The sequence below is a fragment of the Arthrobacter sp. E44 genome (genome assembly GCF_041877125.1).
In the GTDB taxonomy this organism is placed as follows: Bacteria; Actinomycetota; Actinomycetes; order Actinomycetales; family Micrococcaceae; genus Arthrobacter.
This window is the reverse complement of record NZ_JBHDJA010000026.1, coordinates 1-53,872: the sequence shown is the minus strand read 5'-3', so window position 1 is coordinate 53,872 and position 53,872 is coordinate 1. Positions and strand designations below refer to the sequence as shown.

Annotated in this window: 50 protein-coding genes and 5 pseudogenes; 33 read left to right on the top strand and 22 right to left on the bottom strand. The window is 63.4% G+C overall.

From position 1 onward, the window contains the following. Positions 1-122: 122 nt before the first annotated feature. Positions 123-615: pseudogene (locus tag ACETK3_RS18710) on the bottom strand (short chain dehydrogenase); the annotation flags it as partial. Between the two features lie 264 nt (positions 616-879). Here ACETK3_RS18710 and ACETK3_RS18705 point away from each other — a divergent pair. From ACETK3_RS18705 to ACETK3_RS18660, 10 genes and pseudogenes are all read left to right on the top strand, one after another. Then, positions 880-1,717 (top strand): annotated as a pseudogene (locus ACETK3_RS18705) (helix-turn-helix transcriptional regulator). A 147-nt stretch (positions 1,718-1,864) separates the two neighbouring features. Continuing rightward, entirely contained in the window at positions 1,865-2,758 is an 894-nt protein-coding gene (locus ACETK3_RS18700) for a MurR/RpiR family transcriptional regulator (protein ID WP_373993348.1), read from the top strand. Positions 2,759-2,908: 150 nt separating this feature from the next. After that, a complete protein-coding gene (locus ACETK3_RS18695; RefSeq protein ID WP_253033680.1) occupies positions 2,909-4,033 on the top strand; it encodes an ABC transporter ATP-binding protein in 1,125 nt (374 codons plus the stop codon). 57 nt (positions 4,034-4,090) lie between these two features. Next, a complete protein-coding gene (locus ACETK3_RS18690) occupies positions 4,091-5,449 on the top strand; it encodes an ABC transporter substrate-binding protein (RefSeq protein ID WP_253033681.1) in 1,359 nt (452 codons plus the stop codon). A gap of 67 nt (positions 5,450-5,516) precedes the next feature. After that, on the top strand, positions 5,517-6,350 hold the full coding sequence (locus tag ACETK3_RS18685; protein WP_253033682.1) for a tyrosine-protein phosphatase: 834 nt from the start codon (positions 5,517-5,519) through the stop codon (positions 6,348-6,350). Next, the gene (locus ACETK3_RS18680) at positions 6,347-7,303 is read left to right on the top strand and encodes a phosphodiesterase (RefSeq protein ID WP_253033683.1); all 957 of its coding nucleotides are present in this window, start codon (positions 6,347-6,349) and stop codon (positions 7,301-7,303) included. The genes ACETK3_RS18685 and ACETK3_RS18680 overlap by 4 nt, the downstream gene beginning before the upstream one ends. Before the next feature lie 29 nt (positions 7,304-7,332). Next, positions 7,333-8,289, top strand: a complete 957-nt coding sequence (locus ACETK3_RS18675; protein WP_253033684.1) for a carbohydrate ABC transporter permease — start codon at positions 7,333-7,335, stop codon at positions 8,287-8,289. 12 nt (positions 8,290-8,301) lie between these two features. Continuing rightward, entirely contained in the window at positions 8,302-9,222 is a 921-nt protein-coding gene (locus ACETK3_RS18670; protein ID WP_253033685.1) for a carbohydrate ABC transporter permease, read from the top strand. 174 nt (positions 9,223-9,396) lie between these two features. After that, positions 9,397-10,236 carry a metallophosphoesterase gene (locus ACETK3_RS18665; protein ID WP_253033686.1) on the top strand — a complete coding sequence of 280 codons (840 nt, stop codon included), beginning with the start codon at positions 9,397-9,399 and terminating at the stop codon, positions 10,234-10,236. Between the two features lie 642 nt (positions 10,237-10,878). Then, complete coding sequence (locus ACETK3_RS18660) at positions 10,879-11,487, top strand: recombinase family protein (RefSeq protein ID WP_373993347.1); 609 nt, start codon at positions 10,879-10,881, stop codon at positions 11,485-11,487. Positions 11,488-11,576: 89 nt separating this feature from the next. On the opposite strand, the gene ACETK3_RS18655 is transcribed toward ACETK3_RS18660, so the two are convergent. From ACETK3_RS18655 to ACETK3_RS18620, 8 genes are all read right to left on the bottom strand, one after another. Beyond that, a complete protein-coding gene (locus ACETK3_RS18655; RefSeq protein WP_373993346.1) occupies positions 11,577-11,945 on the bottom strand; it encodes a hypothetical protein in 369 nt (122 codons plus the stop codon). After that, the gene (locus ACETK3_RS18650; RefSeq protein ID WP_373993345.1) at positions 11,942-12,856 is read right to left on the bottom strand and encodes a ParA family protein; all 915 of its coding nucleotides are present in this window, start codon (positions 12,854-12,856) and stop codon (positions 11,942-11,944) included. The genes ACETK3_RS18655 and ACETK3_RS18650 overlap by 4 nt, the downstream gene beginning before the upstream one ends. Before the next feature lie 20 nt (positions 12,857-12,876). Then, positions 12,877-13,257 (bottom strand): hypothetical protein, encoded by a 381-nt coding sequence (locus ACETK3_RS18645; protein WP_373993344.1) that lies wholly within the window; start codon positions 13,255-13,257, stop codon positions 12,877-12,879. A 66-nt stretch (positions 13,258-13,323) separates the two neighbouring features. Then, positions 13,324-14,919 (bottom strand): hypothetical protein, encoded by a 1,596-nt coding sequence (locus ACETK3_RS18640; protein WP_373993343.1) that lies wholly within the window; start codon positions 14,917-14,919, stop codon positions 13,324-13,326. Between the two features lie 398 nt (positions 14,920-15,317). Further along, positions 15,318-15,635, bottom strand: a complete 318-nt coding sequence (locus ACETK3_RS18635; RefSeq protein ID WP_373993342.1) for a hypothetical protein — start codon at positions 15,633-15,635, stop codon at positions 15,318-15,320. A gap of 9 nt (positions 15,636-15,644) precedes the next feature. Then, entirely contained in the window at positions 15,645-16,412 is a 768-nt protein-coding gene (gene fabI, locus ACETK3_RS18630; RefSeq protein ID WP_373993341.1) for an enoyl-ACP reductase FabI, read from the bottom strand. Then, positions 16,413-17,510, bottom strand: a complete 1,098-nt coding sequence (locus ACETK3_RS18625) for a hypothetical protein (protein WP_373993340.1) — start codon at positions 17,508-17,510, stop codon at positions 16,413-16,415. Continuing rightward, positions 17,503-17,802, bottom strand: a complete 300-nt coding sequence (locus ACETK3_RS18620; protein WP_373993339.1) for a hypothetical protein — start codon at positions 17,800-17,802, stop codon at positions 17,503-17,505. Before ACETK3_RS18620 ends, ACETK3_RS18625 begins: the two co-directional genes overlap by 8 nt. A 129-nt stretch (positions 17,803-17,931) precedes the next feature. Between ACETK3_RS18620 and ACETK3_RS18615 the strand changes: the two genes are divergently transcribed. After that, positions 17,932-18,648 carry an SDR family NAD(P)-dependent oxidoreductase gene (locus tag ACETK3_RS18615; RefSeq protein WP_373993338.1) on the top strand — a complete coding sequence of 239 codons (717 nt, stop codon included), beginning with the start codon at positions 17,932-17,934 and terminating at the stop codon, positions 18,646-18,648. Here the strand turns inward: ACETK3_RS18615 and ACETK3_RS18610 are convergent. Beyond that, a complete protein-coding gene (locus ACETK3_RS18610; protein ID WP_373993350.1) occupies positions 18,642-19,010 on the bottom strand; it encodes an ArsR family transcriptional regulator in 369 nt (122 codons plus the stop codon). The genes ACETK3_RS18615 and ACETK3_RS18610 overlap by 7 nt on opposite strands. Before the next feature lie 700 nt (positions 19,011-19,710). Here ACETK3_RS18610 and ACETK3_RS18605 point away from each other — a divergent pair. The 12 genes from ACETK3_RS18605 (at position 19,711) to ACETK3_RS18550 (ending at position 32,395) form a co-directional block, all read left to right on the top strand. Further along, positions 19,711-20,598: a M23 family metallopeptidase gene (locus tag ACETK3_RS18605; RefSeq protein WP_373993337.1), complete on the top strand. Its 888-nt coding sequence runs from the start codon at positions 19,711-19,713 to the stop codon at positions 20,596-20,598. Then, positions 20,598-21,116 carry a hypothetical protein gene (locus tag ACETK3_RS18600; RefSeq protein ID WP_373993336.1) on the top strand — a complete coding sequence of 173 codons (519 nt, stop codon included), beginning with the start codon at positions 20,598-20,600 and terminating at the stop codon, positions 21,114-21,116. The genes ACETK3_RS18605 and ACETK3_RS18600 overlap by 1 nt, the downstream gene beginning before the upstream one ends. Positions 21,117-21,170: 54 nt before the next feature. Next, positions 21,171-22,361 carry a MinD/ParA family protein gene (locus ACETK3_RS18595; protein ID WP_373993335.1) on the top strand — a complete coding sequence of 397 codons (1,191 nt, stop codon included), beginning with the start codon at positions 21,171-21,173 and terminating at the stop codon, positions 22,359-22,361. Between the two features lie 10 nt (positions 22,362-22,371). After that, positions 22,372-22,707: a hypothetical protein gene (locus tag ACETK3_RS18590; protein WP_373993334.1), complete on the top strand. Its 336-nt coding sequence runs from the start codon at positions 22,372-22,374 to the stop codon at positions 22,705-22,707. Positions 22,708-22,710: 3 nt separating this feature from the next. Beyond that, a complete protein-coding gene (locus ACETK3_RS18585) occupies positions 22,711-23,490 on the top strand; it encodes a hypothetical protein (protein WP_373993333.1) in 780 nt (259 codons plus the stop codon). An 88-nt stretch (positions 23,491-23,578) separates the two neighbouring features. Next, entirely contained in the window at positions 23,579-25,339 is a 1,761-nt protein-coding gene (locus ACETK3_RS18580; protein WP_373993332.1) for a hypothetical protein, read from the top strand. Positions 25,340-25,364: 25 nt separating this feature from the next. Beyond that, a complete protein-coding gene (locus tag ACETK3_RS18575; protein WP_373993331.1) occupies positions 25,365-26,927 on the top strand; it encodes a hypothetical protein in 1,563 nt (520 codons plus the stop codon). Further along, on the top strand, positions 26,924-28,528 hold the full coding sequence (locus tag ACETK3_RS18570) for an ATP/GTP-binding protein (RefSeq protein WP_373993330.1): 1,605 nt from the start codon (positions 26,924-26,926) through the stop codon (positions 28,526-28,528). The genes ACETK3_RS18575 and ACETK3_RS18570 overlap by 4 nt, the downstream gene beginning before the upstream one ends. Further along, positions 28,525-30,213 carry a type IV secretory system conjugative DNA transfer family protein gene (locus tag ACETK3_RS18565; RefSeq protein ID WP_373993329.1) on the top strand — a complete coding sequence of 563 codons (1,689 nt, stop codon included), beginning with the start codon at positions 28,525-28,527 and terminating at the stop codon, positions 30,211-30,213. Before ACETK3_RS18570 ends, ACETK3_RS18565 begins: the two co-directional genes overlap by 4 nt. Next, complete coding sequence (locus ACETK3_RS18560; protein ID WP_373993328.1) at positions 30,210-30,827, top strand: hypothetical protein; 618 nt, start codon at positions 30,210-30,212, stop codon at positions 30,825-30,827. The genes ACETK3_RS18565 and ACETK3_RS18560 overlap by 4 nt, the downstream gene beginning before the upstream one ends. A gap of 186 nt (positions 30,828-31,013) precedes the next feature. Then, positions 31,014-32,027, top strand: coding sequence for a M48 family metalloprotease (locus tag ACETK3_RS18555; RefSeq protein ID WP_373993327.1), 1,014 nt, complete (start codon positions 31,014-31,016; stop codon positions 32,025-32,027). After that, complete coding sequence (locus ACETK3_RS18550; protein ID WP_373993326.1) at positions 32,024-32,395, top strand: hypothetical protein; 372 nt, start codon at positions 32,024-32,026, stop codon at positions 32,393-32,395. Before ACETK3_RS18555 ends, ACETK3_RS18550 begins: the two co-directional genes overlap by 4 nt. A gap of 116 nt (positions 32,396-32,511) precedes the next feature. On the opposite strand, the gene ACETK3_RS18545 is transcribed toward ACETK3_RS18550, so the two are convergent. Further along, complete coding sequence (locus tag ACETK3_RS18545) at positions 32,512-33,555, bottom strand: hypothetical protein (RefSeq protein ID WP_373993325.1); 1,044 nt, start codon at positions 33,553-33,555, stop codon at positions 32,512-32,514. A gap of 115 nt (positions 33,556-33,670) precedes the next feature. Beyond that, the gene (gene mobF, locus ACETK3_RS18540) at positions 33,671-38,269 is read right to left on the bottom strand and encodes a MobF family relaxase (protein WP_373993349.1); all 4,599 of its coding nucleotides are present in this window, start codon (positions 38,267-38,269) and stop codon (positions 33,671-33,673) included. Between the two features lie 432 nt (positions 38,270-38,701). Here mobF and ACETK3_RS18535 point away from each other — a divergent pair, with 432 nt between their 5' ends. Continuing rightward, positions 38,702-39,079 carry a hypothetical protein gene (locus tag ACETK3_RS18535; RefSeq protein WP_373993324.1) on the top strand — a complete coding sequence of 126 codons (378 nt, stop codon included), beginning with the start codon at positions 38,702-38,704 and terminating at the stop codon, positions 39,077-39,079. A gap of 379 nt (positions 39,080-39,458) precedes the next feature. Here ACETK3_RS18535 and ACETK3_RS18530 read toward each other — a convergent pair. The 5 genes and pseudogenes from ACETK3_RS18530 to ACETK3_RS18510 all read right to left on the bottom strand — a co-directional run. After that, positions 39,459-39,759 (bottom strand): annotated as a pseudogene (locus ACETK3_RS18530) (chromosome partitioning protein ParB); the annotation flags it as partial. Positions 39,760-39,910: 151 nt separating this feature from the next. Further along, positions 39,911-40,732, bottom strand: a complete 822-nt coding sequence (locus tag ACETK3_RS18525; RefSeq protein ID WP_373993323.1) for a nuclease-related domain-containing protein — start codon at positions 40,730-40,732, stop codon at positions 39,911-39,913. Between the two features lie 310 nt (positions 40,733-41,042). Further along, complete coding sequence (locus tag ACETK3_RS18520; protein ID WP_373993322.1) at positions 41,043-41,222, bottom strand: hypothetical protein; 180 nt, start codon at positions 41,220-41,222, stop codon at positions 41,043-41,045. A gap of 288 nt (positions 41,223-41,510) precedes the next feature. Then, positions 41,511-42,314, bottom strand: a complete 804-nt coding sequence (locus ACETK3_RS18515) for a hypothetical protein (protein ID WP_373993321.1) — start codon at positions 42,312-42,314, stop codon at positions 41,511-41,513. Positions 42,315-42,850: 536 nt separating this feature from the next. Continuing rightward, the gene (locus ACETK3_RS18510; protein WP_373993320.1) at positions 42,851-43,393 is read right to left on the bottom strand and encodes a hypothetical protein; all 543 of its coding nucleotides are present in this window, start codon (positions 43,391-43,393) and stop codon (positions 42,851-42,853) included. Positions 43,394-43,669: 276 nt separating this feature from the next. On the opposite strand from ACETK3_RS18510, the gene ACETK3_RS18505 reads away from it, so the two are divergent. Continuing rightward, entirely contained in the window at positions 43,670-44,179 is a 510-nt protein-coding gene (locus ACETK3_RS18505; RefSeq protein WP_373993319.1) for a DUF4365 domain-containing protein, read from the top strand. Further along, entirely contained in the window at positions 44,176-45,297 is a 1,122-nt protein-coding gene (locus ACETK3_RS18500; RefSeq protein WP_373993318.1) for a hypothetical protein, read from the top strand. The genes ACETK3_RS18505 and ACETK3_RS18500 overlap by 4 nt, the downstream gene beginning before the upstream one ends. Positions 45,298-45,472: 175 nt before the next feature. Here the strand turns inward: ACETK3_RS18500 and ACETK3_RS18495 are convergent, their stop codons facing one another. The 3 genes from ACETK3_RS18495 to ACETK3_RS18485 all read right to left on the bottom strand — a co-directional run bounded on the left by ACETK3_RS18495 (position 45,473) and on the right by ACETK3_RS18485 (position 46,670). Next, positions 45,473-45,730 (bottom strand): hypothetical protein, encoded by a 258-nt coding sequence (locus ACETK3_RS18495; protein ID WP_373993317.1) that lies wholly within the window; start codon positions 45,728-45,730, stop codon positions 45,473-45,475. A gap of 108 nt (positions 45,731-45,838) precedes the next feature. Then, the gene (locus ACETK3_RS18490) at positions 45,839-46,360 is read right to left on the bottom strand and encodes a single-stranded DNA-binding protein (RefSeq protein WP_373993316.1); all 522 of its coding nucleotides are present in this window, start codon (positions 46,358-46,360) and stop codon (positions 45,839-45,841) included. A 49-nt stretch (positions 46,361-46,409) separates the two neighbouring features. Continuing rightward, the gene (locus ACETK3_RS18485) at positions 46,410-46,670 is read right to left on the bottom strand and encodes a glutaredoxin family protein (RefSeq protein WP_373993315.1); all 261 of its coding nucleotides are present in this window, start codon (positions 46,668-46,670) and stop codon (positions 46,410-46,412) included. Positions 46,671-47,126: 456 nt separating this feature from the next. Here ACETK3_RS18485 and ACETK3_RS18480 point away from each other — a divergent pair, with 456 nt between their 5' ends. From ACETK3_RS18480 to ACETK3_RS18450, 7 genes and pseudogenes are all read left to right on the top strand, one after another. Continuing rightward, entirely contained in the window at positions 47,127-47,381 is a 255-nt protein-coding gene (locus tag ACETK3_RS18480) for a helix-turn-helix domain-containing protein (RefSeq protein WP_373993314.1), read from the top strand. A gap of 94 nt (positions 47,382-47,475) precedes the next feature. Further along, the gene (locus ACETK3_RS18475) at positions 47,476-47,799 is read left to right on the top strand and encodes a hypothetical protein (RefSeq protein WP_373993313.1); all 324 of its coding nucleotides are present in this window, start codon (positions 47,476-47,478) and stop codon (positions 47,797-47,799) included. Positions 47,800-47,816: 17 nt separating this feature from the next. After that, positions 47,817-48,152 (top strand): annotated as a pseudogene (locus tag ACETK3_RS18470) (ATP-dependent DNA ligase); the annotation flags it as partial. A gap of 49 nt (positions 48,153-48,201) precedes the next feature. Beyond that, a pseudogene (locus ACETK3_RS18465) lies at positions 48,202-48,369 on the top strand (ATP-dependent DNA ligase); the annotation flags it as partial. A gap of 3 nt (positions 48,370-48,372) precedes the next feature. Then, positions 48,373-48,822 carry a hypothetical protein gene (locus tag ACETK3_RS18460; protein WP_373993351.1) on the top strand — a complete coding sequence of 150 codons (450 nt, stop codon included), beginning with the start codon at positions 48,373-48,375 and terminating at the stop codon, positions 48,820-48,822. Between the two features lie 365 nt (positions 48,823-49,187). Further along, a complete protein-coding gene (locus ACETK3_RS18455) occupies positions 49,188-49,565 on the top strand; it encodes a hypothetical protein (RefSeq protein ID WP_373993312.1) in 378 nt (125 codons plus the stop codon). Positions 49,566-49,637: 72 nt separating this feature from the next. Beyond that, entirely contained in the window at positions 49,638-50,972 is a 1,335-nt protein-coding gene (locus tag ACETK3_RS18450) for a hypothetical protein (RefSeq protein WP_373993311.1), read from the top strand. A 587-nt stretch (positions 50,973-51,559) separates the two neighbouring features. On the opposite strand, the gene ACETK3_RS18445 is transcribed toward ACETK3_RS18450, so the two are convergent. Together ACETK3_RS18445 and ACETK3_RS18440 are read right to left on the bottom strand one after the other, a co-directional pair. Continuing rightward, entirely contained in the window at positions 51,560-52,912 is a 1,353-nt protein-coding gene (locus tag ACETK3_RS18445; protein WP_373993310.1) for a ParB/RepB/Spo0J family partition protein, read from the bottom strand. 349 nt (positions 52,913-53,261) lie between these two features. Further along, positions 53,262-53,690 (bottom strand): hypothetical protein, encoded by a 429-nt coding sequence (locus ACETK3_RS18440; protein WP_373993309.1) that lies wholly within the window; start codon positions 53,688-53,690, stop codon positions 53,262-53,264. Positions 53,691-53,872: the final 182 nt, after the last annotated feature.

The following is a 53,872-nucleotide window of genomic DNA, read 5'->3' as shown; positions in this document are numbered from 1 at the left end:
GCAACCGCCACGACATCGCGGCGGAACTCTTCGGGAAAGGCTTTGGGCATGAGGAACATCCTTCCACCCGCAAGGATCAAATCCTCACAGGCAAAGTGTCAATCAAACCTTCAGCAGTCCCGAGCGACTCCGGGGTGGGAGAGGTTGCTGCTGATGCCCCAGTCGCCCGCTTGGCTGCGCCGGTCCAGCTCAAGGCCGAACAGACCGAATGCGATCTTAGACTGTCGGTAGGCATTCATGCCGTGATAAGACCGTTCCCAGTTCAGGTCGTCCCAGTTGATGACCCCACTGTTCACCGCTACGTTGACCTGCGAGGTCACCCGTGCCTGACCATCTCTGAGGACGGGTTGCAGGTGGGCCACGAGCGCGAAGTGGCCGAGGTGGTTGGAGCCGAACTGAAGCTCGAACCCGTCGGCGGTCGCCTGCCGGTCAGGCAGTGTCATCACTCCGGCGTTGTTGATGAGGATGTGGTTGCGGGACGGGCATGAGGACCTCCGCGCCAGCTGCGGCCAGCCGCGCCGCCATCCCCAGGCCCATCCCGTCGCTGGCTCCGGTGACGACGGCGCGCTTCCCGGATAGGTCGGGGACCGTGATGTCGAGGTTCTTGCGTGGCATGTGTTCACTCACTCCTGGTAGTTGTGTCGTTGCCTCCAGCGGCGCGGAAGACGGCGAAGTTATTCAGGGCCGCTTGATCCCCTGATAAGGAAGGCAAGGTCCGACCAGACCTACATCAGGCGTGGGTGGACCCGATAGGAAACTTGACCCTTTTGTCGGTGGATCCCGGTATCGTCCGGCGTCGATAACGGAGGATCAGTAGGTCGTGGATGCTTGAATGCGCACGTGGTAGGAAGGAAGTGGCCGCAAGGAAGGAGACGCATGGTGATCGACAGGACCGGACTGGCGGAGTTCCTCCGGCGCCGCCGGGAGGCGTTGCAACCCGAGGACGACGGCCTCCCGCGTGGACAACGCCGCCGGACAAGCGGGCTGCGGCGCGAGGAAGTCGCCCTGCTTTGCCACATATCGACCGACTACTACTCGCGACTCGAGCGAGAACGCGGACCGCATCCATCCGAGCAGATGATCGCCTCCATCGCGCAAGGGCTCCATCTCTCCCTCGACGAACGCGACCACCGGTTCCGCCTCTCCGGACAAAACCCACCCGCCCGCGGCGCTGTCAGCGAGCACATCAGCCCCGGCCTGCTGCGCATCTTCGACCGCCTGCATGACACTCCCGCGGAGATCGTCACTGAGCTCGGCGAGACCCTGCGGCAGACCGCACTCGGCGTCGCGCTCACCGGTGACCTGACCTCCTATAGCGGCCCTGCCCGCAGCATCGGCTACCGCTGGTTCACCGACCCCGCGACACGGCAACTCTAGCCCCGAGGACCATCCGTTCCTCAGCCGCATGTTCGTCTCGGGCCTGCGCGGGGTGGCCACGCTGCGCGGTCCTGCATCCCGGGCCGCTAACCTTGCGGACTTGCTTCTCGCCCGGAGTGAAGAGTTCCGGGACGTGTGGAGCGAGCACGAAGTCGGCATCCGGCCCCGCGAGATGAAGCACTTCATCCACCCTGAACTCGGAGCCCTGGGATTGACCTGCCAGACACTGCTCGATCCGGGACAATCGCATTCGCTGCTCGTCTACACCGCCATTCCCGGCAGTGAGAGCTACGAGAAGCTGCAACTGCTCTCCGTCGTCGGCACGCAAACGCTTCGCTAAGAGCGCGCACCTTACAGGACAGCATGGAACCAGACTCGCCTGGGCGGTCGAAGACCTAAAGCAGAGTGACGTTGACTCTCGCCCTTGAGTCCTTGGCCGTATGCCGGAACGGGCGGCCCTTCCACGGGGATCTGGTATGAAGGTTCCATGACACCGCAGAGCTCCGAGCCGCCACTGGGCGGCTCGCGCGCCCACATTAAGTCGATCTTCCCGTCGCTGGTCCCCAGTGAGCAGCGCGTCGCCCAGCTGTGCATCGATTCGCCCGAGACCGTGGCGAGGATGTCGGTGGCCGATCTGGTGGCGGAGACCGGCACCTCCCCGGCGACGATCGTGCGCGCCTGCAAAGGCCTGGGTTTCGCCGGCTTCCAGCACCTGCGCCAGGTCCTGCTCCGCGACCTCGGAGCCGCAGCACGCGACAGTGCGGAGCAGGATTCGCTGGCGGCCCGCGGCGAACCAGGTTCCTCGGAGCACTTGGTGTCCGGCATCTTCTCCAGGGCCGCCCAAGACATTCGAGGGGCCCTGGGGTCCCTGGACTTCACAGCGTTTGACGGGGCCGCCGCGGCCATCCGCCGTGCCCGGCGCCTGCTGATTGTGGCCAACGGAGCGTCTCTATCCCCCGCCAAATCACTCGCGCTGCGGTTCCTTGCCGCCGGCGTCGTGTGCGAGGCCCCGGGCGATATCGCCACACAGCACATCTCTGCCAAGCTGCTGCGCCCCGGCGATGTGTGCATCGCCGTCAGCGACAGCGGCATGAACTCTTTCACGCTTGGTTCGGCCCGGCTTGCGGCGGACAGCGGAGCCACGGTCATCGGCGTAACGAGCTACGCGAAATCGGCGCTGGCCGAAGTCTCCACCCATACGCTCATGGCCGGCGCCGAGTTCCACGCCTGGAATGACGAGCTGCCGATCGGGAACATCGTCCAGATGCTGATCCTGTCGGCGCTCCACGCGGCAGTCACCGGGAACTCGCCGGAAGTTGTGGAGGCCCGTTCGGCCGTCTTCGAGGAAGTCCTGCACAGCATCGTCGAAGACAATCAATAACCTGCTGCTTCAGCTGTAAGTGTTCCGCTCTCCCTCCCCGGCGATTAACGCTTGATCCACTCACGATTCACTTTTCAGGCCCACTCTTCGAGGGTAAGACGTTTCCTAGAAAATTCGATTTAGGAATCATCGTTTCCCCCGGAGGTGCCTGTGGGCCGACTAGTGCTCAACCAGCTCTCACGTTCGTTCAAGAACGTGACGGCGGTAAAGAACGTTTCGCTCACCGTTGAAGACGGTGACTTTCTGGTCCTGCTCGGTCCCAGCGGCTGCGGCAAGACCACCCTGCTTCGCATGATCGCGGGCCTGCTGGAGCCGACGTCGGGGTCCCTCGAACTGGACGGACGCGACATCACCACGGCGCCGTCCAAAAAGCGCGACCTCGCCATGGTGTTCCAGAGCTATGCCCTCTACCCGCACCTGAGCGTGGCCAAGAACCTCGCCTTCCCCCTGAACGTCCGGCGGGCCGACAAGCAGTTCGTCAAGGAACGGGTCCAGGCCGTGGCGGAGATGGTGGAAATCGGACACCTGCTGCACCGGAAGCCCAAGGAACTCTCCGGCGGACAGCGCCAGCGAGTGGCAGTCGCCCGCGCCCTGGTCCGCGAACCCAAGGCCTTCCTCATGGACGAACCGCTCTCCAACCTCGACGCGAAGCTCCGCACAGCCACGCGGCAGGAACTCGCGGGACTCCACAAGCGGCTCGGCGCGACATTCATCTACGTCACGCACGACCAGGTCGAAGCCATGACCATGGCCACCAAGATCGCCCTGCTCAACGGCGGGCAACTGGAGCAGCTCGGAACGCCGGAGGAACTGTACGACAAGCCGGCTTCGGTCTTCGCCGCGGGCTTCCTCGGATCCCCCGCCACCAACCTGCTCGACGCCGAACTGGCCACCAGCAACGGCATGGTCACCGTGCTGGCGCCGTCCGTGGAGGCAGTGCTCTGGCCCGGCGAGACGCCCCAGCGGGACATCGTGCTCGGCATCCGTCCCGAACACCTGAGCATCCACGCCGCCGGGTCCGCAGCAGCCGCTCCCAGCGCCGGCGCCGCCCTGCGCGGCGTCGTCGAACTTTCCGAAAACCTCGGGAGCGACCAGGTTCTCTACTGCCGGGTCGGCGCCAACCGGGTGGCGGTCCGCGCCTCCCGCAACGAACACTGGGACACCGGCCGGGCCGTGGTGCTCAGCGCCGCCGCCGACCGGCTGCACCTCTTCGACCGGACCAGCGGCCGCCGCCTCGAATGGCAGCCCGCGTCGGTACCGGCGCCTGTCGCCTAAGCAGCCCACTTTCACGTCTCCCCCCAACAACCTTCCCCCCAACACTGAAGGAAAACCGTGCGAACTCTCCGTTCCCTTGCCCTGACCATCGTGGCCGGCACAGCCGCCCTGACCCTCGCCGCCTGCTCCGGCAGCACCCAGGCCAGCACCATAGCTGCCCAAATTCCTGAGCTGAAGTCCGACCAGCAGGTAGACATCACCTTTGAGAGCTACAACCTGGCGCAAGCCGGCGTGTGGACTGACACCGTCAAAGGCCTGATCGCGGACTTCGAAAAGGCCCACCCCAATATCCACGTCACCGCCCAGGCCCCGCAGGGCGGCGGGGCCGCCCTGTCGAACATCGTCAGCAGCGTCCAGACGCAGCTGCTGGCAGGCAAGGCCCCGGACGTCGCCCAGCTGACCTTCGATTCGCTGGACTTCGCCGCCACCCAGCTCGGCGCGAACCCCATCAGCGACCTTGTGGGCCAGGACGCGGTTGATGCGCACCTCGACGGCGCACACCCCTTCCACGACAAAGCCAAGCACCTGGCCGACTGGAACGGCAAGACCTACGGCATCCCGTACGTCTTCTCCACCCCCGTCCTGTTCTACAACGCCACCCAGCTCCAGGCAGCCGGGCTCCCCGCCGACGTCGACCTTTCCACGTGGGACAAGGTGCTGACCGTGGCGAAGGCCGTCACGGCAAAAACCGGCAAGCCGTCGCTGGACCTATCCTGCTCCGTCAAGGGCGGCAACTGGTGCATGCAGGGTGTCTTCAAGTCCAACGGCGCAGAGGTGCTCTCGGACGACCGCAAGACCATCGGTTTCGGCTCCGACGCCGCCGCGGACACCGTGTCCAAGCTCGCCGAGATGAACCGAGCCGGAGTCCTGCGCAACACGGACTCGTCCAGCATGTCTGAAGGCTTTGCCAAGGGCGAGACCGCCATGCAGATCACCTCATCGGCGCTGCAGGGCATGTTCATGGCCAGCTCGGCCAAGGCAGGCTGGACGCTCAAGGCTGCGGGAATGCCTGGCTTCGGCGACAAGCCCTCGGTTCCCACCAACTCCGGCTCGGCCCTGTTCATCCTGGGCCAGGACCCGGCCAAGCAGCGGGCCTCCTGGGAGCTGATCAAGTTCATGACCAGCGACCACGCCTACGAACAGATCTCCAGCAAGATCGGCTACCTCCCGCTGCGCACCTCGCTGACCCAGAAGGGCGGCGTACTGTACGACTGGGCCCAGAAGAACCCGCTCCTGGCACCGAACCTGGCACAGCTTGACCGCCTCCAGCCCTGGGTGTCCTACCCCGGCAACAGCTACGTGCAGGTGGACGACATCCTGGCCACCGCCATCGAGGACGTCGTCTACTACGGCAAGGACGCCAAGGCCACCATGTCCGAGGCACAGCGCCGCGCCCAGGACCTCCTCCCCCGCTGAGCAACCGGGCCGGCCCCGTGTGCCGGCGTTTACCGGCCGCGTGCCGGCCCCTAGAAAGGAATTCCCTGTGACCACGACCACCGAGGCCGCTCTCCCCGGAACCGCAAACCACCCCATCGCAGTGGACGGTACCTACAACTTCCGCAGCACCGGCGGCTACGCCGCCGCCGGACGGACTGTCCGGGAGGGAAAACTGTTCCGCTCGGACGGGCTGCACCGCCTCACCGACGCCGGACGCGCCAGCCTCGCTGAACTGGGCATCCGCCTGGTGATCGACCTGCGCGACCGGACCGAACTGGAGCAGTCGCCCAGCCTCCTCGAAGGGCTCGCCCTGGAATCGCGGCACAACGCCATCTTCGAGCAGGGCAAGGGCAAGGTCCCCGGCCTCACCCCGACCACGACGCTCCTGGACATCTACACGCTGATGATCGACGCGCACGCCGAGCGCCTGGCAGGAGCGGTCCGCTTGATCGCCGACTCCGGAACCGATCCCGTCCTTGTGCACTGCACCGCAGGCAAAGACCGGACCGGCGTCGTCATCGCCCTGGCCCTGCTGGCAGCCGGCGTCGACCGCGAACAGGTCGTCCGCGACTACGCCGCCACCGGGGACAACCTGGCCGGCGAATGGACGGAGACCATGCTGGCCACCGTCGCCAACCACCCGGGCCTTGACACCGTCGGCGGGGACCTCCGCGAAATCATCTCCGCCAGCCCCGCCGCCGTCCTGGACGCCACCCTGGACTTCGTCCAAGGCAGCTACGGCAGCGTCGAAGGCCTGCTCAAGGCCCACGGCTTCAGCGACGACGACCTGGACCGCCTGAGGGCGGCCCTCACCATCCCGGGGGTCCCCGGGGAAGAAACCTCAGCCACCCAAACCCAGCACGAGGAGTACGCACAATGACGATCGAACCCCAGCACCCCGCCCCCGAACACTTCATCCTGCACATCAGCGACACCCACTTCGTCGCCGACAACGACCTCCTGCACGGCAGCGTCGACAGCGACGAGAACCTCCGCCAGCTGTTCCGCGACTTCGTCAAGGCCCAGGTCAAGCCCGAAGCCATCGTTTTCACCGGCGACCTCGCCGACACCGGCCGGCCCGACGCCTACGTCCGCCTCCGCAACATCGTGGAACCGGTGGCCGACGAGCTGGGCGCCAAGATCATCTGGGTCATGGGCAACCACGACGAGCGCGCCGCTTTCCGCTCAGGCCTCCTGGACTCTGACGCCGGACAGGAATCAGTGGACATGGTCCACGACGTCAACGGCCTGCGCATCATCGCCCTCGACTCCACCGTTCCCGGCCTGCACCACGGCGAGATCTCGGACGAGCAGCTCGCCTGGCTCTCCGACGTGCTGGCCACGCCGGCACCGCACGGCACCCTGATCGCGCTGCACCACCCGCCGGTCCCCAGCCCGCTGGAGATCATGGCCATGGTGGAACTGCGCGAGCAGAGCCGTTTCGAGAAGGTTATCGAAGGCACCGACGTGCGCGGCATCCTTGCAGGCCACCTGCACTACTCCACCTTCTCCAGCTTCGCCGGGGTTCCTGTCTCGGTCGCGTCGGCCACCTGCTACACCCAGGACCTCAACGTTCCCCGCGACACGATGCGCGGCCAGAACGGCGCCCAGGCCTTCAACCTCGTCCACGTCTACCACGACCGGCTGCTCAACTCCGTGGTCCCGATCGGTGAGTTCTCCACCGTGTACAGCGTCTCTGCCGAGCAGATGGCCGCTTACCAGAAGATGTCCCTGGAAGAGGTCACCGACGCCATGCGGACGGACTACGCACCCGACGCCGAGGCTTCCAATAACATCGCCGCCGAAGGCGAGCTCGCCGGGACTGCCCGCTAGAACGGGCCCTCACGGAAGCCAAGAAAACAATGTTCATTGAAACCTCCGGGCCGGCAGCTGGCGTCGCCGCTGCCGGTCCGGCCGGCCGCCCGCATCGCGGCCGCGCCGCCCGCCGTTCGTGGAACCCCTATTTCTACATTCTGCCGGCCGTCGTCCTACTGCTTGTCTGGACGTACTGGCCGCTGGGCCAGACTGTCAACCTGTCGTTCTACGACTGGAACCTGATCCCCACCAAGCCCAAGCAGTACGTGGACGTGCAGAAGTACGCGAAAGTGCTGAGCCTGCCCGAACTCCATCAGGCCCTGCTCAACACCGGGCTGTACATCCTGGCGTTCCTGGCCATTTCCGTGGCCCTGCCGCTGGTGTTCGCGCTGCTCTCGCGGAAAGTCCAGGGCCGCGCGCGCACCGCGTACCAGGCGTTGATTTTCGTGCCGTTCCTGATCACCCCGGTTGCTACCAGCGCCATCTGGCGGTGGCTCTTCGCACCCGAAGGCGGCACCATCCCCGCGATCGCGGCCACCCTTGGCTCGCCGATGGGCAACGTGTTCCGCGACCCGGACGGCTCCATGATCGCCGTGATCGTGATCGTGGGCTGGCAGATGCTTGGCTTCGGCGTCCTGGTGGTCTCGGCCGGCCTGGCGGGCATCAGCCCCGACTACGCCGCGGCGGCCTCCATCGACGGCGCCAGCGGACGGCAGATCACCTGGCGGATCATCCTCCCCCTGCTCTCCCCCAGCCTGGTGTTCCTGTCGCTCATGACCATCCTGCTCTCCGCCCAATGGACCTATCCGATCATCGACCTCGTCACCCAGGGCGGACCGGGCAATTCGTCCACCAACATCTACTACCTGCTGTACCAGTTCGGCTTCCGGAACTTCGACGCCGGCTTGTCGTCCGCAGCCGGAACGCTCTTCTTCCTCGGGTTCGGGCTGATCGCCCTGGTCTTTGTGGAACTCTCAGAGCGCCTCAGCTTCTACGACAACTAGGAAGGGACCACGTTGGCCTTCATTACCATTGCCCCGCCGGCCCAGCCCGGCCCTGTGGGCGCCGCCTCGTCCTCCGGCGCCGACGCACCCGAGAAAAGCACGACGGCGACCCGTCGCCTCACGCGCTGGGCCGCCTGGTCCGTCGTCCCCAGCCACGCCCTCCTGATCGTGTTGGCCCTGGCGTCCATCTTCCCGGTCTACTGGATGTTCGTCACGGCCTTCCGGCCGGCGTCGGACGCCCTGTCCACGAACCCCCTGCCGGGTCCTTTGAGCCTGGAGAACTTCCAGTACGTGCTGAGTACCATTCCCATCGCGGGCATGCTGGCCAACACCTTCGGCATGTCCCTGGTGCTGGCCGGGGCGCAGCTGCTGGTGGCGATCTTGGCCTCCTACGGCTTCGCCCGCTGGGACTTCACAGGAAAGAAGGCGCTCTACCTGTTGTTCGTGGGCTCCTGGCTGGTGCCGTTCCAGGTGACCATGATCCCGAACTACCTGCTGGTCTCCCAGATGGGTCTGCTCAACACCATCACCGGCGTGGTCCTGCCGCAGCTGTGCTCCGCGTTTGCGGTGATGATGCTCCGCCAGCACCTCGAAGCGTTCCCCAAGGACCTGCTGGATGCCAGCCAGATGGACGGGCGGTCGTCGTGGCGGACCCTCTGGGAAGTGGTGGTTCCGAACCTCCGGCCGGCACTCGCCGCCCTGGGAATCATGCTGTTCATCAGCGCCTGGAACGAGTACCTGTGGCCGTCACTGATCATGCAGAAATCCGATGCCCTCATCCAGGTGGGCATCCGCGGTTTCCTCGGTGCCGAGGGGAACAACTGGGGCGCCATCATGGCCGCGTCAGCCTTGGCCTGCCTGCCGATCTTCCTGATCTACATCTTCCTGCAGCGCTACGTGGTGGACGCGTTCGTACGGTCGGGACTGAAATAAGGGCCGATGCCGTCTTCGTTGCGCGTTTGCATCCGGGCTGTCTGCGACCGCCAGCGGACCGGCTGCCTGCGATCCCGGCCATCAGCCCCCACCTTCCATCGGCGTCGCCAACGCCTTCGTGTTGTCCGGCAGTAAGTGCCGCGACCGACTCCTACCCAACAGATAAGGAACACCATGAAAATTGTCCAGATCACCGACACGCACCTCTCCCACCTCGGCGGTGTCTCTAACGAGAACTTCCAGCAGCTCGCGCGATTCATCAACGACCAACTCCGCCCGGACGTCGTCGTCCACAGCGGCGACATCCTCATCCTCAACCCCGACAACGACGCGGACCGGGCTGCGGCGAAGCAGGCGCTGAACCTCATCGACGCGCCTCTGTATGTTGTGCCCGGCAACCACGATGTCGGTGAACCCGGCGAACACCCGTGGGCCGGAATAGCCGCAACAAGCGCCCGCACCAAGGCCCACATCGATGCGTTCGGCCCGGACAGCTGGGTTCACATCGTCGGCGACTACGCGATCGTTGGTTTCAACAGTGAGATCATCGGCGCCGGCATCCCCGAGGAGCAGGAGCAGTGGCAATGGCTGGACACCGTCCCGGAGAAGGTCGCGGGCCGCCCCACCCTCGTGTTCTGCCACAAGCCACTTTGGCAGCCCACCATTGAAGAGCCCGTGCACACCCTGAACATCCCCGCCCAATTCACGGAGCGGCTACTCGGCGTCTTCAACCAGGTTCCGGTGAAGGCCTACGGCAGCGGTCACGTCCACATTTACGCGCAGGGCAAACACGCTGACGCGCTGACCATCTCAGCGCCCTCCACCGCCTTCCTCGCCAAAGGCGCGATAGACCTTCCCGTACTCGAGCAACTCGGCGTCGTCGAGTACATCTGCGAGAACGGGAACGTGGAAGCGTACTTCCGCTCCATCCCGACCCTCGTCGAGGGCGACCCACGCGAGATCCCGGAATTCAACGCCGCGCTGGCAGAACTCGGCATCACCCTCGAGGTATAAGACGCGGCGCGCCAACGGCGCCATGACGGAAACGATCGCGGGCGTGGATCGGGCCTGCCATCGGCTGACGACATTGACGGTGCCATCGTCGGCTAAGTTTGCGGGTCCGCTCCCCGTCCCAGTGGACTTCGGAACATCCGCCAAGGATCCTGAGCGCGCGGTTGCGCCAGCACGTTTCCCCTGCCCGGGTACGGGCAGGGGAAACGTGCTGTTAAACCGCTAACGACTGTTCTAGACGGTCTTTAGTGGTTTCCCTGCTGTGTAGTACTTGCTGGCCCACATGTAAGAGCGGAAAATTGGCGCCGGGGTCGGTCCGTAAGTGGATCCGCGCCTGAACTCGTAACGGACTGCTAGTTTTTTCGCGGCGATGGCTGCTTCATCGGCCGCCTTCTTCGCTGCGACATACGTCATCCCTTCCGGCCAAGATGAGTTTGGCTTCCATCGATAAGACTTCGCCCCCACAGAGTCTGAGCCCACGCAAGCGACCGTCCCACTTCCTTGGAACTGGGACAGCACCGGTGGGACACTCCCCCGCCTGCCGACTTCTGCGGAAGGCCGCGTAACCTGACTGTCCCGTTTGTTGTCCCAAAACTCCCGCCACAATGACCCGTCACAGCCACAACATTCGGTACGGTTCCAGGCATGGACATTGGCTACGCGAGGGTATCGACGGCGAAGCAGGATCTGGCCCGGCAGCTGGACGCCCTAGCGGCCGCCGGCATCAGCAGGGAACACGTCTTCGTGGATAAGAAGTCCGGGGCCACTACCGCCCGCCCTGGGCTTCAGGATGCTCTGCGCCATGCCAGGGACGGTGATGTGCTCGTGGTTCATACGCTGGACCGGCTAGGCCGAACTGTGCGGGACACCTTGAACATGGTCCATGAGCTCCGAGAGCGAGGTGTGGGCGTGCGAACATTGGCCGATCCCCTCGCCGTTGACACCACCGAGCCGGACAGTCCCATGGCGCAGCTGGCGTTTGTCATGCTGGCGCTGTTCGGGCAGATGGAACGCACTTACGCGGCCGAGCGCGCGGCCCACGCGCGTAATGTGGCCACGGCCAACGGCCGGCGCACCGGGCGGCCGTCCGTAGTGGATCCGGCCAAGCTCGAACACGCTGCCCTGCTCCGGGCCAATGGTGCGACCGTGCGGGAGATAACCACCAAGACCGGGCTGAAACGCACGACGCTGTACCGCCATTTGCCGCCACGATCCCCCGCTGCGGAAACCGGGGGTTCGCCCCCGGCCTACTGAATATTCCGGCCTTCCGCCCCGCTGGGGTCCAGTAAGACAGTTCAGCGGCGGGGCAGACCCCGCCGCTGAACACCAACCCCAAGACTGGGTCAGCTGTCCTTGAGCCTGCGGCCCCCGGGGAGATTCTCGCCCCAGGACGGGTACATCTCGCTATTGTTGTGCTCGGCTTCCCGGCGGGCCGTCTCTGCTTCGATCGCCTTGGCCACGAAATGGCTCCAGGTGTTATCCCCTTCGGTGTAGCTGGTCGCCCGGTATGCGGCCCGTGCACGGTTACGGAGCGCGGCGGGGATACTCACCGTCATATTCGCTGTTTCGGTGTCCTTGGAGTCTGCCTTCTTCGGTGTCTCTGGCCGATGGCCAGGGAGCATCCGGGCCAGGGGTGCCTCTGCGGCGGGTGCGGCGGCGCGTCTCGGGGGCAGTCCGAGCGCGGGCCGGCTGGGTGTGGGTTCTGCGCTCACGCGTTGACCTCCTGAGATTCTGCGACGGCGATGCGTCGTGTCACTTCCATGGCGACGGCGTGGAGGTCCTCGGCCACGCTGGAAGCGGACTTCGGCCCCGGGTTCCCGCCTTTCGCTTCCCCGCGCAGGACCTCCCACCATTTCGGTCCTTTGCTGAGTTCCCGTTCTAGCTCGTGGGCCAGCAGTCCACGCTCACGGCATGCCTGGGCGGTTGCCTCTGCGTGGCGAATGGACATCGGGAACAGCACTTCGTCTGTACCAAAGTCTGCTGTGAGGTGGTCACGGGTGACCTTGTGAACCTGCTTGGAATTCGTGCCGGTCCCGACCAGAACGACGCCCAATAAGTCCAGCGACGGGTTGAGTCCGACGACGCTGTCCATGCGTGCTGCGACCGCGGCGACGCCCTTACGACTAGACATGTCAGTCTTCAACGGCACCACTGCGTACCGCGCTGCGGCCACCGCTGCCGCCTGCAGCGGCTCGTTCCCAGGCGGACAGTCGAGTAGAACCAGGTCGTACTCCCCCGCTACGCCGGCAAGCAGCTTGGCCAGGGCTAGCTGTGCAGCGTCACGGTCCTTCTGGGCCTTGGCTCCGAGGAATGCTGCCGCATCGTCGAGGTGAGGGCCTCCGGCAATGACGTCCAGGTTGGGACGGACGCCCAGCAGCAGGTCAGGTTCCGCGCCGAAGCACAGCGAAGCCGCTAGGCTCCTGCCACCGTCGCCTTGGTCGGCATAGCCTAGGTCCTCAGCGAGGTTGCCCTGAGGATCTAGGTCCACGAGCAACACACGCGATCCCCCCTCGGCTAGGAGTCCGCCCACGTTGGCCACCAGGCTGGTCTTGAAGACCCCGCCCTTACCGTTGATTACCGCGATTACGCGGCTAAGGGCACTGCGGTCCAGATCAAGTTTCATCAAATTCCCTCCCAAAGTGATTACAGCGTAGCCAGCGATGCTGGTTTTGTTTGTGAAGCTGGGTTCCGTGTCTTCTCTTTTTTCACTTGTGAAGCAAGTGAAAACGGTAAAACCAGCGAACCCAGCCAATTCAGCGAACCCAGCGAACCCAGCGAACCCAGCGAAAGCAGTGAAAGCAGTGAAAGCAGTGAAAGCGATAAAACAAGTGAAGGCGGTGTTTCCTGTGTTACTGGCTTCGCTGGCTTCACTTGTGAAAACAGCAAATGTGGGGACACTTGATGATTCGGGCGATGTTCACGTTTCCGGATACACCAGGATCGACGGTCATCCCGCGCGGCCCGAGGCAGGACCAGCCAGGCGGGTTGCCGGTCGACAAGACGGGCCGGATTGGACAGCTTCATCTACTGTTGCAGGCCCAGGATCTGGAAGGTCGAAAATCACTCGCCCGGGACCCACATGCAGTGCTTCTACGCGGCTGCCCACAGATTATCTGGGCAGAAAGGTCCGGTGTCGCCTGGTGGCAACCAGAATTCATCGCGTTCGGACTCATAGAGGTCTGCCGCGGAGATGGGCTCGGGTGCGTGGTGGCGGTCGAGCCATGAGTGCCAGGCTGCGCGTTCTCTCCGGTTCCTGCTGATATGAGCTTGGACGTCGTCCAGGACGCCGAGACGGACGGCCAGTTGCGTAAGGCCCGTGCCTGCGGTGATTTTCCAGTGTCGGCCATCGCGGTGGATCATGCCGAGGGCTGTCATATCAGCCAGTGCGTTGTCGACAGCATTGCGGCTGATGCCGGTGGCACGGATGATTTCGGCGGCCGTGGGGGAATGCCGGCCTCGCTCGATGGCTTCATAGACGAGGGCGGCCGGGTCGCCCAGGGCACGGAACACGGGCCGTATTCCGTGGATTTTGCCCTTGCGCCAAGTGAGTTCGCGGGCAAGCTGCTGGAAGTGTTCGGGCAGCTGGATCAGATAGACGTCGGCGGCTTTGTACCGGGCGTCTGCTGTTTTAGTGAGGATGCCATCGGAGTTTGCGGCGAGAATCGGCAGGAGCCGGGCCACCGTTCCGTGGTGTTTGCCAACTGCCACGGCCAACGTGCGGCATCCAACGTCGAGGACATTCGTGTTCTTGGCCCTCATGTAACCCAGCAGCGCCCGTAGTAGGAGGCGAAGGCTGAGGCCCTCACGACCGCGCTCTTTAAGCCTGTGGTCCAGGAGCGCGTGTAGGACATTTTCCAGATCGTTCACCAGTTGGTGGATAGCCGCGGTGCTTAGGTTGGGTGCCCCCCCCGTGGGTTTAGTTGGGCTTGTGTCGTTAATAAGTGCATGCCCTGCTCCTTGTTTTCTGGCGGCTCGTTCTTGAACGTAGGCAGTGGCGTTTCCCCACTCCTTGGACAAGAGCCTGTCCTGCTTGCTGCGGCTGCCGTAAAGGGCGGCCAGACCGGTGAACTGGCCCGTGAGCTCGTTCTCGACCTGAGAAAGAGTCCAGCCGGAGCCGACGAAATGGTTCAGGACAGCCAGGCGTGCCTCGGAAGGGGTAGGGTATCGGTTCGTGTCGAACAGGCCGGTCCGCGCGATCCTCCGCAGCGGTGATTGACTCCCAGCCAGCAAGGGCACAGCGGCCTGGGCAGGGTTGGGGAGTGCTGCAGCCCTGCGGAGCCGGTCTTTGAGCTCCTGGCGCCGGCGCAGTTCAGGTGCGAGTTTCCGGCGCAGCGCTTCCACAGCAGGGGCTGGGTTCCGGTGCCGGAGGATGTCATACGCGGCCGACAGCGGTGTGACCAGGACTTGGTGGCCCCCAGACTTGTGCGGGGAGCCGGGGACACGGATGCAGCCGTCCCCGAGGTTTTGATGAGGTCCTGCGTCGAGGCTGGGGGCCCGAAGCGTCATCGCTTCAATGAGCTCGCGCGCAGCTGCTCCGTCCATACGCTTCTCCAGCGGCACGTACAGGTGGATACCTCCACTGGGGGAGAAGTCCTGGACGAATCGCAGGCCGCATTCAGCCAACAGGTTTCCGAGGCCGGTGGCGTCGGCGTCGACGACGTGCTTGGCGGCTTTAGAGGTATCCAAGTCAAGGCACAGCGTTGCCACGGACCCATCAGTGCCGTGGACCATGACCGCTGCGGGCGCATCTGGAAGAGCGTCTGTGATCCGCGGTGGGGTGTCAGGCCGTGGATACACGAACCGCTGGCCGCGCCAGCGGCCAGCCCGGTACACGGATTGTCCGGCGATCAGCGGAGCCAGTTTCCACGCCTGCCTGGGCGTGGTTTGACACGAAAGACTCGGCCGCGCGTTTGTTGACGCGGATGGGTAGGGCTGTACCATAGACAGCAGTTACTCCTCTCGGGGGGTATGCAAAGATCCACCCACTGGGTGGGTGTTTGATAAAAGTTCAGATCGTGTCCCGCCAAGAACGAGATCTGAACGAAATACTTAACGAAGGCCCGCCAAGTGCGGGCCTTCAGTTATTAACTGGCCTTCGCGATAGGCAAAGCCTCCTGGTGGATCTGAAGCTCACTGAGGTCAACGCTGTCGATATGCTTCGCAACTATTGGCGTCAGGTAGTCGACTGCGTTGGTGTCCAGAGCAGCCAGAATCGCGCGAAGTTTCTCGGCACGGTGGATGTCCGGTTTAACGTTAAACGTGTGCCGGTCGCCCTTGGACGGGCGGCCCCCCTTGGTCAGCTTCTGCAGTGGCATAGTGCCATCTAATCGGTTTCCGTTATTGAAATAGCCGAGCAGCGGCGGCGTGTCGTGTTCTTTATGTATGCAGATGTTCCCGACCATGGCCAGACTTCACATTCCCATGACGTGATAGCCACCGTCGACGTGGACAATTTCCCCCGTGGTCGCGGGGAACCAGTCCGACAGGAGTGCAACAACGGCTTTCGCTACCGGCTGCAGGTCCGTCCTGTCCCATCCCAGGGGTGCGCGGCCTTCCCACACGCCGTCTGCGTTCTCAATTCCATCGATGGCCGCCACGGTGAAGTTGTCCAGAGGTCCGCAGGCGACAAGGTTAGCCCGGATGTTCCGTGCTCCCAGGTGGTAGGCGAGATATCGGTTGGTTGATTCGTAGGTCGCCTTGGCTACGCCGGCCCAGCCATAGATTGGCCATACAGGGGTTCCGTCAAGGGTGACGCCCACAATGCTCGCCCCATCGTTAAGTACTGGGAGGCAGGCTTTTGTAACCGCCTGGAGCGATGCTCCGGAGACCTGAAGGCTCGTGGAAAGGTCGTCCCAATCCGCTGTCATGAAGCCTGCGCCGACGGCCTCTGGCTTGCTGGCCGAGATGCAGTGGATGATGCCATCCAGGTTGTCTGTGTGTTCCAAGAGTCTCGTGTGCAACGAGTCAAGATCCTCCTGGCTGGTGGCATCCAGCTCGAGAACGGGCCCGGGGGAGGGGAGACGCCCTACGATCTTTTGAGTGATCTTGGCGCGCCGACCGAAGCCTGTGAAGATCAGGGTCGCCCCTTCTCGCTGTGCGAGCTCCGCGGCCGCGTAGGCAATGCTGCGCTCCGTGAAGATACCCGTCACGAGTATCGTCTTTCCGTCCAGAATTCCCATTTAAGCTCCTTTGCCCGCGGGCGCCAGGCTTGTCATGAGGTAACGGCTCTCGCCCTCAAGCGAGCCGATCGGTGCTACTGCAACTGTGAATGACCGCCAGGTCTCGGCTGTGGTCCTTAAACGAACATTGGTCGCTGTCTCCGGGCCAATCCGCCCCGCGGCAGCCGATGCGAGATGGTGTTCAAAGCTGAACTTGTCGTCGGGGTGGGCGAGGGCGGCCAGGTTGCCTTCAAAGTCAGGCAGGAGTCCGAAGTCGGCCCACTTGGCGGACGTCCTGAATGTCACTTCCTGCTGCATGTCGATCGCGGCAAACGCTCGATCTGTGGACAGTGCGAAGATCGCCTCAGTCACCAAACCGCTCGAGACGGGGGACAGGCCAGGCGTAATGAGCTTCTGGGGTGAGGCTACCTCGCGGCTGAAGCCGCGCAGCATGATTGCCTCGGGATAGTCGGGATCGTCATAGGCCCGCGCTGAATTGGCGATCTGCTTCTTGCTTGGGTTTGCGCTTCCGTAGCCGTAGACGACCTCATACGAAAGCAGGTGCCGGCTGCGGTTGTTTACGGAAATCCCACTATCGATCACCAGTTTGATGGTGTCCCGGTCTTTAGTGGATATGAGCTTGGCCAGCCATTCGCCGGCGGGCCCCCGATTGCTTTCGACAGTAGCGGGATCAATCCCGTAAATCTTGAAAAGATTGTCGTCCCAAAGGGACGCATCGTCGCCCAAGTTCTTCCCGGTTTGCTTGCATACCCGCCATTGCCACGTGCCAATGACAGGCGCGTCCGGGGTCGGGCGCCCGGGGTGTTCAAAGATGCCGTAGGCCCCGACGATCTGCTTGCCGTCCGGCGACACTATGGGTTTGGCAACAACGGCAAACTCGGCGGCCCCATAGCGAACGATGCCATCGAAGGCTTCTCCTGCGGTAAGAGCTGCGCGCAGCTTGTCCAGCAGCAGTGTCCTCGTGCGTGCGTCCAGCCAGTTCCTCGGGCTGATGCCGGGATAGTTCTCGCCGCCGACTGCAAGCAGGGATGCCCCGTCCTGCATCGCGTCCAGTATGACCCAACGGCCTTTTGCATCGAGCTCTTGTTGCTTAGACATGGATGCCCTTTCGTTCTGTCGGAACGGGAGACTGTTTCGGCGCATGCGTAAGCGGCTCCCCGAATAAGGAGCTTAGGTCAACCGCCAGGTGGATTTCCTCGTCAACTGTCCGCACGATGCCGGCCGTTTCCAGCTTGGAAAGCTCCCGGGCGACGACGGAGAGGCATAGCTCAAGTCCTTCAGCGATCTCTGCTGGCCGCTGCGGAACCTGGAGAAGGTTCAACGCGCGGAGAATCCGGAGGGACGGGATGGAAGCTGCGGCGCATACAGCCTTGATGGCATCGGAGTGCATGACTTTAAGCCCTAACAAATTGAGGGTTGGAAGCCAGCACACCACTGTCCAGCAGCACACTTGAGGTATGGGAGATATAGGCCCACAGGTCACACGGGCCACTTTGGACCCTACCTGTACAGTGCAAAGGTGGGCAAGTTTATTGTTGAGTCGCCAGTCGCATTCGTAATCGGAGCATCCAGGGGGATAGGGGAAGCAACCGCGCGACGGTTCCTGGACGAGGGCTATGTCGTAGCCGGCACCCATCGTGGAAGCGGCGTCATCGACGGTGTCCACGGAATCGAATGCGACGTCACCGACAATGGCGCGATGAAGGCCGCATTCAAGGAGATCGCCAGCTCCTATGGACGGCTCGACACAGTGGTCTACAACGCCGGAGTGGCCCGTCAAGATCTTCTCATTCGGATGCGTGACGAAGACCTGCGATCAGTCATGGAAACAAACCTTTTCGGGGCATTTACCAGCGTCCAGGAATCGTTGAAATACATGGGGCGGGCGCGATCCGGGTCCATTGTTCTTATCTCCTCTGAATCATCTCGGACCGGGATACCTGGCTCTGCCCACTACACGTCATCGAAGGCTGCACTTGATGGCTTGGTGCGCTCTGCAATGTGGGAGGCGGGCCCCCGCGGAATTCGAATCAATGTGGTCGCCCCCGGTCCCACCAAGACCGACATGCTGGCCAAGGTCGAAGAGGCTGACTTGGAAAAGCTCATTGAAAGTTCGCCGCTGCGGCGGATAGCTGAGCCGGATGAAATCGCAGACGCGATTTTCAAGATCAGCACGCTGTCGTACCTCACTGGCGCTCTCATTCCCGTCACCGGCGGCGAAGGCCTGGGTTACTGACCTTCCGGGTCGTCCTGGCCAGGAAATTTCATAAGGTCGATGCCAAGGAAGTCATAAAGGGCCTTGGCCATTCGGCTGTACCTTTCCCTGTCGACTTCCCATCGCGTTGATCGCCCTATGCGCTCACCGCGCGGCGGATCGCCAATGAGGATGCCCAGATCTTCAAGCTGATCCAGGTTTCTGCCCACAACATTTGTTTCCAGGGCCAGATCCTTGACTAGCGTCGCCCGCAGTGTCGGACCCTTCGTGTAGAGATAGCCGACGATGGCGAGCCGGGCAGGGGTGCTGATAACCCTTTGGGCTATGAGGAGATCCTCTGACCAGTTCTCCTCGGGCAGGGCGTATTTAGGCACGCTCCCCATTGTGCCCCTAAGCAACTTTATTTTCATACCCGCTCTGCCTCCATCGATGCTAAACATCTCTCTATGAATACATTTAATGTATTCTTAGATACGCTTAATGAGTTCATTATGCTACATTGTAGGCAGTGATGAAGACATTAAGCGAGTTCTTCGACGCTCTGCCCGAGCAGGCACGTGATGACTGGTGCTCGCGGGAGCGGTCTGCTCGAGCCCGTCACTTGACAAGCACTACGGCGGGAAATGGGGAACAGTATGCCGGGTCCTCCACCGAAGGAATTTTGTCTGTGGAGGAGGTAGGGCTGGGACCGGAACAGTGGGGAGGGACGGAAATGGCCAGCTTGGTGCCTTTTGGCGTTATGTGGCCGGCAACGGCTGAGCTGAAGGCTTCCACTGTGGCCGCAGTCCGCCTGGATCGCAGCGACGATGAGAACGTCTTTGGGGAAGCGGTGCGGGTTTCCTGCCACAGTCCATTGGGGAATTCTTTTGAAGCACGCCAGGGGACGGCCTGATGGTGGCTGGGCGTAAGTTGGCAGCGGCCGTGACCGCCGGCGTACTGGCTATCGGTTTAGTCGTTGTCGTCCTGGATGAGGGCGGCACGCCTGCGCAGGCGGCTGCCTCCTGTGCAGCAGCGGCTAGCGATGTTGGTTCACCGGCACAGCCGGCACCCACTGGGGGAGTGGCTGGTTTTGATGCTGAGCAGATGAAGAATGCCTCGGCAATCATGGGAGCGGCCAAGTCTTTGGGCCTTCCGGTGGCTGCCCAGCTGATCGCTATTCAGGCTGCTATCGGTGAATCCGGCCTCCGCGTCCTCGACCATGGTGATGGGCCGGGCCCGGATTCGCGCGGCCTATTCCAGCAACGGGACTCGTGGGGCCCCTACGCGGAGCGGATGGACCCTGCCAAGTCCTCAGCGCTTTTCCTCAAGGCCTTGCAGAGGGTGGAGGGCTGGGAGTCTCTGGAGCCAACCATCGCTATCCACCGCACTCAGCGGAACGCGGACCCGAACCACTACACGAAGTTCCGTGCCCAGGCCACGGAGGTCTTCAAAGCCCTCGGCGGGGAGGCCGCAGCAGTTGTGGACCCGTCTGGAGTCTGCCCGGCCGAGGGCAACGAAGTCATCGGAGACCTGGCTGGTAGGTGGGTCAAGCCGATGGCCGATGCCGACATGACCAGCGGCTACGGACCTCGACAGGCTCCTGGGGGAACAGCCGGGGGAGTGTTGGCGAACTTTCATTACGGCATCGACTTCGCCCAGCGCGGAGGCCCCGGGACGATCGTGGCCGTCACGGACATGAAAGTCGTCAAGGTCCGCCATCTGGACGGCATGTTTGGCACAGGCGTGACGGGGCAGACCACTGACGGGAAGGTCACGATCGGCATGTACCACATGGAGGCCGGCTCAGTCCGGGTCAAGGAGGGCGACACGGTCGCCGCGGGCACGCCCTTGGGCACCGAAGGCGCCACCGGCAACGTCAGTGGCCGCCACCTGCACATGGAGTTCTTCGCCGGGGCACTGCCCAACCCGATGGTTCCGATCAATCCCACGATCGACCCGACCTCGATCCTGAGAGAGAAAGGCATTCTCTGATGCGCAAGCAACACGCCCTCACGGCAGCCCTGGCAGCAGTACTTTCCCTGTGCGCGTGCGCCGGGGGCTCCCAGAACGAACCAGCGGCAAAATCAACTCCTACCGTGAGCATCGGCCAGGAGAACTACGCCGAAGACGGGCACGATCACGGCGCGGACGAACACTACGGCGTCCCGGAAGTGACCTGGGATGCAGCAGCGGAGAGGGCGGTCAAGGACACGGCCAGCAAGGTCATGGTCCTGTTCGCCCGCCCCAACGTTCCGGAAGCGGCCTGGTTCTCAGACCTTGCCCCGTATCTCGCGCCGGAATACGCGGCGGATGCGAAGTACATCGACCCGGCGCGGGTGCCGATCCGGAAGGTCACCGACGGCCCGGCAATCAGCAGGGAAGCCGGTAACCCGCTGACCGTCACTGCGACGTTCTCAACCGACGCAGGGAGGTGGCAGATGCTCCTGCACCGTTCCGGGCAGCAGCAGCCCTGGCTCGTGGCGACCATTTCCCCGCAAGAGCCGGCCTAGCGGCCACGACCTCATGACATGACCAATCCTGAAACGAGCGAGAGGAACAATCCCATGAGTACGAACTGGCAGGGGAGCGAGCGGAAGAGCCGCGCGCCCATTAGTCTGACCGATCCAGAGTCCGAAGAAACAGCAACAGAACCCGCAGTGGTCATCCACGCGGTACCGGATACGCAGGCCGCGGCAGAGCCACAGCCGCGGCAGCCGGCGGGGGCGGACCCTCGTGAGGCCCCTTTGGTCAGCGGCCGCCGCAGCGCCGCTGTCCTGCGCAAGGAGAACGTGAACGATCAGCTACCGCCGGCTACCGGATGGCAGGCGTTCCTCCGTGCTGTGAGCTTTGGCCTGATCAGCCCGAAGGTCGGCGCGGCCGAGCTGGCCCGCCGGGCGGACCTGTCAGCGATCCAGCGCGTGTACTCACGTCCGATGCAGATTATGGTCGCCCAGCCCTTGGGCGGCGTGGGCAAGACGATGTGCAGCGTTGGCTTGGGTTCCACGTTCGGGATCCACTCAGGGCAGCAGACACTGGTGTGGGACAACAACGAAATGATGGGCACCGCCGGCGTCCGAACGAACGCGAACGACTCCACCAGCACCGTCTGGGACCTGCTGAACGTCCTGGAGTCCTTCGAGACCGTCACCGCGCGCAAAGGTGAGCTGTCCTACTACACCCGCCATCAGGGCAACAACCAGTTCTCCGTCTTGGTCGCTGACGAAGACGCGGACCGGATGAAGTCCATCGGGGCAGATGAGTTCAACCGCATCCACACGGTGGTCAGCCGCTTCTACGACACCATCATCGTGGACACCGGGAACAACACCCGCTCGGATAACTGGCTTGCCTCCATTGAGGTCACGGATCAGCTGGTGATCCCGACAACGCTCAAGCAGAACGCCGTGGTTTCCGCGTTGAGGATGATCGAGCAGCTCGAGTCCATGTCCGAACGCACCGGGAACCCGCATTACAAGGACCTGGTCTCCAACGCTGTCGTCCTGGTCACTCAGGGCGGTGGCCAGAAGGCCTCCGCGGCTGAGCAGGCAAAGCTCCGGGAAATCCTCGGCTCCGCTGTGCGGATCCTGATCGATATTCCCTATGACAAGGCCCTGGATACCGGCTCCATCATCGACTGGCAGCTAGTCGGGGACCCGGCCCGGCGCGCGTTCGAACGTGCCGGCGCCGAAATCGCCACCGGACTCCTGGCCGCCGACAGCAAGCGCACTACTTCAGCCAAGAACAACAACCGATAGGACCATGGACATGTTCAGCACCATTACCAACGAACTCATCATCCGCGCTGCCGCTGACAACCCTCTGGGAGGGGTCACCCCGGACATCAGTGTGTTCGGCGTGAAGTTTCAGAACGCCATCGAGCTTGTCCTGGGCGGCGTCTGGGCTTTGGCGTTGATTCTTGTGGCGGGCGCGTTCCTGTGGAACCTCGCCAAGTGGGGCTTCGCCCGCCAGCGCGGCCACTCCGACGACATCGAGGAAGGCGCATCGGGTGCGAAGAAGAGCGGCATTGCCTTCGCCGCAGTAGCCGGTGCCAGCGTCATTCTCGGCGGCATCCTGGCCCTCACCAGTGCCGCAGGGGCCTAACCCATGCGGAAGCACTGGAAAGCACTCACTGCGGTAGGGGTAGTGATCCTGGCCGTCGCCGTTGCCGTGATTCTCATCAACCGCCCGGCACCGGCCACGGAACAGGACCCAAGTTCGCTTCAGGCGTCCGGGAAGTTCGGGTTCCCAGTCTCCGAAATCAAGATCGGCGAAGGCGGAACCAAGAAAGCAAGTGACGGCAAAACCATCACAGGCTACAACGGCACCTGCGACTCAGCCGCCCAAGCCGCAGCCAACTACACACACCTCATCAAGGATGTGAACGTCACTACGTGGGCGCAGCACAAGAAAACCCTCACTGAGCTATCCAAGCCCGGGCCATGGTTCGAGAAGGTCACCTTCAATGGAAACCTCGCCGTGGACGCCAAAGATCGGCTTCCGGGCGCTTTTGACGGTGGCTGGTACACCCGAACTGATGTGGCTTCTGGTGGCCTGTACCGGGTTGCCGACTGCGAAGAGAAGAACCGGGCCATCGTCCAGGTGTTCGCTGGAGCCGTCAGCGCGAATGTAAAGACGGCTCCGAGTGCCTTCTTCGAGACCGTCACGCTTGAACTGGTCTGGGAGGGTGACTGGAAGATCTCCGACGCCGCAATCGTCCCTGCCAATCAGGACTTCGGCGGCCGGGTCAAAGACGGTGGTCCGATGAGCGTCGGCACCAACATGGAAGGGGAGCCCACTCCGGTTCTTCGAGACGAACTGGTCAATGCCTTCTTCAAGGACAAGAGCCGGGAGGGGTGGGTCGAGTTTGCAAACGCTAAGCGCTAACAGGACGATCCGCCTCGTCGCAGCCCTGCTGGCGATGCTCCTCGGTGTGGGTGTGGTGTTCGCTGGCCCCGCCCACGCGGCGGAGGACGTGAGCACGACTGAGAAGCTGAATGCTGACCAGCTGAAGCGCCTCGCCAGCCTACCGGAAGCCCAGCGGAACCAGATCCGTGACCGGCTCAACCACGAACTGGGCAAGACAGCCTGCGCTGACATGTGGTTCTTCGGGGCCATGGGCAGTAGCAACTGTGAAAACGTCTCTGCCAAGGCGTTCGGGACATTCCTGACCACGCCCGAAAAGGCGCTGGACTACGACGGCAGTAACACCGCGCCGTTCTGCTCGGCACTTCCCGCATCAGGTGCACCTGCGACGGCCACTAGGTGGTGCGTGCAGGGAGCGGCGTGGAAGAAGTTTGCACCGATTGCTGGTGTCGTGCTTCGTACTGCACTGCATGCGACACCGGGCGGACAGGCGGTGTTGGGCACCGTTGATACCGTGGCGTTCATCGCGAACGCGAAGGACGGGTTTGAGAAGTTCGCGAACACCGTCAAGGACGAGGGCGTGAAGGCCACGAACGAGGTGTTGAACAACCTGCTGAAGGTGTCCGCGTTCGAAATTGAGGATGCGTTCCGGAATACCTGGGCGGCATTCTCGGGTATCGGGATCCTGATCATGGGGCTGATGTATTTCAAGCTGTGGAAGGACGTATCGAACGAGGAGATTGATCTAGACTCGGCCCGGCAGTCGCTGCTTTGGTACGGGCCGCTGTCGACGATCCTGGTTTTGTTCGGCCCTGCCCTGGGCTATGTGATCAATGGGTGGATGACAGGAATCACCGAGTCGGTGACGTTCTGGACGTCCAGCCGGGTGACGGATTTCGGGGTCGCGATTTCCCGGTTCGCCTCGTATGAGTCCAGCGGCGCGTTCGGTCCCTTGGCGGCCGTGGTCCTGTTCGGCTTGTTGTTCTTTGCGGCGTGGGCGCTGCTTGGCTTGCTGGCGCTGCAGCCGCTTGCCCTGTACCTGCTCGGGCTTGGCCTTGCTCTCATGATCGGTTTCATGATCCATCCGAAGTATCGGGAGCGTGTGGGCAAGACGGGTGCACTGTGGATGGGTATCGCGCTCTCCAAGCCCTTGCTGTTGCTGATGATGGGTGCCGTGTTCAGCTTCATCGCCTCCCGTCCGGCGTTCAGCGACGAGGGCGTTGAGGACGGCATGGTGAACGCCTCCTCGGTGTTCCTCGCCGGTGCGGCGATGCTGGTTCTGGCGTTCGCCCCGACTGTGCTGTTCAAGTACGTGCCGATCCTGCCGTCCTCCTCGACCAGTCTGGGGGCAAACCGGCAGTCCATTGCGGGCGCGGCCATGGTGGCTGGTGCCGGGGCGGGTGTCTCTGCTGCGATCAGGCAGCGAAGGACCGCGCAGGTCCAGTCCGGGACTTCGGGTGGCGGCGGCGGCCGATACGGAGGCAGCAGTGTTGCTCCCCGGTCCGCGGGGCAGGGAACACCGGGTGCGGATCAGGGCACGCCGGGACTTGGGTCACCGGGACGGCGGAGCGCTGCTGGGCGGTTGGCCAGCGATCGGGGACCGCAGAGCGGACAGAGCCAGGCTCCACAGGAGACGCGGACGGTCGGCGAGTTGCAGAAGGCCGAGCTTGCGGGGAGCGGCGGGGCCAAAGCGGCCCAGGCCATGCGGACCGGTGCCGCTTCGGCGGGCCGGGGGTCCGCGAAGATCGCGGCGGGAGGCGCTACGGCTTTCCTGCTCGCGGGCCGGGAAGCGGCGCGCCAGGCCTCGATGCGGGCTCAGCGGGCCGCGGGGTCGATGGCACCGGATACCGACCACATCAGTGGCCGGTAGGAAAAGCACCAGGGAGTAGGTAGTCATGGGAAGAATGGTTGTTGTCGGCGGCGAGGTCCAGCGCCGCGGCCTGTTCGGGGGAAACCGGACAGCACCGGAATGGCTTGGCCTGTCCGCGGCCGTGGGCGCGGGGCTGTTGGTGGTTATGGCCGGCGGCAGCCAGATTGTCAGCCTGATCATCGCCGCTGTCCTGATCCTGGCCGGGATCATTCTGACCACGCCAAACAAGTTTTCCGGGCACCGCTCCCTGGGTGCCCTTTTCGTGGAGGCCCGCCACAAGAAGACCCGGCGCCGGAACAAGTCCCTGGTATTCGTCCCGGTCAAGGACCGCCCGCAGACCCGGATGATCAAAGCCGGCAGGAACGACAGGGCCCGGGCGGATGCGAAAGGCATGATCGAGGTTCCCGTCCGCCACAAGAACAACGCGCCGCTGATGGTGGGCACCGTCCGCCACTTCACGGTGGAGACCCCGGACGGGCGGCTGGTCGTGTTCCGCCATCAGGGCAAGATCAAGAAGGCCTATTACACCGTCACCATGGAAATCCTCGGTTCGTCCTCGGCCATCAGGGAGGAGCACCGGAAGGAGTCCGGGCATGTGGCCCGCGGGCAGTACCTGGCCCGGCTGGCCCGCCGCCAGTCGCTGGTGACGCATGTGCAGTCCCTGGCACGGGCCGTGCCGATGGACTCGGCCGATCACCTGTTGTGGGTGAAGAAACGGGTCGCCAAGGACGTTCCAGGGATCCTGCTGGAGTCCTACGGGGCGCTGTGTGAAACGGTGCGGTCCCGCTCCGAGCAGCACCGGACCTACGAGACATTCCGGATCCCGAACTCCGCGGCGCTCTTCCGCCGTGCGGACGCCCTCGGCGGCGGGGATGAGGGTATCGGGCAGGCGATCTATCAGGAAGTCCGCTCTGCCATGGCCCAGGCCACGATGATGGGATCGATCCTGGACTCCCGGCCTCTGGGTCCCCGGTCCATGGCTGCCCTGCTGCGCCACCTGCAGGACCCGGACTTTGACATCGACGACTACGAGGGCGCTGACCTGATGGACTGCTGGCAGCACCTGGACGGCGAATCCTCGCCATTGTCGTTGGTCGTGAACAACCGCTGGCACATCCGCACCGGGTACGTTCCGGCGTCGGCGTTCAGCCCCCAGGCCATCCCTGTGGAGGCGCTGGAGGCCGTGATCAGCGGCATCCAGCCCGCCGTGGTGCACTCGGTGTCCATGGTCATGGAGCTGCAGGACGCGCGCAGTGCCCGTTCCAAAGCCCGTACCGACGCGGCGATGGACCGGGCGAAGAAGAAGGCCATTGAGAGGTCCGGTGTCGTCACTGACGGTTCGGACGATGTCCTGCTGGACGCATCGCACCAGCGCCTCCTGGATCTGAAGCCCGGTTCCGGACACCACGGGGCCGCGTACGCGCTGTACATCTCGTTCGCGGTGGAGAACGAGGACGAGATCCTGTCCACCACCGACATTGTTGAGGCCGCGGCCGCCGACGCCGGTATCGAGTTCATTGACTGGATGGACCACCGCAACGACCTTGCCCTGATCACCACCATGCCCTTCACGAGGGGAATCCTATGACCACCATGGAAGAAGGCCTGTCGCTCCCGCAGCCGCGGAGCCGCAGGCTGTGGCGTACTGTCCGGGCCCAGGAGCGGGCCGAACAGTTGACCCTGGACGCGGCACCGGCCGGGGTCCGGGCCCGGAAACGGCCTGCGTCCAAGTCCGCCGCGAAGAAGGCAGAGAAGAAGGAAGCCAAACGCCGGGATCAGGCGGAGTCCAAGGCGAACGCCTCCACCCGCTGGCACCATGAGCGGAAGTGGAAGTTCGCGTCCCGGCTGGGGTTCTATGACCCGGCTGCGCCGGGGGTTGAATCCTCCACCCGGCAGATGGAATTCTCGCACATGGCCATCGCCTCCCCGCCGACCTCGCACCGCGGTCTGGTGTTCGGGGTGGACGCGGGCTCGGGGTGGATGATCGTCCACGATCCCTTCACCGCCTACGGTGACACCATTGAGTCCCCGAACGTCTGCTACATCGGTGACCTCGGGCAGGCGAAGTCCTCGGCCATGAAAACCTGGGGTGTGCTGCGCCAGCTGATCCTGGGCCGCCGCGTCGTCGTGATCGATAAGAAGTACCAGACCGATATCGGCGGCGGTGAATACACGCCGCTGGCCAGGAAACTCGAGGTCGCCACCGTGCAGTTCCGTATCGGCGGCGGCGGCTCCCGGATCAACATCCTGGATCCCGACATCGCAGCCCGGCTGAATGAAGAAGCAGACGAGGGCGATCTTTCCACCCCTGCCGGCCAGTCCATGCTGGTCCGTGCCGTGATGGAGGAAGCGCTCCGACGTCCGATGAGCCCCAAGGAGGGCAAGGCCGTCCGCATGGCGCACCGCCAGGCCCTGGCGACCGCTAAAAGCGCCGGGGAAATCGCGCACATCGGGCACATCCTCAAAGCCCTTTACGCCCCCGACCCTGACGCGGCCGGAGCCGCAGGCCTGACCGTGGAGGAACTGCGCGAGTGGGGCCAGGACCCGGCGTTCGAGCTCGAACGCATGATCGAGGACGATCTGGCCGGCCTCATCGACGGGCCCACCAGTGAAGACATCCGGCTCAATTCCGGCCTGACCGTCTTCGACGTGTCCCTGCTCCCGGAGGACGGCCCGGCACTGCCGATCGTCATGACGATCATCAACACCTGGCTGGCGAACACCCTGTACCGGCAGAGCACGCCGGTCCCCACCACGCTGCTGATCGAGGAGGCATGGCACACCGTGCAGGGCTCGGTGGCCACGGTGACCCGGCGCAACACCAAGCTCTCCCGCGCCCTGTCGCTGTCGTGCCAGTTCGCTTTCCACCACATCTCCGACATTCCCGAAGACAGCCCGGCCATCGCGATGCTCAAAGAATGCGGAACGGTCCTGCTGTACAAGCAGCAAAAAAGCGCCGACGCCCTGGCCTGCGAGCAGATGTTCAACCTGCCGCCGGGCTCCGCCGAAGTCATCTCCCGGCTGGTCAAGGGAACGTGCCTGTTCAAAATCGGCAGCCACGACCCCTTCGAGGCCATCCACGTCCGCAGCCCCTTGGAAGTCGAACTCACCGACACGGACAGCGCCATGAAATCCGCCAGCACCATCGCCTTCAACGAAGAATCCACCGTCACGGAGGTACCGGCATGAGCAGACCCACGTCCACAGACACACTCCTGAAACTGATCCTCGTCGGAGCCGTCGCCGGCCTGCTGGCCATCGCCTGGGTTTCGGCGTTCCTGGGCGAACTCCTCACCCCGACCGGGATGCCGTGGACCACCATTCCCCAGCTCGTGTCGCGCTTCAAGGCCGGCACCTTCCAGTGGCCGGCGGCCGCGACGTGGATTCTGATCGCCCTGGCGGTCGCGGCGTTCATCGGTGCAGCGTTCCTGAGCAGCGTCGCCGGACGGAAACCGCAGGATGACGGCCTTCCCCGGTACAAGGACCTCGAATCCCGGATGGGCAGGAAAGCGGCACTGGCGAAAGCCCGGCAGTCGCTGCACCTTCCCGAAGACGCTGCCGAGGAAGACATCATCGTGCCCGCGTTCAAACTTGACGGCAAAATTCTCTATGTCCAGCACGAAGACTCCATGTGGGTCTACGCGCCGCAGCGCTCGGGTAAGACCCTGTATTTGGCCGTCGGTATCGTGTTGAACGCTCCCGGCCCTGTGCTGGCGACCTCCACGAAGAATGACTTGCTGATGTACACAGCGGTGGCGCGGCAGCGGCGTGGGACCGCGCAAGTGTTTGATCTGCAGGACATTTCCGGGTGGCCCGACACGATCAGTTGGAGCCCTGTCGCCGGGTGTGAAGATCCCGACGAAGCCTTGGCCCGGGGCAAGGCGTGGGCCGGGGCCCAACCGATGGGGAATGTGAAGAACGGGGACTGGTTCAACTCCAAGGCCGCCGCGATCCTGGGCCGTTTCCTGCACGCCGCAGCCCTGGATGGCGGCACCATCGAGGACGTGGTGCGGTGGTCCAACAACTTCGCTGACCCTGAGCCCTTGGAGATCCTTCGAGAGCATGGGGCACCTGCTGCGTTCGCTGAACGCCTGCAGGCGCTGACCGCCTCCCGCGCGGGGGAAACCGTGGACTCCATCCAGGAGACACTGGCAGGGCTTCTGGAGCCGCTCTCGTCACCCAAGGCTCTGCAGTTCCTCACCCCGGGCGAAGGTCAGGGGTTCGATGTCGAAGCATTCCTGACAGGGGCCAATACCTTGTATCTGCTCACGGACGGGGAAGATTCCCCGGTTGCCCCGTTGGTGACGATGTTCGCGGACCATGTATTCCGTAAAGCTCAGAAAATCTCCCAGACCCGCGCGGGTGGCCGTCTGTGGCCTGTCTTCACCATGGTTCTGGACGAAGCCCCCAACGTCGCCGCGTTCCCAAAGATGGCCGGTGCACTGTCGGACTCCGGCGGCCGAGGCATCCGCATCATCGGGTTCAGCCAGTCGTTCGCCCAGAACCGCGCCCGTTGGGGCGTTGATGGGGCCAAGGCCATCCGCGGGACCTCGTCAGTGCGCCTGTTCCTTCCAGGCCTGGAAGAAATGGATGAACTCGAAACGGTCGCCAAAGCCGCCGGCACCACCAAGCGCAAACGCGTTTCGACCTCTCAGGGCAAGGGCGGCTCTTCGAGGACGACCAGTGAAGAGGAACGCCCGGTGATCCGCGCCCACGAAATCCAGCAACTGCAGCAGGGCAAGGCGTTCATGCACTACACCAACGTCCGGCCCGCCGTCGTGGAGCTCACCCCGTACTGGGAACGTGAGGACGTTGAGCAGATCAAAAAGGACAAGAAGGCCGCCGAAGCCGTGACCCGCCGGGTCACCGCATGAACCAGGGCCCTGACGCAGGCACCCTGTTCACGGACGAAAAGCCGCCCACAGAGGATGCTCCTGCCGGGGTTGACGCTGACGGGGTGCTTCCCTCGGTCGAAGAGCTGGTATTGGAGCATGACGGCCAACTGGGGCAGCTCCGAGCAGACGTTGATGGTTTGGCCGGCCTGATGGGAGACCTCATCAGGAAGCCGCCCCAAGAGAAGCCAGCGCCCTGGAATTGGAAAGAGCTGGACGGCCCCGGCGCCGCGGCCCTTCTGACAGAGTTGCGTCAATGGGTTGACTGGTACAACGGCCGCTACGGCGTCACGGCCGAATCCAGGATCCCCGGTTGTTGGTACCAGCACGGCCCAGTGGTCGAAGAACTCACCGGTGTTTGGGTCGCCTGGCGGGCAGCCTACTACGGCCACAAAACCCCGAACGACGCCGCCGCATCCTGGCACGAACGGACCCTTTGGCCGGCCATCAGCCGGATCAAGAAGGGCACGTGGGGCCTCTCCGCATGCAACCCCATGCACAAAGACCCCCGCCCTAAGAACGAGCCCTCCACCGATAACGGGTTCGCAGCATTCGTCATCAGCCTGGAGCGGGAACCAGAAGGAAAACAAGCATGAAAGCCACACGCCATGCCCGGTGACCCGAGGCAGCTCTTCGATCAAGGGTTTGAGGTTCTGGAGAGCCTCGCCGGGGCTGTTCGAATGCCTTAGAAGTCATAGCTGGAAGAAGAAATGTCGGTGCCCGGTGCTAGCGTGCCGGGCACCGAGAACATACGGGACCACGTGCCGTATTGGGGGGCCAGAATGAACATCAACTACAACTCCGACACACCTGCATCGGTGAAGCGCCGACGGCGCGGCATCGACTGGACGGTCCTCGTGCAGCTGCTCGCCATGGTGCCCTCGCTGCTGGTCGGCCTGGGGATCGTCGTCCTGCTGACCTCGCTGCTGCTGGGGTACATCCCGAACCGGCCGGCATGGACTCAATGGGCACCCCTCGGTGCCGCCGGACTGTGGTTCCTGCTCGGATTCCTGTGGTTCGCGCCATTCATGCAGTCCTTCCTGGCCCAGTCCTTCTTACTGCTCCGGCCACCGGTCCAGGCAGAACTGCGTCACATGGAGTACTCCTGGCATGAAGTCCTGCGCCGGGCCGGCCTCGACAACAGGGCCAAGTTCCGGCTCTGGATCCAGGACACGAACGAACTGAATGCCAGCGCCGCCGGCGGAAGCATCGTCTCAGTCACCCGCGGCGCGTTGCGCTACAGCGGGGACCACCTCGGCGCGGTCCTCGCGCACGAGCTCGGTCACCATCTGAACGGGCACACTTACCCGGGTCTTCTTGCTTGGTGGTTCAGTCGGCCGCTGTACTGGCTCAGGCGACTGGTCAGGCTGGCGCTTCGCATAGCATTGGCCATTCTGCGCTTCATTTCCTACCTCAATGCTCTGGTCGCACTGGTCGGTTACCTCTTTGTCGGCACGGCCTACCTCACCATCCTGATCGGCCTCGTGCGCGGCATCGTTTGGGCGTGGGAAACATCTTGGATCGCTGTCGTGGTCCTTGCCCTGGCGTTTGCGCTGGCCCCGGTCATGAACCGGCAAGCCGAGTACCGGGCGGACAGGATAGCAGTCCAGCTGGGCTATGGTCCCGCGCTGGTCGACGTCTTCCGGGAATGGCAGAACTTCGGCTTCGAGGATCACGGCCGGCGCGGTCTTCGTGCCCTGTATTTGGCGTCGCACCCGCCACTGCACGCACGGATCCGCAGAATCGAAAATCAACTCACCCACGGAGGCAGATACAACGGAGGAACCGGGAAATGACTGTGGAAACCTACATCGTGGCAGCTGTGGCCGGCGCGGTCCTCTTTCTCTTCGCCATCATCCAGCCAGGCTTGGCGCACGACCGGCGGAAATTCGGCGAGAAGACGTACTCATCCGTTGAAGGGATGTTTATGGTTTGGGGATTCCTGGCCCTTGTGGTGGGCGTTTTCGGCCAGGTATTCTCCGTCACTTTGGACATCGCGGCCGGAGGGAGAAACAGCGACATCCTCACGGACGAGACGATCAACGCCCTCATGGTTGCAGCGATGACGGCAGCTGCAATAGGGGGCACCCTCCAGTGGGCAAGGCTTCGGGCAGCGTTTCGTAAGGAACAGCAGGCCTCCCTCCGGATAGCCCACGATTCTTAAAGTTCAACGACCGGCCTGTATCCCGGCTGAAGGCAAAAGCATCCATACGGGAGGGGCGTCAAAAACTACTTGACGTCCCTCCCGTAGTTCTGGCGTGACCCTGGCGGGTTAGCCGGCTATCGTTGAGGTCCGCCGATTTCGGGGCGAGGGGCGGGCTGATCCGATGTCTGGAGGCGCTGGCGTCCCTTCAGAGCCTGCGAAGCTTGTTCAAGCAGCTGCCGGATGGGTTCAGAGGCCGCAGGGTCTGCACGCTGGCTGCGCTGGGCGTTGAGATACCAGTCGAAACGCTCCTTGATCGCGTCAATAGTCTTGGGCGAGTTCGTTCCGACGCCCAAACTGACGGAGTGATCCAAGGCCGGGCGTTGAGCATCGGCCACGGCTCGGACCGCCCTAAGCGCTTGGCCCTCCTTGCCCTGGTGGACTAGTCTTGATTCTGAAGCAACAGCCGGCCCTCCGCCTCTTTGAGTGCCGACAGTTGGCTGGACCCCCGGACCTTGCTGCGGCAGATGGGGGTTGCTTCCTTTAAGGGCCATTCCGGTCCGGGCGTGCAGCACCGTGGTAACGGGTTTTAGGGGAGCGAACCAGGTCTCGTCGGATCGCGCCAAGCGGTGGTAGAAGCTCCATGAAGACAGGTCGGCCGCCCACAGCAGTTTCTCATCCCACGGAGAAATGGACTCAACGGTGACGGAGCGGTGGACGAGTCCGGCGCTTTTCAGGCGCGTCAAAACGTCGTGGTCTCTTTTGTTGCCGCCGGGATAGACGTCTTCCTTCAACTGCTCGAAGACGATCAGACGCGGCGGATCCTCGCGCCGTGAGTTCGTGGCGACCCGGGCGAGGGTGGTGATGCATTCTTCCCGGGCTCGTTGCAAACCTTCGGCGCCAATGCCGATTTCGGTTTGGACCGTGACGATGTTGAAGTCCACCACCTGGGCAAGATATTCGTTCAGTTCCAGGATCCGTGGCCGCAGTTCTTCGACCGGCCCGAGTTTGCCGTTATAGGCCTCGGTGGTGTGCCAGTAATCCTGGCCGACAATGCGTTCGAGCTCTTTGCGGACGCTCTCCAGTGATTCTTTGGGGATCGTGACGCCGCTCATCGTGTAGAAAGGCCGCTCACCATAGCTGTTACCGGGTGGGCGGAGGCTTTCGTCGACGAACACCACGGGCCCTGGGGTACGGGCGTAGAGGGTTTGCAGTCTTTCCTGTGCTGCCCGTCCCCGAAGGCTCCCCATCTGCTCCCTTTGCCGCCTGCTTGGCCGTTGGGCCGGTCAGCCCAGCCTACAGGCGCGGGCCGCGGGGGCCTTGTTCCGGGCCGTCGGCGGGACCTGGCTGGTCCCGGCGGCGTCGCTCTTCGGCGGCTTTGGCTTCTGCTTGTTCCTGGCGGAGCTTTTCGATGGCCGATGAGGTGCCGCCTGGCTGGGCTGCGCGCTGTGCGGCGAGTTTCTCGGCGAAGTCCGGGCTGTTCTTCGTGGCCGTTTCCTGCTCGCGGCGGACCTTGATCTGGTCCAGGGCTTCCTTGACTGCTTCCGGGGTGCTGGTCTCAGGCTCGCCGCCTTGGCGCTGGGCGCGGTTCTCCCGGACCTTACGCGCCAGTGCGGCCAGTCGTTCGGAGCGTTCCTGTGCGGGGCTAAGCTGCGCTTCAGCGCCGCGGGCCTGTTGCAAGTGGTCAACCACGTCTTCTGCCGGCGTCGGGGTCTCCTTGACGACGGCCTCAACATGGGCGGCCTCGGCCATCAGCGATGCGTCAGCAGCGGAGAGGGGTTCCTTGGCGGTCTGCGCGCTGTACTTGTGCATGGCAGGGACCCGTGCAGTGAGCTCCGCACCCAGCCCCTTGGTTTGGTGGTCGGCCGGTACCGGTGCCGGTTCGCTGGCCGGGATCCGGTACATGCCCCGGTAGGTGGAGATCTCCACGGCGAGCTGACGCCATTGTTCCTGCCGTGCAGGATCGGACGGCACAGATCCCAGTGCACCGGCCCATGCTGGCGGCTCGGCCGCGAGCTGGGCACCCAGACGGTTAACCTCGGTGACCATGATCTCGCGCCGCGCGGCAAGTTCCTTCCTCCACAGTGCCGGGGTGTCCTCATGGGTGACGACGTCGGCCGGTGCCATCCAGGCCGGCAGCCTGTCATCGGCTGCTTCCCGGGCAACCGGGGCGGGCAGTTGGCGGCGCAGTTCGATTTCAGCACGGATCCTGCGGTGGATCTGCGCGGCCGCCTCAACCCTGGGCGTGTGCTCGTCACGGCGGTAGTTGCTCAGCGCGCCGCGTTCGTACGCTTCATCGGCGCGGGCCTCGGGGCGCATCAGTTCACGGAGGGCTCGTTCCTTGTGCAGGGAAGACGTCAGCCACCGTGCCTTGCGTGCGGCCGCGGAATCGTTGATCGTCGTATCGGTGCGGCCCTGCTGCTGGGCGGCGCTCAGCCTTGCTGCAAGGTCATCGTCGCTGAGGTGGCCGTGCAGGCGCCTCTGCCAAGGCGTGTCCTTCCGTTCGGCCATCCAGTCGCGAACGAGCTCCCTGCGGTCTGCAGTTTCGGCTTCCGGTGCGCGGGAAGCTTCGGCCTTCGCGCGCATCAGCTCGGCCACGGCGCGACGGTCGAGTCGTTCCAGCGCGTCGTCGCTGATTGATTCCAAGGGCCGGCTGAGCGGGTCCGCAGCGCGGGCACGCCACCGGTCAAGGCGGTCCTCGAGCCGCCAGGCCAGGACAGCGGCGGTGTCCTCGGACGCGTCGAAGGCTCCTTCGTTGACGCTGTCTTTCAGCAAGTGGACGAGGTTGAATCCTTCGTTCTCGGCCGCGCGCAGGTGCGTGGCGATCGCTCCCCAGGCGCTGGATTTGGTGAACGTCCCGGCTACGCCTTCGCCTAGTTCGCGGCGGGCGATGTTCGCCATCCGAAGTTCGTTGGCCTGCACATCGATGTCTCTGTACTGTTCGGACATTTGCGGCAGTGACCGGGCATGGGCGCGGGCGGCGTCCATCTGTTCGTGGGCGGTGAGGTTGCCGTCGTGGTTGGCGGCCACGGCCGTCAGAACGTCCTCCATGGTTTCCCCGTCGCCCACGATGCCGTAGAGCTTGTTGGAGAAGCGGCCACGGGACGCGGCGACGTAGGCCAGCGCACGGGACAGGCCCGAGCTGATGAGAGCGTGCGTCGTGTCGCAGGTGATGCCCTGGGTGCGGTGGATCGTTGCCGCGTACCCGAGCATTGTCTTCCCGCGCACGTACTCGGCCGGCAGGGTGAGCTTGCCCTGGTGGCCGTGGTGGCGGACGGTCAGGGACCCGTCCTTGTGGGCCTGCACGACGTCCCAGACATCGTTGTTCTTCACGAAGTCCTTGCCCCTGTTGGTGGACAGGCGGCGGTTGTTCTCGCGGGTAACAATGATGTCCCCGGCACGTGCGGTCAGACCGTCCCGAAGCATCGCTGCCGCAGTCTTGGCGTCGAGCGCACCTGAGGCGATCCGGTACGCCTGGGCGCGGGCGTTCAGTTCTGTGACGGTGGCGTTATCGAAGGCCATCATGATGGAGTGCTTGCCGGCGTTGGTGTCTTTCTGCCACGCCTCGAACACCTGGGAAGTCATCGTCTCGGGGTCCCCTCCGACGACGCGGCGGTTCTCCCGGTAGAACGTCCACGGGTCATCGGCACCGTTAACCGGGGGTTCGCGCAGCGCGAGTGTCGCTGCTGCTTCTGCCTCGTTGGGGGTGTGGTCAGCGTTCCGGAAACGGTGCAGGTCTTCCAGGTGCACGGCCCCGACAGTGTTCTTCAACAGGCGCAGCGCACCACCTGATCCCACCGCTGACAGCTGCTGGTCATCACCGAGTGCGCGCACCACAGCGCCGTGCTGTTCTGCGATCGTTACCGCGGAGGCGAACAGCTCCGTGCCGACCATGCCTGCCTCGTCAACGATGATGACGTCCCCCGGCTTGGGGGTGGTTTTCTCGTCGTTCGCCCCTGTCCTGTGGGTGAGCACGAAGGAGTCAATGGTGGTGGCAGTGGCCCCCAGCTCGGTACCCATCACGGCGGCCGCGACGGCTGTGGGTGCGAGTCCGAACACCCGTCCGCCGGCGGCACGGACGGTGTCGGCGGCGAGCTTCAGCGCGGTTGTTTTGCCCGCTCCCGCAGGACCAACACCAACCAACAACAGCCGGTCGCTGCACGCGAACTCCCGGGCCATCCGCAGTTGGCCCGCGTCGAAGGTCTTCTCCTGCCCGGCCAGTGCCGTATCGAACGCGTCAACGGTTGCGGCGGGGATCACGACGTTCTGCGCGGCCGTCAGCAGGCGGTCTTCGCTGTGCAGGATCCCGGCTGAGGTGTACAGCGTGGAGTGCGGCTTGCCGTACTTGGTGGCCCCGTTGGAGAGGCGCAGAGCGTCAATCTCAGGGGTAGGTGTTTCGGGTGTGATGCGGAGCGAGAACTGGTCCGTGGCGCGGGCCGTGACCTGCTCCAGGAGGGCCGGGGGGATGGGCATTTCGCCGAGCCGGGATCCCAGCCGCCGCGTCGCTTCGGCCCTGATGTGATGTTCTCCCCAGACGCCCCGGCTCTGTTCCAGGCGCTCGATGACGCCTTGGGCTTCCACGATCGGATCGATCTCGTCAGCGTGCGCGACCATCCACAACGGCCGGTCCATCTCGGCCTGCTCGCGTGCGTCATGGCGATGTGCCCGGGCCTTCTCGACAGCGGCAGGTCCGACGACAACCCCGGGGATTCGGCCCAGTTCGTCCATCCATTCATCGACCAGGACCGAGAGTTGGCGGGCCTCCTTCTTGGAGGGCCGGGTGTCCAGTGTCGCCTGTTGGGCAAGGGCGATGAGCTGCTTCCTATTGGGGGCGTAGCCGTGCTTCTCGGTGAACTCCTGGGACAGTCCGTCGAGTACCGGCTTGATGCCTGCACGTCGTGAAGATGCCGCTTCGATGGCCGCGACATCGACGCCGGCGATCTCGATCACGGGACGGTCCCCGTTGACTTTGCGCTCAACCAGGCCGACACCCAGACGGGTGCAGATCTTCTCCATGACCACCCGGTTGTACAGCTCCGACGCGGCAACGTTGAACTGGTACAGCAGACGCCCATCGAGGCTGGACCACTTGCCATCTGCCCCGAGGACCTTGTTGGAAACCACGATGTGATCGTGCAGCTGAGGGTCACCGTTGCGGGAATCGTAGTGCCGGAACTTGGTGTAGATCAGGCCGCCGTCCACGTCCTCCTGGCGCACCCCGTTGCGGCCTCTGCGCGTGAACGTGGCTTCTTTTTCGAGGTAGCGCATGGTCTCTTCGATGGCCTCGTTGTGGGCCGCCTCGATTTCCTTGCGGGCGTCGTCTCCGCCGATTGCCCACAGAACTGATGCCGATTTCGCAGGAGCGAAAACGAGGTCGTAACCGGCGACTGCCTGGGACCCTGGCTTGGTCTGGGCGGTAACGAAACGTCCCAGTTCTTCCTTGTCGGAAGCGTTGCGGCCGTTGAGCTCACGGAAGTACTGGGCACCTTCCTTCATGCGGATCAGGCGTCGGGTGTCCGCGTCCGGGTCGGTGTGGTTCATGCGCCGGTAGTCGCCCATCGAACGGTCAATACGGGCCTTCAGTTCGTTGTCCTTCTGCCCGTAGCGCGGGTACCGGGCGCCCAGACGGACGTCGGTGGACGGGTCAGAGGCAAGAAGCGCTTCGGCGTTCGGGTGCAGTCCCTCACCGAACAATGCCGCCATTTGTGCTTCGGTGACCTCGCCCGAAACGTCCAGGTGGGCTGATCCTCTGCCGCCCCATTGGCCGGGAGGGTTGCCGTCCACTGTGTAGTAATCCCCGAGGCTGCGATCCCCTGCGCGCAGCTCGTCAGCACTGGCGACTTCACGTGTGTAGTACGTGTATCCGTCGCCGGCACTGAGCTTGTGCACGGTCATCACGGAGCCAGCATACCCGCCCAACCGCCTCACTCGTCGATGATGCATGAGGTGTGACAGATTTTGGCGGTTTTCGTTCCGTGGAATCGGTGGACACGACGGAGGAGGTAGCCGAGGGAACAGAACGAAAACCGGTAGGATCGGGCCATCAAGTCTTTGATGCGGTTCTGCACATGAGAATGGGCGGTGGGTAACACGCTTTTCGTTATCCACGGGTCGTTCGATTGTGTAGAACCGCTGCCCGTGTTATCCCCGGGTGGGCAGCGGAGAGACTCCATTTCTCTCGGAGCCGTCCACGTGGGGGCAACCCGGGCACGGCCAGCCCGAGCGCAAGCGAGGACCGATGCGGCGCACGCCGCCGGCCGTGGACCTGACCCGGCGCTAGCCGTTAGGTCCGGTCCACGGCCGCACCCAAGGGGAGGGACCCAAACGATGGCAGCACCAAGGAAGTCCGCGCAGCAGTTGGCCGCGCGGGAGAAGGCGCGGGCTAAGGCCCAGGAGTTGACCGAACGCCACGAGAAACTGATCGATCTGGCAGCGGAGTTCTTCGAGCAGCAGGAGCAGGCGGAGTTCATCCGTGCCGACGCAAAGCAGAAGGCTGATGCGCTCCTGGCCAAGGCGGAAGCGGATGCCGAGAGCGCCGTTCGCGGCGCGGCGGCGAAGGTCCAAGCCATGATCGATTCCGGTGAAGGAAAGGCCTCGATTGCCGCACGGTTGGGGTTGAGCGGTGCTGAGGTGAAGCGGATGCTTGACCTCGTTTCCCGCAAGGACGCCGGGGCTACGGAAGCGGTTGTGGAACAGGCCGCCTAGCAGAGACTGTACTGTCGTGATGTGTGTGTGTGGCCCCGACGTTTCGTCAGGGCCACAGTGCTGTGTGCTGTTAAACAGAGAAAGGCCGGCTGGTGGGCCGGCCCCTCTCCGCTCCTTTCGGCAAAGGAAAACTACGGGTTCAGCTTAGCTGAAGAGAAAGTACCCCTGCGGCCGGCACGGTAAACGCCATTGGGTTCCTGGCAGCGCGGCACCTGGTCTGGATCCTGGGTGGTTGCGGTGAATGGCGGTCCGCCGCTGGTGAGCAGCCTCTGTGGTTCGCCCTGGGCGGCGGACCGCCCGACTTCTGGAAGGTTCCTTAGCCACCTCGTGGTGAGTGCTGCGGAGCCTTGCCGGTGGGGGTTCCGCCCGGCAAGGGGTTCTATGCTGCGTCTGTGTCGCCGGTTTCCTCGTCCGTTTCGGTGACGCTGTCGAGGATGATCTGCTCGACCTCGCTTGCGGTGTATCCCCATGCGACGAGCTGGGTCAGGTAGTCGGTGTGGCGTTTGCTCGGTGAGCGCCACGAGTCCTTGGCGATCGTCTTTTCATACCCTGCGTGCGATCAGGGCGAACTCGGGCCGTGCCGTGCTCTTGGCGACGTGGTCCCGGAGCGGGTTCCACGCCCACGCATTGGACTCTTCGACCTTCGCGCCGATCATCTCGGCGGCTACCTTGCCTTCGTGCACATGGCGGTCGGCGTGTCGCTGCCAGCATCCTTCACGCTGTGGACCGCAGCGATAAATGGCGGCATTTTCGCAGCGCTAAATGTCACCCCTAGTGCCCGTAACCGATCCCTTAGCCTGCTTCCGAACAGCTTCGAATCGACACCTGACGTCACGCAGACTTAAACCGCGAGGATACCGTCTCACGCATCCTCGCCACATCAACGTCGCCGGCTGTCGCCTCTATAAGCACTTTGGCTAACCGTTTCGGCCAGAGGACGTGAACGCCACGAGTCGAGAACGAGCCCCCGATCAGGGGCCAGTCTGCTTCGATGAAGCACAGCGCCCCGGTGACCGGAACATCCCCGACAAGGTCACGCACGACGTCGACCTGTTTGAGCACCCCATCGACCAGTTTCGTGCAATCACGCCGGCCAACGAGGAGCTTCTCGACGCGTGGGCGAAGGATGCCACCCTCGATCTTCAGTTCAGGCCGTCCCTTGTACCGCTTGGCATCGATCACCCAGATTCCACCGGGAGCGATGGCGATGTGGTCGATGTTGGCCTTCGAGCCGGGGATGCGTCGGTCGTGAAGGACAGCCAGGCCATCGGCGGCCAAGGCATTTAGCCGAGCGCCGAGGCGTTCCTCACCGATCGCGCCTCGATCCCAGGACTTGGTGTGCGGCCGCTCGTCAGAGAGGGCGACTGCGAGGCCACCGAAGCGACCCCACTTCTCGCGGAGCTTTTCCTCGTCCTTCGCCTTGCGGCGCTCATATTCGCGTCGGGCGGACGACCCGGCTACTCCGGAATCAGCGGACAACGACTCAACACAAGGTGGCTCCGGGTCGAGGGACATGGTTTCCGTAGACTCGGTGGCACACTCCAAGCAGCGGATGGTCTTCGTCTCGCTCTCATAGATCGCTTCTGTCCCGGCCGGAAGAGAGGCACCGCACAGCCGACACGCTCCGGCAAACCGGAGCCTCATCTGCTTCATGAGGATGCACTTTGGATCACCGGCACGGACCCAGTCTGCTTGTAGATCACGGCGGTTAGGCCGTGGACGCGCTTTGCCATGGCTCAATCCTCACCCACGGCAGGAACTGTTTCGGGGTGTGCCGCGCGTAGCGACATCCAAAGACCTCGCGAACTGTCCCAATGAAGGATCCCTTACGGGGGCGCTCCACACACGGTCGATGCTGGATCTTCGAAGCCACGCAGGCGGCTGCCTGGCGGGCGCAGTGGGACTTCGAGGCAAAGATGCCTTGACAAGGCGTCGTCCGGCGGTTCCTTAGAAGAAGAGCTAATCAGAACGAACCAGGGCAAAGCTTGTCGTAGGCGAAGGTAACAATGGCGTCTTGGTCTTCCGTTGAAATGTCAGTGCCGGCAAGCTTTGTAGCCAGCTCTGTTACTGCCTTCTTCTGACCCAACGCGTCGACGTCCTGGCAAAACTCTTGTGCCATGTCCCTTGCGTCTACTGGATCCATGTCAGTGACCTCAGGATTACCGAGCTGGCCCCCCGTAGAGCTGCATGCTGCCAACAGGACAGCGACCAGGGGAAGCAAAGAGACGGAAGCCAGGCGACGGTTCATGTGCTGAATCTTATATGCGTCCTGGCGTCGGACGTGATCCTTCAAAGCTTCGCAATAGAGGATCCTTTATCAAGACGGGACGACCAAACTCGTCAACGGTTCGAAGCCCCGCCTTCGCAATGTGTGACTGTTAACTGAGAATGGCGGTTCTTTCACAGCTCCGTTTGGCGGTGATGGTTTTCGCTAGCTCACTGCCGTCGATACACGGTCGATCAACGTCGAGATTTTCGTTCTAAAGTAGCGACTGAGTAGGTCGTCGGCGACCGCACCAGGCAGCAGGAATTGAACGCGGCCGTCTCCGACTTCGAGGTACATGTAGGGAGCCTGCCCAGCGGGTGATGCCGCGAAGGACACTCTGCTCGAGCTGACACCGGCCGGGATATCTTCGGGGAGCAGAAATCTGCAGGTTTCGACGTCAGCGAGCAATACGGTCAGAGGCGGGGTCGGTGAGCCCATCGCCAGAGGATTTACGTACGGCCATTCGAGGTGCACCAGTCTGTCCGGCGTGGCCAGCAGAACGCCATCCCATACCTGCTGAGCGTCCCCCGATCCGGCGAAGATCGAGGCGGCAACGACGAAGGAGTTCTCCTCATTGGACGGACCGCCGTCGACGTACTTTAGGGCGCGCTGAACCATCATTCGGTCGTCGGACCTCATTTTGAGATCGGCTATTTGCTCCATATAGGCCGATCCGATCGCGTCACCCGCTTCTGGGCCGAACAGCTTCCAAAGTGCCCAGAGGATCAACCGGATGCCGCTTTCAGCCGGATCCCCTGGCCGCGCCGAGGCTTCTTTGAGCTGGCGCTCTAGGTCATTCACGACGTCACTCGCAGCCGGCCGGTCCAGCAGGCACAGCTCGCCGTCAGGGTAGCGCTTTCCTTTCGGGAAGGTGCAGACATTTGCGATGAGATTCGCCAGTTGGGGCGAGAGTCCTAGAGTGACCAATCTTCCGAGCATGGCGTCGGCAGCCATCGACTTGAATCCCATTCGGTCATCTTGGTGGCAGACAAGATGATGCGTCAACGGCCCCTCGCAGGACGGACACATTGAAGCTGCCCGTTGCCGGCAGGCCTTGTCGCCATCGCTCGCATGGGATCGCCTTTGGTGGAAATCAGAGGGGTGCCCGGTAGCCGGTCCCCCACCGCGACACCTTCCGGCCGCTCCCCCGGCGGCGAAAATCGCATACAGACGCGCGGGGCGCTCCCCAACGCTCGGCCTACCAGTTGTCTCGCTAAGGCCTCGCCAAAAGACGGTTCGGGGCCGGCCGCCGCACGCTGAGGGGCGCGTCCCGTTTCATCCGCGCAGAGCTATAGGAAAGTCTCCTATTCTCTCGACCTCGTCCCCTTCAAAGAGACCAAGAAGGAGGCGTCCGCCGGGCGCTAGGGTCCGCGCCAGTTCCCGGAGAACAGAGGGAACCTGAGCGGGTCCGAAATGGATCAGTGAGTACCAAGCCAGGATGCGTGACGCGTAGCCGTCCGCATGGAGCGTCACACCGACGACTAAGCCCGGTCGATTTGGGCCCCTCATGCTGCTGGCATGGGGGGCTTCATTTGCCGGCGCCGCGGGCCTGAGTAGGCCCGGCGCCAGTAAGCTGCTTCCGCGTCCGTGAGGATCTCGTAGATCCGCTCGGCGGTGAACTTGCCCAGATAGGGGCTTTCCTCGCTTTCCAGGTCTCCCAGGGAATCGATCGCGGCCGCCAGCAGGGTGTCATCCCCGATGGACTTCTCCACCCATTCGCGGACGCCGTCGGCGGCCAGCTCTTCCCATGTGTACGGTGAGGTGGCAATGGCTTCGCGGACGGCGGCGAGACGCCCCCGAGGGTCCGTGCTGCGGGACTTCGTGTAGAGGCGCAGCTGATACTCATCGGAGGTCACGGGCAGAGGTGCCCGCCCGGTCGGTAGGTGCGAGGTGGCGTGTGCGGGGATGACTTGGTAGCGGGCCGAGCCGGTGTGGCGGTGGTGGAGTTCTTGGCGGATTTCCCTGATGCGATGGCCAAGGCGGGGACCGCCGGCAGCGGGGGCGGGCTCGCCCTTGTTGCTGTCTTCGATATTGGTGCGTGCTGGCATGATCTGTCCCGAGGATGCGTATGCGCCTTTCCTCATCGTATTCCCGGGGTCGCTTCACGGAACTGTTCAACCACCGCTTCGTTTTACTTTGTCCTCCCCATTGCGAGACATATCGACGCCGGGGACAGAGCGTCGCTGCCTACCGCGGCAGTAAGCCCCAGGGTCGCGGTCGAAATAGGCGAAATGCCGCGTGATCGGGGCCATCAGTTCTTTGTACGACTAGCTGTCCTCTCCCCTGTAGCATGAGCAAACTTGTTCATTGCTTTGGGGAGTGCCGTGAGTAGCGCAATACCAACCGGGTCGACGTTATCCCCAAATGCCCGCAAGGGGCGCTACGGGATCGCGTACTTCCAGAACGTTTGCGCGCAGTTTGGCGTTGGGTTCGACGAAACCTCCGCTGACGAAGATGTGCTTGCGATCGATGGCACAGTCCAGTTTCCGGCGCTTCCGGTGCGCATTCAGGTGAAGTGCACGAAGAAGATCTTCGGATCCGCCGGTGTTCTGTCTTGGCCGGTCACAGAAGAGTGGAAAACCAAGTGGTCTAGAAACTTTGGGCCTGCTTACTTCGTGGTGGTCCAGGTGCCTAATGACGTGCCTGGTGACTGGATAGACTACGCCGGCGCGGGCATCACAACGCACCGTTCAACGGCCTATTGGGCAAGAATCGACACGACATCAATGGGTGCCTCGATCACGATCCAACGAACCAACAGACTTACGGCCGAGACACTGGCGGCGTGGAACGCGGACCTTTTGTCATGCTTCTCTGAGGAAGGTGCCGCATGATGGCTTCGGAGAGCCTTGAATGGTTCCTAACCAAACATGAGTGGCGGCAGATGACCCAAGGCTCTGCAGGCAAACTCTGGAAGCATGAAGATGGGGCCGTGGTTGCCGTCCCCTGGGAACTGTCACCAAATGACCTGCAATGGGACGGAGTAATCGCTCGCATAGCAGCCCCGCTACATGAAACTGCACCCACCGTGTCGACAGCCATTCGGAATGCGTACGTCGACGTGACAGATTTTCGGGCAGCAGACGACATCCTCATTGAAGGATCGATCCCGGTTGAAGCCGGGTTCTCTCTAATTTCGACAGCAAGGACGATCCTCAGGGCTAGTGCCACCACGTCGCGGGGGACCAGAGCGCAAATTGGGGGTAACTATTCCAAGCCAGCAGAGAGGATCGTGGAGCAGGCACGCTTTGGTCACACCAAGAAGGGGTCCTATATCCTCCCAATGCTTGTGCCCCTAGACATCGGTTCCATCAGGGGCAAGGACTCAGCGGGACATCAGCTTTTTTCCTACGATCATGAGCCTGAAGAGCGACGGGCCACCCGGACCATGGCGCAGGCCCTCACTGCAGTACAACGCCTGGTGGTAGATCCAGCGAAAGAGCCTTCAGCCGGAACACTGGACGACTTGATAACCGCCGGTGTCAGCCGTGAAATGGTTACAGCCCTGCATGACATTGTTTCCTCTGAAGCCGTCTCCGTCTTCTCAGCCGAATTTGTATGGGCGGCCGCACTGGAGTCCAATTCGACTCTCCCTAAGTCTGTCTCAATAGCGGCCGGGGCCTCTGAACTCCTGCAGCTGACGGCCAAAAAAATGCGCCCGGCCCCGAAGAAGCAGACTGAATCCTTTACCGGACCCATTGTCCAACTTCGCGACGAAGAATCCCTGACGTTCGGTGAAGTGAAGATCCAGACAGTCCGAAAGGGGCGGAGCTGTGAAATAGCTCTGCTTCTATCCGACGACAACCTCCGCAAGTCTCATGAATGGTTCAGCACGAAGGAAACCCTCGTGGTGGAGGGTGAGGTGACGTCCGTTCCTGGCAAGGGGCTCCGCATCCTGTCACCGGCAAGAGTCCAGCCGTTACGCGAGACAATGCTGTTCAGTACGGAGTAATCCGAATTTCGCGGTGATCGATCTCAACGCTTGCCTTCGGCGCCCGTGATCGCCATCAAAATGTGACCCTCCCGTTTCCCTCCGGGCAGGGCCGGCGTGAGCCGGCCCTGCCCGGGTTTTCCTCAGCAAAAGTAGCCGGCCTTGCTTCATCGTCCTTCGGGCGCTGTGCCATGGCTTAGCCGTCCTCTTTCCGGTGCTGCATTTCTTCGCGGGTCCTGCGTCCTGGTCTGAGCTCTCCTGCTGGGACGCCGGGCCATTTCTTGCCGCCGTTGTACTTGCGCTGCAGCCGCTTCAGTTCCCTCAAAGTGGCGCCCTCGACAAGGTCGGTGATCGACGCATACCCCTCGAGGTGCCCGACAGCTTTGACAGCGGCGCGGATCTGATCCGCGTCGGTTTCCGTGAAGTACGGAGAGACGGACTTCTTCTTACTCACCGGGCGGTCTGCGCAGTTCCTGGGCCATGGCGTGGATCCTGTCGTGTGGAGGTGGGTAGAAAGCTTGGTCGGGGCCAGCGTATCTGCCGGCCCCGTCCAAAGCAGGGTTTAGAAGGGCGGTTCGGAGTCTGGTCCGTTGCCCCAGCCACCGGCGCTGCTGGTCTGCGGAGTAGCCCAGGGGTCGTCCTGGGGGGCGGACTGGCCGGGCTGGCTGCCCGGGCCCTGGTTGCCGAAGCCGCCGGCTCCCTGTCCGCCCTGGTTGTTGCGCTGGGTGCGGTTGACCTTAGCGTTCGCGTAGCGGAGGGAGGGCCCGATTTCGTCCACTTCGAGTTCGATCACGGTGCGCTTCTCGCCTTCCTTGGTCTCGTAGGAACGGCTCTTGAGCCGGCCGGAAACGATGACCCGTGTGCCCTTAGTGAGGGATTCGGCCACGTTCTCCGCTGCTTCCCGCCACACGCTGGCCCGGAGGAAGAGCGTTTCGCCGTCCTTCCATTCGTTGGCCTGCCGGTCGAAGGTCCGGGGTGTTGAGGCCACAGTGAAGTTGGCCACCGCGGATCCGGAGGGTGTGAAGCGCAGCTCGGGGTCGTTGGTGAGGTTGCCGATTACTGTGATGGTGGTTTCGCCTGACATGGTTTCGTTCCTTTTCTCTTGGTTTCGTTCTGGCGGTTACTGCTGGGATCTAGCGGTTCTGGGTTTCGATGGCGATGACCTGGTCAATCTTGCCCGGGTTAAGCCCGGACCAGTGGTTTTCGCTGCCTTCCCGCTCGTACACGACGACGGGGACCTGGGAGTAGCCGAGTTCTTCGGTGATGTACTCGAATGCGGCCTGGTTGGTGGTGACGTCCACCTCGTGGACGGAAAGGCCGGCCTCAACGAATTTCTGCTTGGTCTTGTTGCAGCCAAAGCATCCGGAGGGCTTGATGTAGATGGTTACGGTCATTGTCAGCACCTGGTTTCGTATCTCATTAGTTAGGTTCGTCTGTCCGCCTTGCTGCTTCTATTCTATCCCGTATTAAACTGAATAAACAAGGGTTTTCCCGCGAAATATAGGGGTTTTTTGACTACATTTTGTTGAGTTTTGGGTGGCTACAAGTGCCGTTCGGGACGCTGCTTGGATCACGCGGGCCTACGGAAATCTGGTGGTGATTGAGCGCCCGCCCTGCAGCTTGTGGCTGTCACCGCCCGTAACCACGGGAGAAGCCCCCCGGCGCCTTAGAAGCCGCCTCGTGCTGATGGTTCCTGTGCCCGCCTCGGCTGGGCCGCACGCTGGATGTGTGTCGTCCCGGCTGAAAAAACTTGCCCTGGATGTTGGTGCGTCCGGCGTAGAAGTCTTGGTCCATGGGGCAGCCCCGTGGTGGTTGATGGGTCGGGGCTTTGGGCAAATACGATGAGGTCCATGACCGAGACTCCTGCACCGAACCGTCGTTTCCTGACTATTGAGCAGGTAGCCCAGGAGCTGAATGTGAGTGAGGTCCAGATCAGGGCTTTGCTGAGGTCAGGTGACCTCCGCGGGATTCAGGTTGGGGGTCGGGGTGTTTGGAGGATTGGGGTCAACGATGTCGAAGACTTCATTGCTGAGGCCTACCGGAAGACGGCGGAGCGCATCGCTGCCGGAGATCTCGGAGATCCGGTCCAGGGGATGGAGGAATAGGGGTTTTTGCGGCTTCCTTTGCCGGCCGTTGACGATTGGATTGGGCTTGTTCGTGGCTATGGTTTGGCGTGGTCGGTCGTCGTTACGATGAGCCATGGATACCACCGACCCGCTGGAGGTACTGCGACGGGGTGAGCAGCGCCGCTCTGAGGCGCAGCTCGGGCTTGTCACTGAGGTGTTGGGTGCCCTTAAGGCTATGGGTGAGGCCGAGATGGCGCTGTATGCCGCACGCAGGCGCTACATTGGGGCTTTCAAGAGGGCGACGCAGGGGCGATGGACAGCTAAGGAACTAAGGGCGGCGGGGTTGCCGACGCCGAAGGTGTCCGTCCTGAAGAGGCGCATGGATATTCGTCCCCGACCAACGCCCGCCACTGACGCGCCGACTGACGCGGTGGACGGCGACGCCCAGGCCGACTAGGCCGGGACTGGTCCGCTGTGGAGGGTGTCCGGGTGCCGGCGGCTCTGCGGCCTCCGGTGGAGCTTGCCTTGGCGAAGGCGGTGGAGTCGATCCCGCGTGCTGGTGCGCTGCCCGGTGGAAATGTTTACGAGATGAAGTGGGACGGCTTTAGGGCGGTTTGTCTGGTCGACGTTGATGGGGTGTCGTTATGGTCACGGCAGGGGAAGGACCTGAGCAGGTACTTCCCGGACGCTTTGGCGGCCGTGACGGAGCAAATTCCGACTGGTTGTGTTGTCGATGGTGAGCTTGTCGTGTGGTCCGGGGACCGGCTGGATTTCGATGCGCTGCAGCGGCGCTTGGTGACTGCCAGGGCGGCGTTGCCCGCGGTGGTGCGGGAGCGTCCTGCCTCGTTCGTGGCGTTCGATGTCCTGGCCGCAAGATGCCCGCGGGCTGCCGTTCCGGGACCGGCGGGCGTTGCTCGAGGAGCTGGCGCGTGCGTGGGTTCCGCCGTTGAACGTGTCTCCGGTGACCAGGGACCGGGCGGTTGCGGAGACGTGGTTTGAGGAAATGCCGGCCACAGGGGTGGAAGGGATTTTGATCAAGGGTGATTCTCAGGCCTATGAACCCGGGAGGATCTGGCTGAAGGTCAAGAGCAGAAACGCCACGGACGTGGTGTGTGCTGCGGTGATCGGCCCGATGGCTCAGCCACGGGCGGTGGTCGTGGGTCTGCCGATGGCCGGGGGGTTGCGGATTGTTGGCCGGTCCTCTCCCCTGTCCGCCAGGGCAGGTCGTGATCTGGCCCGGTATCTGCATCCGCCGCAGGGGAAGCATCCCTGGCTGGCGGAAATTAGCGCTAGGGTGCTGGACAGGTTTAACAAGGAAGGCGGCACGGTACGGCTGACTTTGGTGGAGCCGTTGGTCGTGGAGGTCTCGGCCGACGTTGCCTGGTCCGGGCGTGCGTTCCGGCATTCGGTGCGGCTACTCCGTGTACGTCCGGAGTTGCATCCGGATGAAGTGGAGCTCCCGGATCATCTGGGAGGTTAAAGGAGCGGAAGGGCCGGCGATGCCGGCCCTTCCTGGCGTAGTCGATTCCCGCCCGCATAAAGGCGTAGACACCTCGATGAGGTAAGGGTGGAGCCGGATTATTGTGCTGGGCTCGCCATGGCCTAACGTTGGGTTGTTTCTGACCACCAAGTGACAAACCGTGGGTCGCGTTGGGTGGAGTCGTTCCCATCAACGACGTTTCGACCCATGCGTGACCATGCTTTGCCCACGTCTGACCGTTTGCGTGTCGGATGTGGGCGGTTTTTGGGTTCTCGTCGATCAAGTTAAGAGAAAGGGGTGTGCGCATGGCCGCTCGTACGAGCAAGGCAGACACACCAGCGAAGCCGCAACCGCATCGTTTCCGCGTGAGCGTCCCCGCTGCCGATGAGGCCGTGCTGGCGTGGATGGAGTTGCAGGAGAATCCGTCGCTGTCGGTGCGGATGCTGATCCGCGAGAGCATTGAGCGCCAGGGCTACATCGATATCGTGAACCGCCCGGTGAGCCGGCTCCCGAAGCGCGGACACCCTGCTGGGTCCCCCGAAGAGGCGCGCGCGGTCGAAGAGGATGTTCCCGAGGCTCAGGCACAGATTCCCATCTCGGACTCTGCACCGAGGCCCGGGGCTGTGGTTCCGGCACCGGTACATCAGTCGCAGCCGGCAGTTCCCGCTCCGGCTCTGCATGAACCAGAGCAGTCAACTGGAGAGCAGCTTGACGTCAACGACATCTTCTCCATGACGCGCTAGCTCCCGCACCCCGTAGCACTACCGGCAGCACAGGCGAGCACCACCCCACACGCTCTCAACGAAGGGATCACCATGACCATCTCGATCAATCTCACCGGCGGCATCGACGTCGGCAACGGCTATGTCAAGGGCATCATCCGCGGCGAAGGTGCCGACAGCGCCACCAACATCGACGAGATCGACCTGCCCAGCGCTGTCGCGCTCATCACCCGGTCCAACGCAGTCCCGGATGCCGACAGCGAGGCTAAGTCCAAGATGGACGGCGACTTCTACAATGAGCTGGACGTGAGCTTCGCCTCGCCGCTCATCGGCGACCAGTACCGCCGTCTGTTCGGCACTCGAGCACTGAGCGCTCAAGGTGCCTTCGATGAGTTCGACGTCGTCGGCCGGCGCAGCAAGGCCCAGCAGGAGCTGAGCAAGGTCCTGGTCATGGGTGCCTTCGCCGCCAAGGCCCTGCGCGACTACGTCCGTCAGAACGGCGCACTTCCGACGGCGGTTGAGACGCTGAGCGTGCAGGCGCGCGTCGCCTTGGCGCTGCCGATCAACGAGTATCTGGCGCATCGCACCAGCTACGCCGCCGAGTTCACCACCGGCACGCACACGGCGACCATCCACAACTTCGACACTTTGGTCACGGTGAAGCTGCGGTTCGTGGACGTGCAGGTCATCCCCGAAGGAGCCAGCGCCCAGTATGCGATCACTGCCAAGGGCGAGCCGCTGATGGAAGCCATGCTGGCCGACGTCCGCCGCCGTGGGGTGGCACTGGAGGGCATCACCTCCGCTGACGTGCTGGCCGCCCAGCACACGGTCAGCATCGACATCGGCGAGGGAACCGTGAACTTCCCGGTGTTCACCGCCGGCAAGTTCAACGCCGATGCCTCGACCACCTACCACAAGGGCTACGGCTCGGTGCTCACGGACGCGCTGAAGGCGATGGATGACCGGGGCTTCGTCTCCGGCTTCACCTCCCGCAAGCAGCTCGCGGAGTACTTGCAGGCAGGCCCGTCGCCGCTGAAGCGGAAGTTCTATGAGAAGGTCGCCCAGTTCGTGGAGGAGGAGATGCTGTTCTTCTCCAAAGAGGTCGTCGAGCGGTTCGGCCGCGTGCTGGCCGTCGTCGGCGCCACCACCGAGGTCGCCTACGTGTACGGCGGCGGTTCAGGTCCGGTGAAGACCTTCCTGTACCCGGCGCTGCTTGCCAAGGCCACCGAGATGAACAGCGAGGATGCTTTCCCAACGCTGTACCTGGACTCGTCCTACTCGCGCCACCTGAACCGCGAGGGCCTCTACATCGCGGCCGAGGCCGTGGAGCGCAAGGCTGACGCCGCACCCGCACCGGCCTCTCGTGGCAAGCGCAGCGTCCGGGACACCGGCTCTGAGGATAAGGAACTCGCTGCGGCCGCTGTGTAGTCCGTCCAGCTCATCATCGTGAAGCCCGGGGTACTGGAACAAACAGCACCCCGGGTCTCCAGGCGGCCTTGATAGCCAAGAAAAGAAGCCCTTCCCCAGGCCTACCCGGGAAGGGCTTCTTTGTGCCTGGAGTTCATGGTCCAGCTCAATTTCCGGAATCCGCCAGGTGCCAGGCCGGAGCTGGATCCGAATGACGTGCAGTTTCCCGGCCATTTGGGCGGTTAAACGAAGGAAGGCCGGCTGGTGGGCCGGCCTTCTCCGCTCCTCGGCAAAGGAAATCTGTGGTTCAGCTTAGCTGAACTGTCGTGCAGCTGTTGGGTCGTGATGCTGTCGCGGTGTCATCGTTGGATTGGCCTGGTCACGTGGATTGGCCTGGTCACGCTTGTTCATCGGATTCTGCGTCTGGTTCATGCGGCACCTGGCTGTCTGCCTTGGTAGTCGCGGGAATGGCGGTCCGCCGCTGGTGAGTGGCTGCTGTGGTTCGCCCTGGGCGGCGGACCGCCCGCTGTTTGGGAGGTTCCCTGCCTGCTCGTGGTGAGTGGGGCGGGGCCTCGCCGGGCGGTGGGGGTTCCGCCCGGCGAGGGGTCTTACTCTGCCGCCTCGTCCTCGGCTGGCTTGGCGCTGTCGAGGATGATCTGCTCTACCTCACTGGTGGTGTAGCCCCATGTGACGAGCTGGTTCAGGTAGTCCCGGTGGGTCTGGGACGGGGATCGCCACGAGTCCTTGGCGATGGTCTTTTCGTACCCTGCGCACACCAGCGCGAGCAGGGAGAACTCGGGTCGTGCCGTGGTCTTGGCCACGTGCTCCCGGAGGGGGTTCCACGCCCAAGCGTTGGATTCTTCGACCTTCGCGCCGACCATCTCAGCGGCTACTTTGCCTTCGTACCCGCTGGCGGTTTCGGAGTGATGGGTGATGGCGTGGAGGGTGAAGTACTGCCATCCCTTCGGGGCCTGCTTCTTCGCCAGCAGCGACTTCACAAACTCGCGGCGTACGGTCGTAGCCGAGACCATGGCTTTATTGTTCTCGATCAGGGTCTTCCGCTCGGCTTTCTGCTCGTCGGTCATGGGTCCCTTCTGCGCGTTACTGCCGCCGTCGTAGCGTTCGTATTTGGGGGTGAAGCCAAGTTCCTGCCAGCCGGTGATGACGGGCTTTGCGTTGTGCTGGCCCCGGTAGTCGGTGCTGATCAGGTAGGCGTTGGCCTCCTCGTCGGTGGCCGGTTCTCCGTCTGCCCGCTTAGCCGCTGAGACGTACAGGTTCTCGTCGTCGGCGTAGTGTCCGGCGTCCTCCACGATGGTCTTGCCTTGGGCTTCCAGTTCCGCCATCAGCGCAGCGAGGGCGGCGGCGCTTTCCCGGCGGTCGCGCAGCAGCTGGGCCACGTGAAGGAGCTGATCGGGTTCGTCCATGATGACCGACTCCAACTCAGCGGTGGCTTCCTCGTCCCCTTCGAACTCGGCCATGATCAAAGCCTCCTCGATGGTGTAACCCTTGCCCAGGGCGGCGGCACCGGCGTCGGACGCCTTGGCCTTCAACGCGCTTTCGACGGTGGTCTTGGTCCGTCCGGTCTTCTTGGCGATCGCGGCCGCCGAAACGCCGATCAGCGACAGCTGGTGGTAGGCGTCGGCTTCGTCCGCTTCGGTCAGCTCGGCGCGCTGGATGTTCTCCACCACCTGAGTGACGATGCGTTCGGCTTCCTCGGGGCTGTCGATGATCATCACCGGAATCCGGGGGCGCTTGGCTTCAATCGCTCCCAACGTGCGGCGCTGTCCCATCAGGACGTGCACGGTGCCATCGTCCTTGCGGTGGGCGATCACGGGTTCCATGACGCCGTGTTCCTTGATGCTGGTGATGAAGTCAGCGGTCAGGGCGGCGTCCTTGCGGACGTTGATGTCAACGGTCAGGGTTGCCGGGTCGAGCATTTCAAGCGTGGGTGTTGCGTTCATTTCGGTGTTGCTCCTTCTTGCCGAGAAGTTGGGTGAGTGGGGCGGCTCAGGTGACCGGCCAGCTTTCCCTCTCCCCCGTTGTTTTTTGGTTGCTGGCAAGCTCGCTTGCTCGGCGGCCGACGGAGCCCTGTCTACCCGCAGGGCAAGGGGCGGGAAATTCCCGGAGGAAATAAGCGACGCAGGAGCGCTGCAGGGAAATTCACGCGCCGCAGGCCCCGAGGAACGAGGGGCTAGACGGGGTGGAGCGGACGCCTAGAATCCGAAGGAATCTCAATGATGTTGTCAACGGATATCGGCGGTGCCGCTCGGGTGTCCCGGCCGGTGGATGGCCGGGACACCTCGGGGGTTTTTAGTCCGTCCAGCCGGGGTAGGGCTTGCGGTCCTGCTCCGGGAGGCCGGCGGCCGAGGCGGGGAGGTTGTCCGGGCCGTCGGACTGGCCGGAGGCCCAGTGGAAGAACACCTCGGCGGTGATCGCTTCATAGCAGGCACCCTGGGAGCGGAACCAGTGCGTGGTGGTGTCCCCTTCGACGTAGGTTCCGTAGCCGAACAGTTCCCCGTTCCCGTCACGGGTGCGGGCGACGGCGAGGATGATGTAGGGCCAGGATCCGGCGTCCCAGCCTTGGCTGCCCCAGTTCGGCAGCACAGACCAGGCGGTGCCTTCGAGGGTGTCCATCCAGTCGTAGCCGTCTCCCGCCCGGTCATCGGCAGGAAGGGCCGGAGCGGAGACCGGTTCAGCGGTGTCGGCTGTGGCCGTGTGGGTCTGGGTTTCTGTGGTCATCAAGTGATTGCTCCGTTTCGCTCGGCGGGGCGGGTTCCTGAAGTACCGGCTAACCCTCTCACCCACCATGTTTTTTGCCTGCTGGCGGAGCATCGCGTAGCTGTGCCCGACGGAGCCGGGGCAACCCGAAGGGCAAGCAGCGGACGGGTTATGTGAGGAAATAAGCGCAGCGCCGAATACAA

What these genes read in the sequence shown, in the direction of transcription:
- ACETK3_RS18575 (WP_373993331.1), top strand. Translation starts at nt 25,365, where the DNA reads ATGGGAAGAATGGTTGTTGTCGGCGGCGAGGTCCAGCGCCGCGGCCTG.
- ACETK3_RS18680 (WP_253033683.1), top strand. Translation starts at nt 6,347, where the DNA reads ATGACGATCGAACCCCAGCACCCCGCCCCCGAACACTTCATCCTGCAC.
- ACETK3_RS18480 (WP_373993314.1), top strand. Translation starts at nt 47,127, where the DNA reads ATGACCGAGACTCCTGCACCGAACCGTCGTTTCCTGACTATTGAGCAG.
- ACETK3_RS18620 (WP_373993339.1), bottom strand. Translation starts at nt 17,802, where the DNA reads ATGCACTCCGATGCCATCAAGGCTGTATGCGCCGCAGCTTCCATCCCG.
- ACETK3_RS18565 (WP_373993329.1), top strand. Translation starts at nt 28,525, where the DNA reads ATGAGCAGACCCACGTCCACAGACACACTCCTGAAACTGATCCTCGTC.
- ACETK3_RS18440 (WP_373993309.1), bottom strand. Translation starts at nt 53,690, where the DNA reads ATGACCACAGAAACCCAGACCCACACGGCCACAGCCGACACCGCTGAA.
- ACETK3_RS18515 (WP_373993321.1), bottom strand. Translation starts at nt 42,314, where the DNA reads ATGGGATTCAAGTCGATGGCTGCCGACGCCATGCTCGGAAGATTGGTC.
- ACETK3_RS18485 (WP_373993315.1), bottom strand. Translation starts at nt 46,670, where the DNA reads ATGACCGTAACCATCTACATCAAGCCCTCCGGATGCTTTGGCTGCAAC.
- ACETK3_RS18590 (WP_373993334.1), top strand. Translation starts at nt 22,372, where the DNA reads ATGTTCAGCACCATTACCAACGAACTCATCATCCGCGCTGCCGCTGAC.
- ACETK3_RS18570 (WP_373993330.1), top strand. Translation starts at nt 26,924, where the DNA reads ATGACCACCATGGAAGAAGGCCTGTCGCTCCCGCAGCCGCGGAGCCGC.
- ACETK3_RS18535 (WP_373993324.1), top strand. Translation starts at nt 38,702, where the DNA reads ATGGCAGCACCAAGGAAGTCCGCGCAGCAGTTGGCCGCGCGGGAGAAG.
- ACETK3_RS18660 (WP_373993347.1), top strand. Translation starts at nt 10,879, where the DNA reads ATGGACATTGGCTACGCGAGGGTATCGACGGCGAAGCAGGATCTGGCC.
- ACETK3_RS18500 (WP_373993318.1), top strand. Translation starts at nt 44,176, where the DNA reads ATGATGGCTTCGGAGAGCCTTGAATGGTTCCTAACCAAACATGAGTGG.
- ACETK3_RS18645 (WP_373993344.1), bottom strand. Translation starts at nt 13,257, where the DNA reads ATGAAGCTGTCCAATCCGGCCCGTCTTGTCGACCGGCAACCCGCCTGG.
- ACETK3_RS18520 (WP_373993322.1), bottom strand. Translation starts at nt 41,222, where the DNA reads ATGGATCCAGTAGACGCAAGGGACATGGCACAAGAGTTTTGCCAGGAC.
- ACETK3_RS18635 (WP_373993342.1), bottom strand. Translation starts at nt 15,635, where the DNA reads ATGGTCGGGAACATCTGCATACATAAAGAACACGACACGCCGCCGCTG.
- ACETK3_RS18595 (WP_373993335.1), top strand. Translation starts at nt 21,171, where the DNA reads ATGAGTACGAACTGGCAGGGGAGCGAGCGGAAGAGCCGCGCGCCCATT.
- ACETK3_RS18475 (WP_373993313.1), top strand. Translation starts at nt 47,476, where the DNA reads ATGGATACCACCGACCCGCTGGAGGTACTGCGACGGGGTGAGCAGCGC.
- ACETK3_RS18555 (WP_373993327.1), top strand. Translation starts at nt 31,014, where the DNA reads ATGAACATCAACTACAACTCCGACACACCTGCATCGGTGAAGCGCCGA.
- ACETK3_RS18525 (WP_373993323.1), bottom strand. Translation starts at nt 40,732, where the DNA reads ATGAAGCAGATGAGGCTCCGGTTTGCCGGAGCGTGTCGGCTGTGCGGT.
- ACETK3_RS18550 (WP_373993326.1), top strand. Translation starts at nt 32,024, where the DNA reads ATGACTGTGGAAACCTACATCGTGGCAGCTGTGGCCGGCGCGGTCCTC.
- ACETK3_RS18445 (WP_373993310.1), bottom strand. Translation starts at nt 52,912, where the DNA reads ATGAACGCAACACCCACGCTTGAAATGCTCGACCCGGCAACCCTGACC.
- ACETK3_RS18600 (WP_373993336.1), top strand. Translation starts at nt 20,598, where the DNA reads ATGCGCAAGCAACACGCCCTCACGGCAGCCCTGGCAGCAGTACTTTCC.
- ACETK3_RS18490 (WP_373993316.1), bottom strand. Translation starts at nt 46,360, where the DNA reads ATGTCAGGCGAAACCACCATCACAGTAATCGGCAACCTCACCAACGAC.
- ACETK3_RS18585 (WP_373993333.1), top strand. Translation starts at nt 22,711, where the DNA reads ATGCGGAAGCACTGGAAAGCACTCACTGCGGTAGGGGTAGTGATCCTG.
- ACETK3_RS18510 (WP_373993320.1), bottom strand. Translation starts at nt 43,393, where the DNA reads ATGCCAGCACGCACCAATATCGAAGACAGCAACAAGGGCGAGCCCGCC.
- mobF (WP_373993349.1), bottom strand. Translation starts at nt 38,269, where the DNA reads ATGACCGTGCACAAGCTCAGTGCCGGCGACGGATACACGTACTACACA.
- ACETK3_RS18450 (WP_373993311.1), top strand. Translation starts at nt 49,638, where the DNA reads ATGACCATCTCGATCAATCTCACCGGCGGCATCGACGTCGGCAACGGC.
- ACETK3_RS18605 (WP_373993337.1), top strand. Translation starts at nt 19,711, where the DNA reads ATGAAGAATGCCTCGGCAATCATGGGAGCGGCCAAGTCTTTGGGCCTT.
- ACETK3_RS18675 (WP_253033684.1), top strand. Translation starts at nt 7,333, where the DNA reads ATGTTCATTGAAACCTCCGGGCCGGCAGCTGGCGTCGCCGCTGCCGGT.
- ACETK3_RS18665 (WP_253033686.1), top strand. Translation starts at nt 9,397, where the DNA reads ATGAAAATTGTCCAGATCACCGACACGCACCTCTCCCACCTCGGCGGT.
- ACETK3_RS18610 (WP_373993350.1), bottom strand. Translation starts at nt 19,010, where the DNA reads ATGGGGAGCGTGCCTAAATACGCCCTGCCCGAGGAGAACTGGTCAGAG.
- ACETK3_RS18700 (WP_373993348.1), top strand. Translation starts at nt 1,865, where the DNA reads ATGACACCGCAGAGCTCCGAGCCGCCACTGGGCGGCTCGCGCGCCCAC.
- ACETK3_RS18650 (WP_373993345.1), bottom strand. Translation starts at nt 12,856, where the DNA reads ATGAAACTTGATCTGGACCGCAGTGCCCTTAGCCGCGTAATCGCGGTA.
- ACETK3_RS18560 (WP_373993328.1), top strand. Translation starts at nt 30,210, where the DNA reads ATGAACCAGGGCCCTGACGCAGGCACCCTGTTCACGGACGAAAAGCCG.
- fabI (WP_373993341.1), bottom strand. Translation starts at nt 16,412, where the DNA reads ATGGGAATTCTGGACGGAAAGACGATACTCGTGACGGGTATCTTCACG.
- ACETK3_RS18625 (WP_373993340.1), bottom strand. Translation starts at nt 17,510, where the DNA reads ATGTCTAAGCAACAAGAGCTCGATGCAAAAGGCCGTTGGGTCATACTG.